This window comes from Clostridium sp. AF50-3 (assembly GCF_003477445.1).
GTDB classification, from domain to species: domain Bacteria; phylum Bacillota; class Clostridia; order Lachnospirales; family Lachnospiraceae; genus Otoolea; species Otoolea fessa.
In genome coordinates, this window is record NZ_QUDH01000016.1 from 1 (window position 1) to 57,671 (window position 57,671).

The 57,671-nt window shown below is 50.6% G+C and carries 54 protein-coding genes, 7 tRNA genes and 3 pseudogenes (1 of these 64 running past the window's edge); 58 read left to right on the forward strand and 6 right to left on the reverse strand.

Features of this window, described 5'->3' with window-relative positions; translation table 11 throughout:
• The first annotated feature begins 12 nt into the window (after positions 1–12).
• The 18 genes and pseudogenes from DW085_RS14935 to DW085_RS15015 all read left to right on the forward strand — a co-directional run bounded on the left by DW085_RS14935 (position 13) and on the right by DW085_RS15015 (position 11,024).
• Positions 13–86: transfer RNA gene (locus DW085_RS14935), tRNA-Asp, on the forward strand.
• Positions 87–147: 61 nt separating this feature from the next.
• Positions 148–220 (forward strand) — tRNA-Val (locus DW085_RS14940).
• 18 nt (positions 221–238) lie between these two features.
• Positions 239–311: transfer RNA gene (locus DW085_RS14945), tRNA-Thr, on the forward strand.
• Between the two features lie 9 nt (positions 312–320).
• Positions 321–402, forward strand: a tRNA-Tyr gene (locus DW085_RS14950).
• A 66-nt stretch (positions 403–468) separates the two neighbouring features.
• Positions 469–542 (forward strand) — tRNA-Met (locus DW085_RS14955).
• Positions 543–739: 197 nt separating this feature from the next.
• Positions 740–812, forward strand: a tRNA-Phe gene (locus DW085_RS14960).
• A 3-nt stretch (positions 813–815) separates the two neighbouring features.
• A tRNA-Lys gene (locus tag DW085_RS14965) sits at positions 816–888 on the forward strand.
• A 318-nt stretch (positions 889–1,206) separates the two neighbouring features.
• Positions 1,207–2,325, forward strand: coding sequence for an MBL fold metallo-hydrolase (locus DW085_RS14970; RefSeq protein WP_118482601.1), 1,119 nt, complete (start codon positions 1,207–1,209; stop codon positions 2,323–2,325).
• 239 nt (positions 2,326–2,564) lie between these two features.
• Positions 2,565–3,463, forward strand: a pseudogene (locus tag DW085_RS19965) (aminotransferase class I/II-fold pyridoxal phosphate-dependent enzyme); the annotation flags it as partial.
• A 336-nt stretch (positions 3,464–3,799) separates the two neighbouring features.
• Positions 3,800–4,009 (forward strand): hypothetical protein, encoded by a 210-nt coding sequence (locus DW085_RS19970; RefSeq protein ID WP_243022016.1) that lies wholly within the window; start codon positions 3,800–3,802, stop codon positions 4,007–4,009.
• Positions 4,010–4,200: 191 nt separating this feature from the next.
• Positions 4,201–4,818, forward strand: a complete 618-nt coding sequence (locus DW085_RS14980) for a guanylate kinase (RefSeq protein WP_118493395.1) — start codon at positions 4,201–4,203, stop codon at positions 4,816–4,818.
• A 260-nt stretch (positions 4,819–5,078) separates the two neighbouring features.
• The gene (holB, locus tag DW085_RS14985) at positions 5,079–6,068 is read left to right on the forward strand and encodes a DNA polymerase III subunit delta' (protein WP_022360399.1); all 990 of its coding nucleotides are present in this window, start codon (positions 5,079–5,081) and stop codon (positions 6,066–6,068) included.
• A gap of 4 nt (positions 6,069–6,072) precedes the next feature.
• The gene (locus DW085_RS14990) at positions 6,073–6,984 is read left to right on the forward strand and encodes a stage 0 sporulation family protein (protein WP_022360400.1); all 912 of its coding nucleotides are present in this window, start codon (positions 6,073–6,075) and stop codon (positions 6,982–6,984) included.
• Entirely contained in the window at positions 6,974–7,705 is a 732-nt protein-coding gene (locus DW085_RS14995; protein ID WP_107001771.1) for a tRNA1(Val) (adenine(37)-N6)-methyltransferase, read from the forward strand. Before DW085_RS14990 ends, DW085_RS14995 begins: the two co-directional genes overlap by 11 nt.
• A gap of 15 nt (positions 7,706–7,720) precedes the next feature.
• Entirely contained in the window at positions 7,721–8,572 is an 852-nt protein-coding gene (gene rsmI / locus DW085_RS15000) for a 16S rRNA (cytidine(1402)-2'-O)-methyltransferase (protein ID WP_107001770.1), read from the forward strand.
• 364 nt (positions 8,573–8,936) lie between these two features.
• Positions 8,937–9,812, forward strand: a complete 876-nt coding sequence (pdxS, locus tag DW085_RS15005; RefSeq protein WP_107001769.1) for a pyridoxal 5'-phosphate synthase lyase subunit PdxS — start codon at positions 8,937–8,939, stop codon at positions 9,810–9,812.
• Between the two features lies 1 nt (position 9,813).
• On the forward strand, positions 9,814–10,401 hold the full coding sequence (gene pdxT, locus DW085_RS15010; RefSeq protein WP_118493396.1) for a pyridoxal 5'-phosphate synthase glutaminase subunit PdxT: 588 nt from the start codon (positions 9,814–9,816) through the stop codon (positions 10,399–10,401).
• 269 nt (positions 10,402–10,670) lie between these two features.
• Positions 10,671–11,024, forward strand: a complete 354-nt coding sequence (locus DW085_RS15015) for an aminotransferase class I/II-fold pyridoxal phosphate-dependent enzyme (RefSeq protein ID WP_118493398.1) — start codon at positions 10,671–10,673, stop codon at positions 11,022–11,024.
• A gap of 293 nt (positions 11,025–11,317) precedes the next feature.
• Here DW085_RS15015 and glgB read toward each other — a convergent pair whose 3' ends face one another.
• From glgB to DW085_RS15035, 4 genes are all read right to left on the reverse strand, one after another.
• Positions 11,318–13,264 (reverse strand): 1,4-alpha-glucan branching protein GlgB, encoded by a 1,947-nt coding sequence (gene glgB / locus DW085_RS15020; RefSeq protein WP_117796594.1) that lies wholly within the window; start codon positions 13,262–13,264, stop codon positions 11,318–11,320.
• A 4-nt stretch (positions 13,265–13,268) separates the two neighbouring features.
• Positions 13,269–14,816: an alpha-amylase family glycosyl hydrolase gene (locus DW085_RS15025; RefSeq protein ID WP_243034053.1), complete on the reverse strand. Its 1,548-nt coding sequence runs from the start codon at positions 14,814–14,816 to the stop codon at positions 13,269–13,271.
• Positions 14,817–14,839: 23 nt separating this feature from the next.
• On the reverse strand, positions 14,840–15,082 hold the full coding sequence (locus DW085_RS15030; protein ID WP_118482082.1) for a YaaL family protein: 243 nt from the start codon (positions 15,080–15,082) through the stop codon (positions 14,840–14,842).
• An 81-nt stretch (positions 15,083–15,163) separates the two neighbouring features.
• Positions 15,164–15,577 (reverse strand): metalloregulator ArsR/SmtB family transcription factor, encoded by a 414-nt coding sequence (locus tag DW085_RS15035; RefSeq protein WP_243034054.1) that lies wholly within the window; start codon positions 15,575–15,577, stop codon positions 15,164–15,166.
• Positions 15,578–16,107: 530 nt separating this feature from the next.
• Here DW085_RS15035 and DW085_RS15045 point away from each other — a divergent pair.
• The 14 genes from DW085_RS15045 to DW085_RS15105 all read left to right on the forward strand — a co-directional run bounded on the left by DW085_RS15045 (position 16,108) and on the right by DW085_RS15105 (position 28,043).
• Entirely contained in the window at positions 16,108–16,683 is a 576-nt protein-coding gene (locus tag DW085_RS15045; protein ID WP_182430898.1) for a prepilin peptidase, read from the forward strand.
• A 35-nt stretch (positions 16,684–16,718) separates the two neighbouring features.
• Positions 16,719–17,441: a hypothetical protein gene (locus tag DW085_RS15050; protein ID WP_347475115.1), complete on the forward strand. Its 723-nt coding sequence runs from the start codon at positions 16,719–16,721 to the stop codon at positions 17,439–17,441.
• Positions 17,441–17,722 (forward strand): hypothetical protein, encoded by a 282-nt coding sequence (locus DW085_RS20670; RefSeq protein WP_243024601.1) that lies wholly within the window; start codon positions 17,441–17,443, stop codon positions 17,720–17,722. The genes DW085_RS15050 and DW085_RS20670 overlap by 1 nt, the downstream gene beginning before the upstream one ends.
• Before the next feature lie 115 nt (positions 17,723–17,837).
• Positions 17,838–19,046, forward strand: a complete 1,209-nt coding sequence (locus tag DW085_RS15055) for a CpaF family protein (protein ID WP_347475116.1) — start codon at positions 17,838–17,840, stop codon at positions 19,044–19,046.
• Entirely contained in the window at positions 18,997–19,779 is a 783-nt protein-coding gene (locus DW085_RS15060) for a type II secretion system F family protein (RefSeq protein ID WP_182430903.1), read from the forward strand. Before DW085_RS15055 ends, DW085_RS15060 begins: the two co-directional genes overlap by 50 nt.
• Before the next feature lie 6 nt (positions 19,780–19,785).
• Positions 19,786–21,009 (forward strand): hypothetical protein, encoded by a 1,224-nt coding sequence (locus DW085_RS15065; RefSeq protein ID WP_118493404.1) that lies wholly within the window; start codon positions 19,786–19,788, stop codon positions 21,007–21,009.
• A 27-nt stretch (positions 21,010–21,036) separates the two neighbouring features.
• On the forward strand, positions 21,037–21,225 hold the full coding sequence (locus DW085_RS15070) for a Flp1 family type IVb pilin (protein ID WP_022360416.1): 189 nt from the start codon (positions 21,037–21,039) through the stop codon (positions 21,223–21,225).
• Complete coding sequence (locus tag DW085_RS15075; RefSeq protein ID WP_243034055.1) at positions 21,222–23,156, forward strand: DUF5702 domain-containing protein; 1,935 nt, start codon at positions 21,222–21,224, stop codon at positions 23,154–23,156. Before DW085_RS15070 ends, DW085_RS15075 begins: the two co-directional genes overlap by 4 nt.
• A 207-nt stretch (positions 23,157–23,363) precedes the next feature.
• Positions 23,364–24,203, forward strand: a complete 840-nt coding sequence (locus DW085_RS15080) for a hypothetical protein (protein ID WP_118493406.1) — start codon at positions 23,364–23,366, stop codon at positions 24,201–24,203.
• 45 nt (positions 24,204–24,248) lie between these two features.
• Positions 24,249–24,812 (forward strand): prepilin peptidase, encoded by a 564-nt coding sequence (locus DW085_RS15085; RefSeq protein ID WP_118493408.1) that lies wholly within the window; start codon positions 24,249–24,251, stop codon positions 24,810–24,812.
• Complete coding sequence (locus DW085_RS15090; protein ID WP_117796600.1) at positions 24,809–25,201, forward strand: hypothetical protein; 393 nt, start codon at positions 24,809–24,811, stop codon at positions 25,199–25,201. Before DW085_RS15085 ends, DW085_RS15090 begins: the two co-directional genes overlap by 4 nt.
• A 13-nt stretch (positions 25,202–25,214) precedes the next feature.
• Positions 25,215–26,837, forward strand: coding sequence for a DUF6382 domain-containing protein (locus DW085_RS15095; protein ID WP_118493410.1), 1,623 nt, complete (start codon positions 25,215–25,217; stop codon positions 26,835–26,837).
• A 215-nt stretch (positions 26,838–27,052) separates the two neighbouring features.
• On the forward strand, positions 27,053–27,475 hold the full coding sequence (locus DW085_RS15100) for an HIT family protein (RefSeq protein WP_022360422.1): 423 nt from the start codon (positions 27,053–27,055) through the stop codon (positions 27,473–27,475).
• 31 nt (positions 27,476–27,506) lie between these two features.
• Positions 27,507–28,043: an RNA polymerase sigma factor gene (locus tag DW085_RS15105; protein WP_107001788.1), complete on the forward strand. Its 537-nt coding sequence runs from the start codon at positions 27,507–27,509 to the stop codon at positions 28,041–28,043.
• A 100-nt stretch (positions 28,044–28,143) separates the two neighbouring features.
• Here the strand turns inward: DW085_RS15105 and DW085_RS15110 are convergent.
• Positions 28,144–29,210 (reverse strand): annotated as a pseudogene (locus tag DW085_RS15110) (undecaprenyldiphospho-muramoylpentapeptide beta-N-acetylglucosaminyltransferase).
• Positions 29,211–29,385: 175 nt separating this feature from the next.
• Here DW085_RS15110 and DW085_RS15115 point away from each other — a divergent pair.
• Entirely contained in the window at positions 29,386–30,231 is an 846-nt protein-coding gene (locus DW085_RS15115) for a DUF4367 domain-containing protein (RefSeq protein WP_118493411.1), read from the forward strand.
• The gene (locus DW085_RS15120; RefSeq protein ID WP_118493413.1) at positions 30,228–30,764 is read left to right on the forward strand and encodes a hypothetical protein; all 537 of its coding nucleotides are present in this window, start codon (positions 30,228–30,230) and stop codon (positions 30,762–30,764) included. Before DW085_RS15115 ends, DW085_RS15120 begins: the two co-directional genes overlap by 4 nt.
• 189 nt (positions 30,765–30,953) lie before the next feature.
• Here the strand turns inward: DW085_RS15120 and DW085_RS15125 are convergent, their stop codons facing one another.
• Positions 30,954–31,202 carry a TIGR03905 family TSCPD domain-containing protein gene (locus DW085_RS15125; RefSeq protein WP_022360027.1) on the reverse strand — a complete coding sequence of 83 codons (249 nt, stop codon included), beginning with the start codon at positions 31,200–31,202 and terminating at the stop codon, positions 30,954–30,956.
• Between the two features lie 381 nt (positions 31,203–31,583).
• Between DW085_RS15125 and DW085_RS15130 the strand changes: the two genes are divergently transcribed.
• The 24 genes and pseudogenes from DW085_RS15130 to DW085_RS15240 all read left to right on the forward strand — a co-directional run.
• Positions 31,584–32,282 (forward strand): 5'-methylthioadenosine/adenosylhomocysteine nucleosidase, encoded by a 699-nt coding sequence (locus DW085_RS15130; RefSeq protein ID WP_022360026.1) that lies wholly within the window; start codon positions 31,584–31,586, stop codon positions 32,280–32,282.
• A 329-nt stretch (positions 32,283–32,611) separates the two neighbouring features.
• Positions 32,612–33,697 (forward strand): hypothetical protein, encoded by a 1,086-nt coding sequence (locus tag DW085_RS15135; RefSeq protein ID WP_022360025.1) that lies wholly within the window; start codon positions 32,612–32,614, stop codon positions 33,695–33,697.
• Positions 33,698–33,823: 126 nt separating this feature from the next.
• On the forward strand, positions 33,824–35,173 hold the full coding sequence (locus DW085_RS15140; RefSeq protein WP_118493415.1) for a glucose-6-phosphate isomerase: 1,350 nt from the start codon (positions 33,824–33,826) through the stop codon (positions 35,171–35,173).
• A gap of 428 nt (positions 35,174–35,601) precedes the next feature.
• Entirely contained in the window at positions 35,602–36,969 is a 1,368-nt protein-coding gene (locus DW085_RS15145) for an ABC transporter substrate-binding protein (protein WP_117796607.1), read from the forward strand.
• A 278-nt stretch (positions 36,970–37,247) separates the two neighbouring features.
• A complete protein-coding gene (locus DW085_RS15150) occupies positions 37,248–38,138 on the forward strand; it encodes a sugar ABC transporter permease (RefSeq protein WP_118493417.1) in 891 nt (296 codons plus the stop codon).
• Positions 38,128–38,952: a carbohydrate ABC transporter permease gene (locus DW085_RS15155; RefSeq protein ID WP_022360021.1), complete on the forward strand. Its 825-nt coding sequence runs from the start codon at positions 38,128–38,130 to the stop codon at positions 38,950–38,952. The genes DW085_RS15150 and DW085_RS15155 overlap by 11 nt, the downstream gene beginning before the upstream one ends.
• A 42-nt stretch (positions 38,953–38,994) precedes the next feature.
• Positions 38,995–40,143, forward strand: a complete 1,149-nt coding sequence (locus DW085_RS15160; RefSeq protein ID WP_118493419.1) for an ABC transporter ATP-binding protein — start codon at positions 38,995–38,997, stop codon at positions 40,141–40,143.
• Between the two features lie 78 nt (positions 40,144–40,221).
• Positions 40,222–41,025, forward strand: a complete 804-nt coding sequence (locus DW085_RS15165) for a sugar phosphate isomerase/epimerase (protein WP_227589700.1) — start codon at positions 40,222–40,224, stop codon at positions 41,023–41,025.
• Between the two features lie 150 nt (positions 41,026–41,175).
• Positions 41,176–41,442, forward strand: coding sequence for a hypothetical protein (locus DW085_RS15170; protein ID WP_107001749.1), 267 nt, complete (start codon positions 41,176–41,178; stop codon positions 41,440–41,442).
• 45 nt (positions 41,443–41,487) lie between these two features.
• On the forward strand, positions 41,488–41,931 hold the full coding sequence (locus DW085_RS20675) for a hypothetical protein (protein WP_347475117.1): 444 nt from the start codon (positions 41,488–41,490) through the stop codon (positions 41,929–41,931).
• Positions 41,932–41,933: 2 nt separating this feature from the next.
• Positions 41,934–42,581: a hypothetical protein gene (locus DW085_RS20680; protein WP_347475118.1), complete on the forward strand. Its 648-nt coding sequence runs from the start codon at positions 41,934–41,936 to the stop codon at positions 42,579–42,581.
• A gap of 215 nt (positions 42,582–42,796) precedes the next feature.
• The gene (gene yyaC / locus DW085_RS15180) at positions 42,797–43,396 is read left to right on the forward strand and encodes a spore protease YyaC (RefSeq protein WP_107001747.1); all 600 of its coding nucleotides are present in this window, start codon (positions 42,797–42,799) and stop codon (positions 43,394–43,396) included.
• A 191-nt stretch (positions 43,397–43,587) separates the two neighbouring features.
• Positions 43,588–44,898, forward strand: coding sequence for a LysM peptidoglycan-binding domain-containing protein (locus DW085_RS15185; RefSeq protein ID WP_118493421.1), 1,311 nt, complete (start codon positions 43,588–43,590; stop codon positions 44,896–44,898).
• Positions 44,899–45,026: 128 nt separating this feature from the next.
• A complete protein-coding gene (locus tag DW085_RS15190) occupies positions 45,027–46,253 on the forward strand; it encodes a DUF5711 family protein (protein ID WP_243024605.1) in 1,227 nt (408 codons plus the stop codon).
• A gap of 46 nt (positions 46,254–46,299) precedes the next feature.
• Positions 46,300–48,284, forward strand: a pseudogene (tkt, locus tag DW085_RS15195) (transketolase).
• A 229-nt stretch (positions 48,285–48,513) separates the two neighbouring features.
• On the forward strand, positions 48,514–49,458 hold the full coding sequence (locus DW085_RS15200) for an ROK family glucokinase (RefSeq protein WP_118493425.1): 945 nt from the start codon (positions 48,514–48,516) through the stop codon (positions 49,456–49,458).
• A 372-nt stretch (positions 49,459–49,830) separates the two neighbouring features.
• Positions 49,831–51,495: a putative manganese-dependent inorganic diphosphatase gene (locus DW085_RS15205; RefSeq protein WP_118469398.1), complete on the forward strand. Its 1,665-nt coding sequence runs from the start codon at positions 49,831–49,833 to the stop codon at positions 51,493–51,495.
• A 94-nt stretch (positions 51,496–51,589) separates the two neighbouring features.
• Positions 51,590–51,865, forward strand: a complete 276-nt coding sequence (locus DW085_RS15210; protein ID WP_107001743.1) for a type II toxin-antitoxin system HicB family antitoxin — start codon at positions 51,590–51,592, stop codon at positions 51,863–51,865.
• A gap of 12 nt (positions 51,866–51,877) precedes the next feature.
• A complete protein-coding gene (locus DW085_RS15215) occupies positions 51,878–52,564 on the forward strand; it encodes a flavin reductase family protein (protein WP_338126573.1) in 687 nt (228 codons plus the stop codon).
• Complete coding sequence (locus DW085_RS15220) at positions 52,561–53,097, forward strand: shikimate kinase (RefSeq protein ID WP_022360009.1); 537 nt, start codon at positions 52,561–52,563, stop codon at positions 53,095–53,097. The genes DW085_RS15215 and DW085_RS15220 overlap by 4 nt, the downstream gene beginning before the upstream one ends.
• A 196-nt stretch (positions 53,098–53,293) precedes the next feature.
• The gene (locus DW085_RS15225) at positions 53,294–54,574 is read left to right on the forward strand and encodes a DUF1576 domain-containing protein (protein WP_107001742.1); all 1,281 of its coding nucleotides are present in this window, start codon (positions 53,294–53,296) and stop codon (positions 54,572–54,574) included.
• 101 nt (positions 54,575–54,675) lie between these two features.
• Positions 54,676–56,355, forward strand: coding sequence for a potassium/proton antiporter (locus DW085_RS15230; protein WP_107001741.1), 1,680 nt, complete (start codon positions 54,676–54,678; stop codon positions 56,353–56,355).
• Positions 56,356–56,510: 155 nt separating this feature from the next.
• Positions 56,511–57,062, forward strand: coding sequence for a TetR/AcrR family transcriptional regulator (locus DW085_RS15235; protein ID WP_181357261.1), 552 nt, complete (start codon positions 56,511–56,513; stop codon positions 57,060–57,062).
• Between the two features lie 360 nt (positions 57,063–57,422).
• A protein-coding gene (locus DW085_RS15240; protein WP_227589701.1) for an efflux RND transporter periplasmic adaptor subunit crosses the window boundary here: on the forward strand, positions 57,423–57,671 show its start. 873 nt of this gene lie beyond the right edge of the window; 249 of the gene's 1,122 nt are visible here — the first part of the coding sequence; its start codon is at positions 57,423–57,425; the stop codon falls past the right edge of the window.

A 57,671-nucleotide genomic window follows, 5' to 3' on the forward strand; every position in this document is an offset into this window, starting at 1 on the left:
AATTTAATATTTGGCCCGGTGGCTCAGCTGGTTAGAGCGCCGCCCTGTCACGGCGGAGGTCGTGGGTTCGAACCCCATCCGGGTCGTTTAGATACGACTATTTCAATTCTTTGAAAAATGAATATGGACTGGTGCAGTATCGTAGATGGGGTCTTAGCTCAGCTGGGAGAGCATCTGCCTTACAAGCAGAGGGTCACAGGTTCGAGCCCTGTAGGCCCCATTGTTACCAATGTTTTATGCCGATGTGGCTCAATTGGCAGAGCAGCTGATTTGTAATCAGCAGGTTATCGGTTCGAGTCCGATCATCGGCTTTTTAAAATGGATGGGTTCCCGAGTGGCCAAAGGGGGCAGACTGTAAATCTGTTGCGTCTCGCTTCGGTGGTTCGAATCCACCTCCATCCATTATTATTTTTACAATAATGGTTGTATTTTTCCAGAAATTGTATATAATAATAGAGTAAGAATTAGCGCGGGGTGGAGCAGTCTGGAAGCTCGTCGGGCTCATAACCCGAAGGTCGCAGGTTCAAATCCTGCCCCCGCAATTTTTTTATGCAATGAGAAGTGCACAGATAAAAATATAGAAGTTAAAAACATGCTTGCATGTTTTTTAACAGATATATTTTTAGATGTATACGGCGAATGCCGTAAGCGAAAGACCGCAGGTCTTGAGCTGAGCACTTCGGACTAAAAAAAAGCGACAAGCAAACTTTTAATCCGCATAAAACCAAATAACCATTACGCCCAGATAGCTCAGTTGGTAGAGCAGAGGACTGAAAATCCTCGTGTCACTGGTTCGATTCCGGTTCTGGGCATATGGGGTATTAGCTCAGTCGGTAGAGCACTTGACTTTTAATCAAGTTGTCCGGGGTTCGAATCCCCGATGCCTCATGAAGATGAGAAGCCGTCACACTGGAGACAGTGTGGCGGTTTTTTTGTAATAGGGAATTCCAAGGAATTTCCTATTACAAAAAAAGGCACTAACGTGCCAATGATGCGCACTCGCGCGAAGAAGAAATAGGAAACTTCGTTTAACATTCATGTTAAGTAAAAAAGCCATTCAGACAGGAGTCTTTCTTGAATATATAATTTCTTGTTTTCGGATATGGCAACTGTTATAATTGATTGAAAACAGAAGCAAATAGAAAACCAAAATGGAAGTAAGAATAGAACTAGGCAAATGCAGAAATTTTAAAATGGAGAAGAAAAATGGAGCCAAACAAGATGAAACAGAAACGCCGGAAATATTTATATGCAGCGGCGCTTGGCATGACGTTCCTTTTGAACTTGAGCGGATGCAGCCGCCGGTTCACGAACTATCCGGAGACAGCCGGAACGGTAGCAATCGTGGACAGTACAGAGCGGGAGACTGTCCGAGATGAAAATGGAGAAAATCCAGATCAGCCGATTGATTTAGATAACCTGGGGGAACAGCAGTCGGCGGCAGAAATGGAAGCATTAGCTGCGGCGGAGGCGGCGGAGCCGGGCGTGGAGGAGCCGTATCTGGACGGGGGAGAGCTTCGGCTTTTAGCGTGTGCGGATATCTGGCAGAACCTCTCCTGCGTTATGAAGACGAAGGAAGGCGCGGTGATCGTGGTAGACGGCGGTCGTGATGTCGATGCACCGCATTTGATTGAGGTTATTCAGGAGTTGGGCGGTCATGTGGATGCATGGCTTTTAACCCATCCGCACAGCGATCATGTGGGGGCGATCACGGAGATTTTAAACATGGATCCGATGCCGATCTCGATCGGTAAGGTGTACTATTCATTTCTGAATAAAGAATTTTTAGGTCAGGAGCAGGTTTCAAGACGGGATTCAGATTTGGAGTGTTATGATCAGATCACGGAAGCGATTGCGAAACTGCCGGAAGCAGAAAAATGCGGGACGCTTACGAAAGGGCAGAAGATTTCAGTGGCGGGCGCGGAGATCACAGTGATGAACGAGCCATTTGCCTGCACGGAAAATAGTTTTAATAACAGCTCGGTCGCGTACCGCGTGGAGATGGGCGGAAAACGGATCCTGTTTTTGGGTGATATGGGCTGGCAGGCAGGGGAAGATTTTCTTGCCAATCATACGCAGGAGGAACTGAAATCGGATGTGCTACAGATGGCGCACCATGGGCAGAGAGGCGTAGAAGAGGAGCTCTATCAGGAGATTTCACCGGAGGTCTGCTTATGGCCGACGCCGGACTGGCTCTGGGATAATGTGCAGGATGGCGTCGCGGGCGCTGGTTCGTATAAGACGCCGATTGTCCGTGGATGGATGGTAACATTAGGTGTGAAGAAAAATCTTTGTGTCAAGGATGGCGATCAGATACTGCGGTAGTTTTTTATAAAAGATTAAAATAAAATTTTAAAAAGTTGTTTTCAGGGAAATGAAATGCTTTTGGGATGCGGTGCAGCGGATAGAAATAAGACATGAACGAAAAAAGAGAGAAACAGAAGGAAGAAGAAAAAGTGAATAAAGACAGGAAAATGCGGTCGGAAACAATCATCCTACGTCCGGAAGTGCCGCTTTTAGAACGTTTATCCACCTATGCGGCGTCGGATGCCTACCCGTTCCACATGCCGGGCCACAAACGCCAGGTGAAAATGGGGATAACTTCCGTCCCGAATCCATTTTCGGTGGATATCACGGAGATTGATGGATTTGACAACCTGCATCATGCGGAAGATATTTTGAAAGAGTCGATGAATTCGGCGGCTGCGGTGTACGGAGCAGACCGGAGCTGGTATCTGGTGAATGGCAGTACGTGCGGGATTCTGGCGGCGATCGCGGCGGCGGTGAAGCGGGGGAAAAAATCCTCATGGCTCGAAATTCCCACAAATCAGCGTATCACGCGGTGGTTTTAAACCAGCTGGAACCGGTATATTTATATCCGGAGGAGGTGCCGGAGTTTCAGATTCCGGGAGAGATCGAGCCAGAGCAGGTGGAACGAGCACTTTTGGAGCATCCGGAGATCCGGGCGGTGTTTGTGACTTCCCCGACCTATGAGGGGATCGTGTCGGATATCCAGGGGATTGCAGCGACGGCGCACCGGCATGGAGCGGCGCTGATTGTGGATGAGGCGCACGGCGCGCATCTGCCGTTTGGGGATGGGAACTATTTCCCGGATGGGGCGTTACAGGAGGGGGCGGACCTGGTGATCCAGAGTCTTCACAAGACGCTTCCATCTCTGACACAGACGGCGATTCTGCATCTGAAAAGCCAGATTCTGGATGCGAAGAAGGTGGAACAGTATTTATCGGTTTACCAGAGTTCCAGCCCGTCGTATATTCTGATTGCGTCGATGGAGAACTGCGTCCGGTATATGGCAGAAAAAGGAGCCGGGGAGATGGCGCGGTATGGCGCGCGATTGCGGGAACTCCGGGAAAAATTGGCGAAGCTAAAACATTTCCGGCTTCTGAAAGAGGAAATCTGTGGTGCGGCAGGTGTATATGGATATGATCCGTCAAAACTGGTGCTATTTCCAGATTTTATGACGGGAACCAGACTGGCAGAGGTTTTGCGGACAGAGTACCATCTGGAGGCGGAGATGTCGAGCGGGCGGTATGTGCTTCTGATGACTTCGTTTATGGATACGGAGGAAGGATTTTCGCGTCTGGAGCGGGCACTTTTGGAGCTGGATGCGCGGGTGGAAAAGCTGGAGGCGGAAAGTGTTGGGCTGAAAGATGCAAAACAAGGCAGGCAGGAACCGTTTTCGGGAGCACAATTGAATCAGAAACCGAACCAAGAAAATGATTCAGAAAACTATCCGCAGCAGATGTGTCTCCCCTGGCAGGCATGGCATGGGGATGGCATGCTGGTGCCGCTTGAGGAGGCGGAAGGAAGGGCGGCGCGGACATGCGTTACCATTTATCCGCCGGGGGTGCCGATGCTGATGCCGGGAGAGCGGATTGGAACAAGGGAGATCGCGCGGATCCGTGAGGATTGGAAGCTGGGACTTACGGTGGAAGGAATTTGTGAAAAATCAGACAAATTGAATTTGTGGATAGAGGTTGTTATTTAGGAAATATCAGGTATTGATTCACCAGGTTCGCACATTTACTGTGCGAACCGTACGAAAACCTTGGCTTACAAGGCAAAAATCCTTTGTTGAAGACAAATTCGCACATTTGCCATAAGAAACAGAGAAAAATCGGATTTATATATACGATGGAATGCGTGTGAAAATACTGGCTGGAAAGGCATAATAGGAAGATGGGACATATATTTTACGTGATGGGAAAGAGCGCGTCCGGGAAGGACACGATCTATAAGATATTGAGAGAGCGGATGCCGCAGATCCGGACGGTGGTGCCGTATACGACCAGACCGATCCGGGCAGGCGAGCGGGACGGTGTGGAGTATTATTTTGTGACCGGAAAAAGGCTTGCGGATTTGGAGAAACAGGGAAAGATCATTGAAAAGAGAACCTACCAGACTGTTTATGGACCGTGGAGTTATGCAACGGTGGACGATGGGCAGATCGATCTGGGATCGCATGATTATTTCATGATCGGGACGCTGGAATCGTATGAGGGGACGCGGAATTATTTCGGCGCGGATGCACTGGTGCCGCTTTACATTGAGGTGGAGGACGGTGAACGCCTTCAGCGTGCGCTTGACCGGGAACGGCAGCAGACAGAGCCAAAGTATGCGGAGCTGTGCCGCCGTTTCCTGGCGGATGAGGCAGATTTCAGTGCCGAAAATATGGAAAAATGTGGGATCCGGGCGGAAAACCGGTTTGAAAACCGCGAGCTGGAATCGTGTGTGGATACGTTGGTAAGGGAAATTCGGGCTCACGGATTGGCACTTTTGGAACCGAAAGTGCCGTAAGAAAACGTGGTGGCAGCAGGAATTTGCCGTATTTAAATGCGAAGCCACGGCAAATTCCGTTACTGGGCACGTATGCGTGAACAGTAACAAATTCGGAATTTCATCGCACTAGGCAGAGGGTAAATCTTGTGTTATACTAAGATGATAGAGATTTACAAATAATAAAAGAAGGGCATGATAGAAGGGATCCCAACCGATCCATACGATTGAAACGATTTTAGAATTAAAATCCAGAGTCCAGCCCTGAAAGGAGCATCAAGATGGCAGGTTTTCACGATATTATTGGACATGAGAAGATAAAAGAGCACCTTCAGAAGGCGATCGGGTATCAGAGAGTTTCACATGCCTACATATTGTCGGGCGAGGAAGGAATGGGACGCAAGACGATCGCGAAGGCATTTGCCATGACGCTTTTGTGCGAGAAACATGGGACGGAGCCGTGCATGGAATGCCATTCCTGTAAGCAGTTTTTGTCGGGCAATCATCCGGATGTGATCTGGGTGACACATGAGAAACCTGCGAGCATTGGTGTCGATGATGTCCGGATTCAGATCAATGATACGGTTTCGATCCGCCCGTACAGCAGTCCATATAAGATATATCTGGTCGATGAGGCGGAGAAAATGACGGTGCAGGCGCAGAACGCTCTTTTAAAGACGATTGAGGAGCCGCCGGCCTATGCGGTGCTGGTGCTTATCACGACGAACCCGGAGGTATTTCTGCCGACGATCCTGTCCCGCTGTATCCAGTTGAAACTTCGTCCGCTCAAGGATTCGGTGGTAAGCGATTACCTGACGGAGAAAATGGGCGTTTCGGATGGTCAGGCGGATATTTATGCGGCGTTTGCGAGAGGAAATTTAGGAAAAGCGATTCATCTCGCCTCTTCGGAGGAGTTTGCACTTTTGTACCGAGAGGTGCTGACGCTGCTTAAAAATATCAAGGACATGGATATTCCGATGCTTCTGGATTATATCCGCAAGCTGCAGGAGGACAATCTGGATCTGTATGAGTGCCTGGATTTCATGCAGCTCTGGTACAGGGATATTCTGATGTTTAAGGTCACAAAGGACATGAATTCGCTGATCTTTAAGGATGAGTATTCGGCGGTCAGCAGTTGCTGCCAGAAAAGTTCCTATGAGGGGCTGGAAGAGATATTGAGTGCGATTGAAAAGGCAAAAGTCCGGCTGAATGCTAACGTCAACACCGATTTGGCGCTGGAGCTGATGCTTTTGACGATGAAGGAGAATTAAATTTATGATAAAGGTAATCGGAGTCCGGTTCCGCAAGGCCGGAAAGGTATATTACTTCGATCCGGCGCAGATGGAAATCAAGATGGGCGACCATGTGATCGTGGAGACCGCCCGCGGAATCGAGTTCGGAGAGGTGGTTCTTGGCGTCCGCGAGGTGGATGAGAAGAAGGTGATCCAGCCGCTGAAATCGGTCATTCGTATGGCGACGAAGAATGACGAGGAGCTGGAACGGAAGAATAAAGAAAAAGAGCATGAGGCATTTCAGATCTGTCAGGAAAAGATCCGCAAGCATGAATTGCAGATGAAGCTGATCGATGCAGAATACACCTTTGATAACAATAAGCTGCTGTTTTATTTTACGGCGGATGGAAGAATCGATTTCCGTGAGCTTGTCAAGGATCTGGCGGCGGTCTTTAAGACGCGGATCGAGCTGCGCCAGATTGGCGTCCGGGATGAGACGAAGATTTTGGGTGGTGTCGGTATCTGTGGTCGTCCGCTCTGTTGTCATTCATATTTATCGGAGTTTATTCCGGTTTCAATCAAGATGGCAAAAGAGCAGAACCTGTCCTTAAATCCGACGAAGATTTCGGGTGTGTGCGGTCGTCTGATGTGCTGCCTGAAATACGAGGAAGAGACGTATGAGGATCTGAACAGCCATCTGCCGAGTGTCGGCGATTACGTCACGACGGATGACGGGCTGAAAGGCGAGGTTCACAGCGTCAGCGTCCTGCGCCAGCAGGTAAAGGTGGTTGTGACGGTAGGACGGGATGAGAAGGAGATCCGTGATTACCGTGTGGATCAGCTCAAGTTTAAGCCGAAGCGCCGCCGTGACAGGGGAAATGTCAACGATGCGGAGCTGAAAGCGCTGGAGGCACTGGAGAAAAAGGAAGGAAAGTCGAAGCTGGATGATAATTAAAGAGGGCGAGCGGATCGATGAACTGCAGCGGAACGGATACCGGATCATCCAGAAGACGAACGGGTTCTGTTTTGGCATGGACGCGGTGCTTTTGTCCGGGTTTGCATCGGTGAAGCCGGGCGAGAAAGCGCTTGATCTGGGAACGGGAACTGGTATTATCCCGATTCTTCTGGAGGCAAAGACGGAAGGAAGCCATTTTACAGGTCTGGAGATCCAGGCGGAGATGGCGGAGATGGCATCCCGGAGTGTGGCGCTCAACAGGCTGGAAGAGAAGGTTTCGATCGTGCAGGGCGATATCAAGGAGGTTCCGACGCTGTTTGAGAAGGCATCCTTTGATGTGGTAACGACGAACCCGCCGTACATGAACGACAGCCACGGGCTGAAAAATCCCGATCTTCCCAAGGCGATTGCCCGCCATGAGGTTCTCTGCAATCTGGAGGATGTCGTGCGCGCGGCGGCTTCGGCACTTCGTCCCGGCGGACGACTCTATATGGTGCACCGTCCGAGACGGCTCATTGAGATTCTGATGGCGATGAAAAGTCAGAAATTGGAGCCGAAGCGGATGAAATTTGTCCATCCGTTTGCAGATAAAGAGGCAAATATGGTTCTCATCGAGGCGGTGCGCGGCGGCGGCGCGCTGATGACAGTGGAAAAGCCGATCATTGTGTACAAAGAGCCGGGCGTGTATACGGATGAGATTTATGATATTTACGGGTATTAATGGAATAGGAGAACGATGGAAGGAACATTATATTTGTGTGCCACGCCGATCGGCAACCTGGATGACATTACATTCCGGGTGCTGGAGACGTTAAAGCAGGTGGATCTGATTGCGGCGGAGGACACGCGGCACAGTATTAAGCTTCTGAATCATTTTGATATTCATACACCGATGACGAGCTACCATGAGTACAATAAGGTCGAGAAGGCGCGTGTGCTGGTGGAGAAGCTGAAATCGGGCATGAATATTGCCTGCATCACGGACGCCGGGACGCCGGGTATTTCGGATCCGGGCGAGGAGCTGGTGCGCCAGTGCTGCGAGGCGGGAATTAAAGTAACCGCGCTTCCGGGAGCGGTGGCGTGTGTTACAGCGCTGATTATTTCGGGACTTCCGACGAGACGGTTCTGTTTTGAGGCATTTCTTCCGACGGACAAGAAGGAGCACCAGCGGGTGCTTGCAGAGCTTCAGAATGAGACGCGCACGATTGTGCTTTACGAGGCGCCGCACCACCTTCTGCGGACGCTCACGGAGCTTTACGAGGCGCTGGGGGATAGAAAGGCGTCTATCTGCCGGGAGCTGACGAAGAAATACGAGACGGCGTTCCGGACGACGCTTTCGCAGGCGGTGGCGTATTATACGGAAAATGAGCCGAAGGGCGAGTGCGTGATCGTCATCGAGGGCAAATCCGTCCAGGAGATCGAGGCGGAGGATCAGGCGCGCTGGCAGCAGATGTCCCTGGAAGAGCATATGGAACATTATGAATCACAGGGAAACAGCCGCAAGGAAGCGATGAAGCTGGTGGCGAAGGACCGCGGGGTTTCGAAGCGGGATGTGTACCAGGCGCTGCTGGAGGCGGAAGAGGCGTAGACACAAACGGAAAGCTGAAAAATGGGTAAGTGGAGTGGCGTTGGTGGAATGTCGGGGCGCTCCGGTTTGTGCAGATAAAAGAAAAATAGAATAAGATTTGAGAAAAGAACAAACTGTACTGGTTAAAATATTTAAAAGTGTATATTTTAATCAGTACAGTTTTTGCTATAATTCCTACTAAGTTGATGCGGAAATGAATGTAAAAATACAGAATGTCAGTGAATTGTTTTTCGCAAGGCAGAATAGAAAGGCAGAAGAGGCGCGTGCCTGTGAATGATTCAGTGGATTCGGGTATTGATTGCAAGGATCGTAAGGACGCTTGGCTTACAAAGAAAAATCATATTCAACCACGGGAGGAATAAAAATGGCAGAGAATCGTTATGAACTGAATAAACAGCTGGCACAGATGTTAAAGGGCGGCGTTATCATGGATGTCACAACCCCGGAGCAGGCGAAGATCGCGGAGGCGGCAGGCGCGTGTGCGGTTATGGCGCTGGAGCGGATTCCGGCGGATATCCGGGCAGCGGGCGGTGTGTCCCGTATGAGTGACCCGAAGATGATTCGCGGCATTCAGGAGGCAGTTTCGATTCCGGTTATGGCGAAGTGCCGGATCGGTCATTTTGTGGAGGCGCAGATTCTGGAAGCGATCGAGATTGATTATATCGATGAGAGCGAGGTATTATCTCCGGCGGATGATGTGTACCATATTGACAAGACACAGTTCAAGGTTCCGTTTGTCTGCGGTGCGAGAGACCTGGGAGAGGCGCTGCGCCGGATCGAGGAAGGTGCTTCGATGATCCGTACCAAGGGCGAGCCGGGAACGGGCGATGTCGTACAGGCAGTCCGCCATATGCGTGCGATGAATTCGGAGATCCGCCGGGTTCAGAACCTGCGTGAGGATGAGCTTTACGAGGCAGCAAAACAGTTAAAAGTTCCGGTTCATCTGCTCCGCTATGTACATGACAATGGACGTCTCCCGGTTGTCAATTTCGCGGCAGGCGGCGTGGCTACCCCGGCGGATGCGGCTCTGATGATGCAGCTGGGCGCAGAGGGAGTCTTTGTTGGATCTGGTATCTTCAAGTCAGGCAATCCGGAGAAACGTGCGTCGGCGATCGTGCAGGCAGTAACGAACTACAAGGATGCAAAATTACTTGCTGCGATTTCTGAGGATCTGGGCGAGGCGATGGTTGGTATCAATGAGAATGAGATTGCGATTTTGATGGCAGAGCGGGGACAGTAAGATGGAGAAAAAACAGATAGGCGTGCTGGCGGTGCAGGGCGCGTTTGCCGAACACATTGCCATGGTACGGAGACTGGGCGCAGAGGCGTTTGAGATCCGGCAGCTTCCGGATCTGGAGCGGCCGATGGACGGACTGATTCTGCCGGGCGGCGAGAGTACCGCGATGCGTAAGCTCCTGGATGAGCTGGGACTTTATGAGCCGCTTCGGGCAAAGATTGCGGCAGGGCTTCCGGTGTATGGAACGTGCGCGGGGCTTCTGCTTCTGGCCAAGGAGATCGAGGGCGGAACGCCGTGCTTTGCGACGATGGATGTGTCGGCGGTGCGGAATGCCTACGGGCGTCAGCTCGGAAGTTTTTACACGGAGGCTGAATTTGCCGGTCTGGGGACGATTCCGATGACTTTTATCCGCGCGCCGTACATCGCTTCGGTTCAGAAAAATGTTAAGGTGCTGGCGACAGTGGACGAAAAGATAGTCGCAGCCAGACAGGGAAACCAGTTTGCGACGGCATTTCATCCGGAATTGAATGAAGATGTGACGGTGCATAGGTATTTTTTGGAGGAAGTCTGCAAAGAAAAATTAAGAGGGTAATTGGTAGAAATTGGCGTGTGGTTGATGAAAATTGAAATCTGCCGGTAAAGGAAAGGGGAACCACAGCTATTTAAAAGCGGTCAGAATGGATGATGTATTTCTGAAAGGTAAGAAGTTATCATTGATTCTGGCTGTTTTTTATTTGAAAGTGGATTCCTATTGACAAAGTAGGAAATTTGCATTACAATCACTGATAAACCAATTAAAATGATATGAAATAATAAAAATGCTGGATTGCCAGGGCGGCAGGCTACAGCCAGGTCGGTCTGATGGGACTGGTAGCATGCCAGGCGGCGTATGAAGAGGGAGCGGAGTGGCTTGCACAGCTAAAAGCGTATCTGGAGGAGAACCGGAAGTTTGTGAAGGCGTATCTGGAAGAGTATCTGCCGGAAATCTGTCTGATCGAGCCGGAGGGAACCTACCTTCTGTGGCTGGATTTTAAGGCGCTTCATTTGAATGAAAAAGAGCTGGAACATCTGATCGTGGACAAGGCACATCTGTGGCTGGACAGCGGCGCGATGTTCGGACCGGACGGCGAGGGCTTCGAGCGGATCAATATCGCATGCCCGCGGGCGACGGTGGAGAAAGCGCTGAAGCAGCTGGAAGCGGCGATCCGCGGATAAAATTGATTGGGTCACGAATCAGAACCCGTATAATTCAAGTCGAACGTCCGTGAGACTTGGCGCGTGATTCTGGTCAGCGAAGCTGACATATTCCTATCAGAATCACTGCGCATCCTCACGGAGCGTTTATCTCAGTCGGAGAATGGACTCCCACTGAGACAAATTTGCTATTACTCACCACCTGAAGAGGTGGGAGTCTTCTCGACTGAGATAAAACCTGCCGCAGGCAGACTGTATCCCCCATATAAACAGTCTGTCTGCGGCAGGTTTTTTGACTTCATAGGAACATTATTTTATGAGAACCGGAACACCGCAGTTCCATACGCCGGAAGCGGGTACGCAAAGGAGTATGGCTGTCCGTCACATTCGCTCTTGATGGAGCGGTAATGGCTGATCTTATCGCCGCGCTTGTAGTAGCCGTGTTCCTGGTCAAGCAGCAGCGTGTAGGTGCCGCGTTTCGGAACACCGACGCGGTAATCGTCGCGGTCTACCGGGGTGAAGTTGCAGATGAAGAGAAGATTCTTTTTCTGTGTTTCATCGCGGCGGATAAAGCTGAAAATACTGCGGTCTCCGTCGTTGGCGTTGATCCACTGGAAGCCGTCATACTCCTCGTCCAGGCGGTAGAGCGCCGGATATTTGTGGTAGAGCGTCAAAAGCCCTTTCACATAATTCTGGAGGTCGGCATGGAACGGCTCTTTCGTAAGGTACCAGTCGAGGGAGACTTTTTCATCCCATTCATGGAACTGACCGAAATCCTGTCCCATGAAGAGAAGTTTCTTGCCCGGATGTCCGAGCATGAAAGTGTAGCCGACTTTCAGGTTGGCAAATTTATCCTCGTATTCACCCGGCATTTTGTTGATCATCGAGCATTTGAGGTGGACGACCTCGTCGTGCGAGAGCACCAGAATGAAGTTTTCGCTGGTGCAGTAGGTGATGCCGAAGGTCATTTTGTTGTGGTTAAATTTACGGAAATACGGGTCGAGCTTCATGTATTCGAGGAAGTCATGCATCCAGCCCATATTCCATTTGAAGGTAAATCCAAGACCGTCCTCCTCCGGGCTCTTGGTAACGTTCGGCCAGGCGGTGGATTCCTCGGCAATGATGATGGCGCCGTCTTTCCGGCCGCGGATCACGCTGTTTAAATGTTTGAAAAACTCGATGGCTTCGAGGTTTTTGTTGTCGCCATATTTATTTGGTACCCACTGTCCGTCCTGGCGCCCATAGTCTAAGTAAAGCATGGAAGCGACGGCGTCCACGCGCAGACCGTCGATGTGGTATTCATCGAGCCAGTAGAGCGCGTTGGCGATCAGAAAATTGGATACCTCGTTTTTGGCATAATCAAAGACCTTGGTACCCCAGTCCGGGTGCTCGCCTTTGCGCGGGTCGGCATACTCATAGAGCGCCTGTCCGTCGAAATCGGCAAGTCCATGTGCATCCTTCGGAAAATGCGCCGGAACCCAGTCTAGGATGACACCGATGCCTTTTTTATGTAAGTAATTGACGAAATACATAAATTCCGTCGGGGTTCCGTAGCGGGAGGTCGGGGCAAAATAGCCGGTTACCTGATATCCCCAGGAGCCGTCATACGGATGTTCGGCGATTCCCATGAGCTCTACATGGGTGTAGCCCATTTCCAGGACATAGTCAGCCAGCTCATGCGCGGCTTCCATGTAAGTGTAATAACCGTCCTTTTCCGGGCGGTTTTTCTTTTTCCAGGATCCTAAGTGAACCTCGTAGATAGAGATTGGCGCCTTGACCGGATCGGTGCCCGCGCGCGATTCCATCCATTTGGAATCGTTCCATTTGAAGCCGCGGATATCGGCGGTCACGGAAGCGGTTCCAGGACGGTATTCTGCCGAAAATGCATATGGATCTGCCTTAAATAAAATCGTTCCTGTGTGCGTGGTGATGGCGAATTTGTAGAGCTGTCCCACGCCAAGTCCCGGTACGAAGAGCTCGTAAATGCCGCTGTCTGCGACCGGCTTCATCGGGGTTGCATCCGGATTCCAGGCGTTGAAGTCGCCGACCAGGCTGACGGCGGCTGCGTGCGGCGCCCAGACCGCGAAATAGTAGCCGTCCTGTCCGCGATATGTATAAGGGTGTGCGCCCAGCTTGTGGTAGAGCTGGTAGTGGCGGCCTTCTCCGAAGAGATACCGGTCAAGCTCGCCGATCACGCCGAGTCCTTCTGTCTTTGGTTTTTTCGATGTGGTTCGTTTAGTAGTGGAAGCTGCTTTTTTCATAAGGTTACCCCTCCGTGATTCCGAGAATAACAGCGCTGTTACCCTCTAATTCTATCTGAATTTTGTTTGTATTCTTATCGATCAAAAACGATTTTCCGGTAATCAGATCCGTAGCTTGTTCCGCTGTCGTGTGGAATGGAAGTGGAACTTGTAAATAAGCGGCGTTGTCATCGTTGTTGGCAGCGGTAAGGATTGCCTGGTGGTCACCGTGTCTGGCAAATGCGTACTGCCGGTTTGTCAGCAGAAGTTCCTGATAACGCCCACCGTGAAGCGCCGGTTCGGCGGCATGGATGGCGGCGAGTTTCTGGATCAGAAGTGTAAGCGGTGTCACGGTGCCTGCGCTGGTATCTGTGTTTGAGTCTGTGGTGCTTGAAGTGGTCTGGCAGCAGGTGTTTGCGCCTGCGTGTATGTTTGGGCCTGTGGCGCTCGAAAAGCTCTGGCAGTTGCCATCTGTGCGGATGCCGGTGTTTTGTCCGTCACTGGTCTGCATTTCTTCTGCAAGCGGTCTCGGCGGCAGGATTCTCGGACGGAGTTCCGTATCGGAGTTGTGTCCGCGGCGTCCCTGAATGCCCCATTCACTTCCATAATAGATGGACGGAATGCCCGGAAGAGTGAACAGCAGCGTGTAAAGCGGTGCAAGATGTGCCGGATTTAACAGTTTGCTTGCGATCCGGTCTTCGTCGTGGTTGTCCACAAAGGTGTAGAGATCCCGCCCCACTGCTTCGAGGCGGCGGACATTGTGTGCCAGTTCGAAATAATTGTGGTCGTTGTGCGCGGAATAGATACTTTTGTGCATCTCGTAGTTGGTGACGGAATGAAGCATCTGCGGATTGACCCAGCGGGCGTATTCGCCGTGGATGACTTCGCCCATCAGCCAGAATTCCGGCTTGATTTCATTTGCCAGCCGGCGCAGTTCCTGCATAAATTCAAAGGAAAGATCGCCCGCGCAGTCGAGGCGGATACCGTCGATGTCAAATTCCTGCACCCAGAAACGGACAGTGTCAAGCAGATAGTTCCGCACTTCCGGGTTTTTGTGGTTTAAGCAGGAAAGCTCCCAGATGCCGTGCCAGGATTCGTAGCCGAAGGAATCGCCGAGCGGGCTGCCCCAGCCGAAATTGACGTTCCTGTACCATCCGGCGTAAGGGGACTGGTCACGGTGCGCCTGCAGGTCGCGGAAGGCGAAAAATTCGCGACCGGTGTGGTTGAATACGCCGTCCACGACGACGCGGATGCCATGCTCATGGCAGCAGTCCACGAAAGATCGGAACGAGACGTTGGTTCCCAGCCGCCGGTCGATGAGCCGGAAATCGCGGGTATCATAGCCGTGCGTGGATGATTCAAACAGCGGTCCAATATAGATTGCGGAAATATGCAGACTCTCTAAATAGGGAATCCACAGTATCAGTTCGTCCATGCGGGAATCGGCGGAAACGTCCCTGTTTGTGCCATCCGCTGCCCCATCGGAGACGGGATAGGGATTGGCAAATGGCGATCCGGTCATTCCCAGAGGATACATATGGTAAAAGGTGGCTTTGTCGTACCAGGCTGTCATGAGAAAGTTCCTCCTTGTGGCGGTTAAATGGTATTTTCCTGTTGTTTAATATGTCGTAAAAGGAACTGATACCGGAGATGTGCGGCTTTCAGTTCGTAGATATAGCAGTCAATCAGAGTCGGATCGACGACCTCTTCAAAATGGTTGAAAACGGTGTTGATCGTGCTCATGGTCTGTCGCAGTTCTGTCAGCAGCTCCGGGTCAGGGTGGGCGGAAAAAATGTCCGTGCTGGTGATACCGGAGCAGTGGGTGCGGTTGTGCTTCATGGTTTGATGCTCTCTTTCTGAATCCTATAAATTGGTACAACGATCAGTATATTCAGAAAATGGAAAGATATGCATCCTGGTTCAGGCGTCCATGGAAAGCACGGATTCCAGCAGATGTCCGAGCTGCATCAGTTTCCGGGTGCTGTCTTCGATTGAGAGATAATAATAATTGCAGGTTCCCTCCCGGTGGACATCGATCAGCCCGGCTGTCTTTAAGATCTTCAAATGGTGGGAAACTGCCGGGCGCGACAGGCTGGTCCGTTCGGTGATCTCCCGGACGTTTAAGCCATGCGGACGGGACTGGGCGGGCAGGCTGATTGGACGGTCATTGTTCTTATCAGGCTGATTTTTGTTCACATCGTTGTTTTTTGTGCGCCCCGTGAGGGCTTCGTCCGTCAGCGCTTCGATGATCGTCAGCCGTATTTCATCGCCCAGCGCGATAAAAAGAGGCATACAGGTATGAAAATGCTGTTTGAGTTCTATTCCTTTTTTCATCGCGGCTCCTCCTTCTATAATGGTTTAAAAATTTAAACTAATAGTATTTTACCATTTTTTGTTTCGTCAGTCAATGGAAAGGAAAATGCTGGAATGGGTATTTATAGATAAAAAATAAAGAGATATTTTAGCAATTATTTTCAAATAACGAAATTGTCTAGCTAAAATAACGGGGTCAGATGCACAAAGTTTCTGAAATATTTTTGGCGCCTATTTCGGGTGTTTTGGGATTGACTTTTGAACAAAAACTGTTCATAATGGAGGAACATTCATGGATGGGTTCTTCCATCTGTCACGGGAATCCGGATTTCCCGTTGATCTATTATTAAGATTCTAAAAGTTAAGTTCAGAGAAATGTTCGATGATTTTTCAGAAGTGGTTCAAGTGCATACAGGAAAGGAATGGAAAATGGTGGCGGTGAAAACTGGCGCAGGACTGGCAGCTATTGTTTTCGGCAGGTGTTTTGAAAACGGGACATACTGTACAGGAACTGTCCGTTTCATGTATGCGAAAGAGAAGGAGGGGATGGATTGACCTTTTTGCTGCTGTTGTTTACTGGCGGCTGTGCGTTTTGGGATTTGAAAAAACGCCGTATTCCCAATGGGATGCTTCTGATTGGCGGCCTGTTGTTTCTTTTGATTCGGTTTGGTCTGGGGATGAAGATGGGATATACGGCCGGATGGGACGGGCGGCTGCCGGGATATGGGGCGGCGCTTATGATGGGGATTGGCGAGAGTTGTGGATATTTGATTCGTATCGGGAGTTTACTGATTGTCCTGTTCCCTCTGTATCTGTTTCGCATGATAGGTGCGGGGGACATCAAAATGGCAGCCGTCCTGTTTGGTGCCGCCGGGCTGCGGCAGGGCGGGCGGATTTTCCTGTGCGGGCTGGCAGCTGCCGGAATATGGTCACTTGTATTACTTATCCGGCGTGGGATTGCCAGGCAGCGGCTTACATATCTTGTGTTTTATTTGTACCGGTCCGCGCTTGGGGGAAGCGTCGAGCCGTACTATCTGGAAGCGCGGGATGGAAAAGAGGCATCTTTTTGTCTGGCACCGTGCCTGTTTTTGGGAGTGATTGGGGCGGAGCTGATTCGGTATCTGTAGGGGAAATGGCTTGTGATTAGGGAGGTGGCGGTGCGATGAAGCATATTCTGGCGGTGTATGATGTGGATCCGGTCTATGCGGCGCGGTTTGCAGAGGTAGTTAACCAGAAGGAAAAAATACCGTTTGAGGTGGTGGCGTTCAGCTCGATCGAGCGGCTGCGGGCATTTGCGGCAGAACATCCGGTAAAGCTTCTGTTGTTGGGCGAGCATGTTCCGGCGGAAGAAAAGGAGTCCATCCGGGCGGAAAAGGTTATTCTTTTATCGGATAATGGGGGAAAACCGGTCAGTCCGTCAGTTCCCTGTGTCTACAAATACCAGTCCAGCGATGCGATTGTGCGCGACGTGATGACCTGGTATGGGGAAAGCCCGGGGGAGCTGCCGGAGGTGTCCGGGCGGGGGCTGGCGAAGGTCTTGGGAGTGTATTCGCCGGTTGGACGGTGTTTAAAGACCTCGTTTGCCCTGACAATGGGAAAACTTCTGGCACAGGAGGAGCGGGTGCTGTATCTGAACCTGGAGGAATTTTCCGGTCTGTCGGTTTTGATGAAAGAAGAATATAAGAGTGATTTGTCGGATCTGTTGTATTTTTACAACGGTGGTAGCTATAATTCGCTTCGTTTGAGCAGCGTTGTCCACACGATGGGGGAGCTGGACTATATTCCGCCGGTGCGCTATCCGGAGGATCTGGATCAGGCGGGAGAGGAGGCAATCGCGGGGCTTATACGGCAATTGCCGGGGAGAGTGCGTATGATACGCTGGTAGTGGATATAGGAAGCGGGCGCAGGACGGCGCTTTCGGTAATGAAGCTGTGCCGGGTAATTTATATGCCGATCCGGGAAGATCCGGTGTCTTTGGCAAAGCTTAAGGAGCTGGAGCAGTATTTTTCACAGACAGGAAATGGCATGCTAAGGGAACGTATTAAACGCCTGAAGCTTCCGTATCACGGCAGTTTTGGACGGGGCGATTATATTGACCAGCTTTTATGGGGAGAACTGGGTGATTATGTACGGCAGCTGCTGCGGGGAAGCAGTGTGGGCGGATAATGTTCATTGTGGATTAGAAGGGGCAAAGTCTTTTGACAGGGATAAATTGAGCGGGATTTTGCCAGTCATTCTAAAGAGTAAACGGTTGTGAGAGAAACAACTGGCAGGGGGAAGTATGCAGGAGCAGAAAATGGTTTTGAGGCAGCGTCTGATGGAGCAGATGGAGAGCCGTATGCAGGTGGAGGATGAGGAGCTGCGCGACCTGATCGACATGGCGATTCTGGAAGCGGCAGAAGGGGCGTATCTGCCGTTAAAAGAGCGGCTTTGTTTGAGAAAAGAGCTGTTTGATTCATTCAGACGGCTGGATATTTTGCAGGAGCTGGTCGATGATCCGACGATCACGGAGATCATGGTAAATGGCACGGAGCACATTTTTGTCGAGCGGCAGGGGCGTGTGGAAGAGTTAGAAAAGCACTTTGATTCGGTAGGGCAGCTAGAGGATCTGATTCAGCAGATTGTAAGTCGTGTCAACCGGACGGTCAATCTGGCATCCCCGATTGCGGATGCGAGACTGGAAGATGGTTCTCGTGTCCACGTAGTGCTGGCACCGGTGGCGTTAAATGGGCCGATTTTAACGATCCGGAAGTTCCCGGAACCGATCACGATGGAACGCCTGATTGAGTTAAAAAGTATCAGCCGGGAGGCAGCGGCATTTTTGCAGAAAGCGGTCGAGCGGGGACTCAATATTTTTATCAGCGGCGGAACCGGATCGGGAAAAACGACGATCTTAAACGCCATGTCCGGCTATATTCCCCAGGAGGAACGCGTCATTACGATCGAGGATTCGGCAGAGCTTCAAATCCGCCATGTAACGAATCTTGTCAGCCTGGAAACAAGGGTAGAGAACCGGGATGGTTCGCAGGAGATTTCCATGCGCGATCTGATCCGGGCGAGTCTCCGAATGCGTCCGGACCGCATCATCGTTGGGGAGGTCCGGGGCGGCGAGGCGCTGGAAATGCTGCAGGCGATGAATACGGGACACGATGGCTCGCTCTCAACTGGACATGCAAACAGCGCCAAAGATATGCTCTCAAGACTGGAAACGATGGTTCTGATGGCAGCAGAGCTGCCGCTTGCGGCGGTCCGGAGCCAGATCGGTTCAGCACTCGATCTGATGGTTCATGTCGGGCGGATGCGTGACCGGAGCCGGAAGGTGCTGGAGATCACGGAGGTGATAGGCTATGAAAATGGGGAAATCCGCCTTTCTCCCATCTATCAGTTTCAGGAAAGCGGGGAGACTGCTTCCGGACAGGTGGAAGGAGCACTTGTCCAGGTTGGCAGATTTGAAGGGCAGCGCAGATTCGCGGGAGGAAGTGCTTTCTGATTACCGGGTTTACCACCTGACGGGGCAGGAGTGGATACGTTACCTTCTGGAGGGAACAGCGGTGTGCGCCGTGACGGCATATGTATTCTACCGTTCATTTCTGGCGTTCGTTCTGATGCTTCCGGCGGGGATGCTGCGGCCGTTTTTTAAGAGGCGGGAGCTCTGCCGCCGGAGAAAAGAGGAGCTGCGGCTCCAGTTTAAGGAAGCGATTCAGATCGTGGCTTCGGCGCTGGCTGCAGGCTATTCGGTGGAAAATGCGTTTATTGCGAGCGTGCGCGATCTGGAAGAACAATACGGAAAAGAAGGGATGATTACCCGTGAGTTTTCATATCTGGCAAGCCAGCTTAAAATGAACCGGACCGTGGAGGCGTTGCTTTCTTCCTTTGCGAAGAGGAGCGGTCTGGATGAGGTGGAAAATTTCTCTGTTATTTTTACTGTATCCAAACGGAGCCGGGGCGAGCTGGCAAGCGTGGTTCACCATGTCGTTCACGTGATTTCAGATCGCATTCAGGTGCGGGAGGAAATTCTCACGATGACGGCAGAAAAGCAGTTTGAACAGAGAATTATGAACCTGATGCCGTACCTGATCGTGCTCTACGTGGATTTGTCATCGCCGGGCTTTTTCTCACAGATGTATGAGACAGCGGTGGGGCGGGTGGTGATGACCGGGTGTCTGGTGGTCTATCTGCTGGCATGGAGGGTATCGGGGAAAATTCTTCAGATTGAGGTGTGAAACAGCATGGGAAAAATGGGGAAAAAGCAGGTTTTATGCATTCTTTTGGGGATAATTCTGGCAGTTGCGGGATATCTGGTGGAAAAACGGGATGGGGCGCTGGAAGATGGGAACCGGCTGAACCGCTATGCATACGGAGAAGGAGAACGGCAGCAGGAAGTGTGGGTGCGCGGACTGTGGGAGAAGGAGATTCCGGTGGAGATTTCGCTCGGAGAGCGGGAATATGCGGAAGAGGATGCAAAAAAAGCATTGCTGGAGGCGGGAGGTAAACTGGCGGATTTAATTCGGGGAAACAATCTGTCCCTGCAGGAGGTAAGGGAAGATCTACATCTCGTCGGCTGGCTGGAAGAAGAGGGCATCCGGGTCCGCTGGACACCGGAGGATGCGGAATGGATTCAGACGGATGGGACTGTTTTAAATGAAGAATGCCCGGAGAAGGGGATTCAGACAGAACTGACCGCATCCCTGCAGGCGGGGGTATTCAGCCGGGAGTACCGGTTTCCGGTCACGCTATATCCGCCGCTTCGGACGAAGCAGCAGGAAAAAGAGGCAGGTTTTAAGCGGCTGTTAAAGCAGATGGATGAGGCGCAGAGAACGGAAGGGCAGCTGGTTCTGCCAAAGATGTATGAGGGGAAGAATTTATCTTACCGGGTGCGCGGAGACAGGGAATATCTGCTGTTTCCGGTGCTGGGGATTGCGGCGGCAATTCTGCTTCCTCTTTATGAAAAACAGAAGGAGAGTGAGGCGAAAAAGAAGAAAAAGCGGGAGCTGATGGAAGACTACCCGGAGATTGTGTCAAAGCTGACCGTATTTTCCGGGGCGGGGCTTCCGGTCCGCCGGGCATGGGAACGGATTGTGCTGGAATACGAGGCGGCATGCCGGGCGGGAACACAGACGGAGCGGGCGGCATACCGGGAAATGGCAGCGGCATATCACCGGATGCAGCGCGGTGTCCCGGAACTGCAGGCATATGCGGAATTTGGTGCGGGCTGCCGTCTGAGACCGTACCGGAAGCTTTCCGGGCTTTTGGAGCAGAATGTCAGAAATGGGGCAGAAGGACTTCGAAAGGCGCTGGAGACAGAGATGGAGTCGGCGTTTGAAGAAGAGAAAGTACTGGCAAGACGCCGGGGGGAAGAGGCGTCCACAAAGCTGATGCTTCCATTGTTTCTGATGTTGATGATTATTATGGTGATGGTTTCAGTCCCGGCGTTTCTGGCGTTTGGGATCTGAAAAATGGGGAGAAAGGAGAAAAAGTATATGGATAAAGCGTATCTGGTAAGAGAAGTAAAATCGTTTCTGATGGACGAGGATGGCGTGGGGGTCATTGAATTAGTGCTGATTCTGGTGGTGCTGATCGGTCTGGTCATTGTCTTTAAAAAGCAGATTAATACGCTTCTTACAAATATCTTTAAACAGATCAACAGCAAGTCGAAGGAGGTATATTGATCCGGGCAGAACGGCACGTTGAAGCAGAAATGGACGTTTGCGGGGGGATCACAGTTTTCCTAAGTTTGATTCTGACCTGTATCTGTGCGCTGATGGGCGGGCTGTTTGAGTCCGCCCGGGCAGCCGGAAGCGGCTGGTATATGCAGATGGCGCTCAATTCCTCCCTGGATTCGCTGATGAGCTGTTATCACCGGGAGATTTGGGATAAATACCGGATTTTTGTGCTGGAATGTGCGGATAAAGAGCGCCTGGCGGCGGAGATGGAGCCGCAGATGGAAACATATCTGGCGGCAGCGCCCTTTTATCCGGTCAGCGGCGGCAAGGTACAGATCGAAGCGATGGATGCGATCACCGGGCATAATGGGGATTTCTTTGCGAAGGAAGTTACCGATTATATGAAAGTGGGTGTCTGGACGCTGGAAAGTGAGGAGTCTGAACTGCCTGAGATGGAAAAACGGATGACGGAAGCAAGGGCGGTTCATGGGATTGCGGAAGGATATCAGGAAAATGGCAGAAAAGTGCTGCGTCTGGAAGAGTCGATCGAGGCGATCGGAGCCTGCCTGCAAAAACAGGAGAAACATCTGGAGGAGATGGAGGCAGCGGTTCGCCAGGCGGATGGAAGCTCGTTCTTTCAATCGGCGGAAAGCTTAGAGAAAGAATTAAAGCAGATTCCGGGTCTGGTTGCGGCGTATGAAAAACAGGCGGACCGGCTTGCGAAAGAACTGCAGGGATCGGAGCAGGAGGCGCAGGAAGCCCAGCCGGATCTGGAAGAAGGCTCCTGGGGCATGGTACAGGAGGAGATGCGGGGGTATCGTTCGTATTTGGATGCGGATGGAGCGCGCCGCCAGGAGGTAAAAAAGACAGAAGAGACGGCTCACGGAAATGAAGAGGTGGTTGCAGAAGCAGTCCGGAAAGGAAAGGAGATACAGGATTATATCGATGATTGGGAGCCTGACGATGAGGACGATGAGCTGGACGAGGAAGCGCTGTGGGCGTCGGTTCTGACGATCACAGCGGGTTTTCAGAAGGATGGACGTTTCCGGGTTCCGGCAGTCCGAGACAAGAAAAAAATGAATGTGCTGGAAGCAGTCAGCCGCCTGTCGGGGACGGATCTGCTGAGTCTTTGTGTGCCGGCGGGAACTGTGATTTCAGAAAACTGGATTTCGACCGCGGCATTTCCGTCGGCATTGTATGCAGGCGGAGAGAGCGGAAAGCGGGGGACAGCTGGGGATGTCTGGACGGCGGGGCTTGAACGGGCTCTTTTAGATGCGTATGCGGCGCATTTTTTTACCCGGTTCGGGCAGGAAAAGACGGGAAGTGTCCATTATGAGCAGGAATATCTCTTACAGGGAAATGCGTCGGAGCGGGAAAATTTAAAACGCACCGTCAATGAACTTCTGGCTGTGCGCGAGGCGGTGAATCTGGCAGCTTTATATGCGGATTCTGAAAAACGGTCGGAGGCGGAAGCATTGGCGCTGGCAATCACGGGGCTGGCGGGAATCACACCGATCACGGCGGCGGCATCCTTCTTTATCATGACAGTCTGGGCGTTTGCAGAGTCGGTGGCAGATGTGAAGGTTCTGCTGGCGGGCGGAAAAATTCCTTTTTTCAAACAGCCGGGGGAGTGGCAGATTTCGCTTTCTGCTCTGACGGAAAAGGGCGCGTCCATCTTTCTGGAAACGGGGACGGATCCTTCATTGAAAAACGGGACAGACGACAGAGGGCTGGACTACCAGGACTGGCTGAAACTCTTTTTCCTGATACAGGGAAAGAGCCGTTTCTGTTACCGGATGATGGATATGATTCAGAACCGCATTTCAGAAAAAGAGCCGGGATTTCGGATGGATCAGTGCCAGTATGGGGTAAGTGTGTCCTATGCGGCACAGGGAACGTTGATACCGCTTCGTAGAACGTCCCAGAAGGAATATTAAACACAATTACAGGGGAGTGGAGGACAGTGTCCTTTTTCAGGAGATGATGCAAGTGAATGTGCCTCTCCAAGTACATAAAGAAAGCCAGTAAAAAAGATGATGACAACTAACCTAACAAAACGAATAAATGAAAGTATCTGTGCGGTCGGGATACCCGTCCTTCGGCGGCATAGAGCCCAAGTAACAAAACGACCCTGGAAAAGGGCATTGTCCTCTGCTTCCCTGTGTGCGAGCCTGACGATTGAGGCGGCGCTTAGTCTGACATTGTTTATGTTTACGGTGATTCTCCTGTCAGTTCCGATGGAAATACTGGATACTCAGAGAAAGGTGCAGACGGTGCTGGAAGTGACGGGGCGGGAACTGGGATGGCAGGTGTATCGGACATCCCATACGGTGCATCCGGCAGAAATGGAGGCGGGAAAAGCGGCAGAGGCAGAAGAAAAGGGAACGGGGGGCTGGTCAGAACTTCCGTCCGGGCTTATCCTGCAGGGATATTTAAAGGAGAAGATTCAGACAGCGGGCGGGAACAAAGTGTCCAATATCCAGTGTGGTGCCAGCCGCGTATCGGAAGATGGAGAATGGATTGACCTGCGCGCCTCCTATCAGGTGCGGCTGCCGTTCTCGGTATTTGCGCTTGACCATGTGACGCTTACTTCCCGGAGCCGGAAGCGGGGATGGATTGGGGCGGAAGGCGGGTATTTCTCAGAGAAAAACGCTTCAGAACCGGAGGAAAAATGGGTCTATGTGGGGCGGGACAGTACGCGCTACCATCTCTCGCCTTCGTGCCATTATATATCGAATCAGATCACCGCGGCTGCGTATGCAGATGTAATTTCGGGGGTGCTTAGAAACAGCGGGGGATGCCGTTATAAGGCTTGCAGATACTGTGGAAAGACGGTGTCGGCGGGAGGTATGGTGTATATTCTTCCGTCCGGCGAGGTTTACCATGGAAAGCAGGACTGTTCGTCATTGGCATATTATGTGCAGAAGGTGCGGCGATCAGAGGTGGAATATATGGGTGTGTGTTCATACTGTGGAAGTGGATAGGTGCGGATGGCGGAAAGAATCAAGGAGGGGTGAGAGGGCGGAGTGATGGAAAACAGTGCAGGGATAAGTTTCATGGGATTTACGCGGATGGATTTGGAAAGTGCAGTATGTTTCCTCTGTGCGGTTGTTTTTTCACTTTTTCTGATGGTCTTTTCCTGGCAGGATTTTCATAGAAAACGGATACGCGTAAGCTGGCTATATGGATTTGGAACGGCAGGAATGGCGCTTACGATGATACGGTGTGTGCTGTCGATTATAAAAGATGGATGGGATTGGAAAAAAAGTGTGTTGCAGATAACGGTATGGCTTTTGGGAATGCTGCCGGGGATTTTTTTGTTCTGGATGGAGCGGCAGACGAAAGGTGCGGTCGGACTGGGAGATGGCTGCTTTTTTCTGATCACTGGGTGCTATCTGGGGGGATGGCGGACGCTTGAACTTTTGATGGGAGCTGTATTTGTGAGCAGTCTGGTAGGAGGTGTCTGGATGCTTACGGCACTGCTTGGCGGAAAGGGGAATGGTCTATGGGAGAAAATGCGGAAAAAGAAGTTGCCATTTCTGCCGTGTGTGCTTCCGGTGTGGATTTGGATGCTGATAGCATCTCTTGGATGAAGCGGGAGGTTTCTGCCAGTTATACGGTGGAAGCCTCGTTTGTGATGGCGGTTGCATTCTTTTTTATCGCGGCACTGTTAAATGGAGTGTTTGAGGTGCATGGCAGGATTACGGGGCGTTTTGTCCTGCAGGAGGCGATGGAATGGTGCCTGTATCGGGAGGAAAAAACGTTGCGGGGAGATGGAATGACTGTGGGGGAGATAAGCAGCAGAGCTGGACAGCGCCTGCATGGATTCTTCCGGTGCGGAGATGCAGTTTTGACGATCCGGGAAGATGGGGGAGACTTGGACGGAAGGGTAAAGAGCAGTACAGAGACGGAGATATCCCTGCGCGGACAGGAGCCGGAGCGGGCGATCCGTTTGCTGACAGTGTTGGAAAATGCAGAGTGATGGAGGATACGGGATGGAGATTCGGTACAGCCGGGAAATGAATCATAATTATATGATAATCGAAGCGCCGGAGGAAGAAACGGGATATGCGGTACAGATGCTGTCGGCGAATGCCATCGAAGGGCTTTTGAAGTTCCGGGTCCGCCAGACGGAGGAGGCGAGAGAATATTATTATGAGATAACGTCGAGACAGCCACTTAGACGGGTGTTGGAAAAGCGGACCTTGTCGGGACAAGAACTCCGGTCGATTCTGCTTGGTGTGCTGGCGGTTCTGAAGCGGGTGGAAGAGTACCTGTTAAAAGAGGAACAGCTTTTGCTGGATCCGGAATATCTGTATCTGGAACCCGATCATTTTACTGTGGAATTATGTCTGGTTCCGGGGCATCGGGAAGAGGCGCCGCAGGCGCTCTCAAAACTGCTGGGGTATCTTCTGGAACGTGCGGATCATCAGGATCGGGAGGCTGTTGTATTAGCTTATAATCTGTACCAGATTAGTCTTCGGGAGAATTACGGAACGGCAGATCTGCTGCGCCAGCTTTCGGGGGAAGATCGGATCTTTTCGGCAGAAAAACGAAACGAGGATGAGGGGGATCCTGAGACGGCGGGAGTGTGGGCGGATCGGCAGGAGTGGCTTGAAGCGGAGCAAAATCGGAGGGATACGTTGGAATCTCGATCTGGGAAAATGGCTTCTGACACTCAAACGCCAGCCAGAAAGGATTGGAAATATAGGCAGGAAGCGTTGTATCAGGAGAAAACGATGAAAAAGAACCTGGAGTCGGTAGAGAACTCAGATGAAGTGGGGGAAAAGTCTGAAAGGGCAGGTGGAAAACAAAAGGGACAATGGCAGAACCGGTGGATAAAGGTACTTGGAAGCGCGGTGGCAGCTGGCATTGTGTATTGGTACGTGACGGGAGAAATGGATGTATGGCTGTATGCAATCAGCGGCGGCATCGGGGGAATCGTGTTTTTGAGGGAGACGTTGGCAGCCCGCAGAAAATGGCAGGTATATGGTGGCAGGAAGAAAAATCGAGGTCAGGGAGAGGATAGAGAGGAAAGCACGGAAGTGGATCAGGCGAATGAAGCTGGACGAGGTGGAAAGAGTAGTCGTGTGCGGAATGGTGAGAGGAAAGTGATCCAGAAAAAGAAAGAACGGTCTGGGATAGAAGGGACTCTATCATATCAAGACTGGCAGCAGACAACGCCTGAAAACCGCTGGCAGGTCTATCCGGAGAGTGAAGAAGCTTATCGGCAGGAACTTCGAAGAGAAGAAGAAGCACAGATAGAGCGGGCGAGAGAAGCGGGGACTACGCTTCTGTCTGCCTCAAAGAATGGGGAAGGAACGGTGCGCTTAGAGCCGGTGGAAGCCGGAGGAACAGTGATTCAGATTTCCTATATTCCATTTACACTTGGAAAACATCCGGGGCTGTCGGACGCATGTATTGACCGTCCGACCGTCAGCCGTCTTCATGCGCGGATCGATCAGAAGGAGGGCGTATACATTCTGACAGATCTCAATTCAACCAATGGAACATCGGTCAATGGCTATCCGCTTCAGGCAAATGAAACAGTCAGTTTGGGGAATGGGGATTCCATTTATTTGGCGGATGTCGGATATAAATTTTGGGAACACCGATAAATTGTCTGAAAATATGAAATAATAACCAAAAACACGAAATTGATGTGAATTATTTTGCAAGTACATCAATTTCGCGTTTCTGCAAATTTACATAGAACAAGCCATGGGGATATGCTATAATAAAGGCACTTGACATGGAAGTTTCAAGCCAAGTGACAAAAGAAAATACCGCTTTTCCAGTGAATGGAGAAGCATAGAGAGAAGGAGAGACCGACATGACAGACAAAGAATGTATTTTTTGTAAGATCGCTGGCGGAGAGATTCCATCCTCAACGGTTTATGAAGATGAAGATTTTCGTGTGATTCTGGATTTAGGACCGGCATCGAAGGGACATGCGCTGATTCTGCCGAAGCAGCATTTCAAAGATTTATGTGAGCTGGATCCGGCGATTGCGGCCAAAGCTCTTCCATTAGCTGGAAAGATTGGTGCGGCGATGAAGAAAGCACTGGGCTGCACGGGTTTCAATGTGGTTCAGAACAATGGCATATCCGCAGGACAGACTGTTTTTCATTTCCATGTACACATTATTCCGAGATATGAAAATGGACCGGATATGGTGACATGGGCGCCAGGAAAAGCAACGCCGGAAGAGCTGGCAGAAATTAGCAGCTCCATCCGCGAAGAACTGACGCGATAGGAGTTTGGATATGCACCATGAGAATGAAAAAATGGCGCTTTTTGAAGCGCTTTACAGAGAGTACCTGGTACCGCTGAAGAAATATGCGTATAGAATTGGAGTAGGGTACGATGACATTGAGGATATGGTGCATGAAGCTTTCATTGAATATTACAAGCGCTATTCGTTAGATCTGGATCATAAAGTAAAGTTGGTTTTACTGATCCGCATTTTACGGAGCAAGTGGATCGATAACCGGAGGCAGATGCGGCGCCGCGAGATGCTGCATCTGGAAGATCCGGATGCGGAAGAAGAGATTATGAACCTTCTTTTGGAAGGGGAGATAGGAATTCAGCTTCTGGATCAGGAGGTTATCGATAGGGATATCTATTGGAACGTATGGAAGATTGTCAAATCTATGAAGAAGGACTGGCGGGATGTTTTGATTCTCCGTGTTCTGGAGGGATTGACGGCGGAAGAAGCCTGTGCGGTTTTGAAAATCAAATCAACGGTATGCTGTACACGTCTTTACAGGGCAAAAGCAGAACTGCAGAAGCGCGTGTTGAGGGCAAAGCTGTTTGATATTTAAAAATCACATCGAAGCAGAGCCGTTTCGAATCTGTCCGATGTGATGATAAGCTTACATATTCAGTGTTTTAGTCTTGTACTATACAAACGTAGCAATGCTACTAACTGCGTATGCAACCATGAATCAGCCCCATGATGGTTTTGACAGCATTGTTTAAGTGACTTTCAGACATTTTATCAATGAACTGCTGGCGATTTTTATAGGTCTCTTCGATTGCCTGGCTGAGAGTATCTGCGGTTAAAACTTCTTCTTCCAGAACGGTGCTGAATCCCTGTTTTGCAAAGGAGTTGGCATTTAAGATCTGGTCGCCGCGGCTGGCAGCAGCCGACAGAGGGATCAAAATGTTCGGTTTGCGGAGTGCCAGAATTTCGCAGATGGAATTTGCGCCGCGCGGGAGATGATCAGATCTGCCGCTGCAAAGAGATGGCGGAGTGGTTTATCCACATACTCATACTGAACATATCCTTCGGTGCCGATGAGAGACTCATCCAGATTGCCTTTTCCGCAGATATGTATTACCTGATAGGTTTTCAGAAGCTGCGGAAGAATGCCGCGGACAGCCTGATTGACCGTGACGGAGCCGAGACTTCCGCCGATGATCAGAATTACTGGGCGATCGGCAGAAAGATGGGCGTACTGGAGTCCCGCCAGACGATCCCCGTGCAGAAGCTCTTCACGGATCGGGGAACCGGTCAGAACCGCCTTATCTTCCGGAAGATATTTAAGTGTTTCCGGAAAGTTGCAGCATACCTTAGAAGCGGCTGGAATACAGATTTTATTTGCCAGTCCTGGGGTCATATCGGATTCATGGATGATGACAGGCACTTTATAATGCTTGGCAGCCAGAACGACCGGAACAGCGACAAAACCGCCTTTGGAAAAGACGATATCCGGTTTGTATTTTTTCATAAGCTTGCGAGCCTCAAAGTATCCTTTCAGAACGCGAAGCGGATCTGAAAAATTCTTAAGGTCAAAATAACGGCGCAGTTTTCCCGATGAGATTCCATCGTAAGGGATGCTGGCTGCCTCGATCAGGCGGCGCTCAATGCCGTTATAAGAACCAATATAGTGAATCTCAAAGTCTTCCTCGCGCAGTGCCGGAAGCAGGGCGAGATTCGGTGTAACATGACCTGCAGTACCACCGCCGGTCAGAATGATTTTTTTCATAGTAGTTTCCTCCACACATCAGCCGCTGGTTACGGTGTGAGGGGACAACCATAACCTGAAAACAACTGTTTTTATGCTTTATCATACCCGCAAAGGGTTACATTTAGTATAGTAAACGGAAAAAAAGAAAAGTCAACCTAAAAGTTAGGACGAGGACAGAGAGGAGGGATAAAAAGTGAGCAGAAGCCGGCGCGGAAAAAAAGCTGGAGAAGATGCAGAACACCTGCTGCAGGAAGCGTTTGGAGTCAGCGAAGATCAGCTGTTGAAGGATTTTATCCTTGCACAGACGGAAGTAAAAGACAGCGACATACCTCCAGAACCAGAAGACGGCTTTGAGAGGTTGATGGCAAAGTTAGAAGCGGAGGTGGGAACAAGCCCGGAAAGTGAAAAAGAATCATCCAGCGAGAACATTGTCAAACTGCACGAAGAAGCTCGCAAACCACGCCGGCTGAAAACGATTGTGAAAGTCTCTGTAGCAGCCGCCGCTATCGCAGTGATGGTTGTGGCGATGGGAATTTCGGCTGGGGCGAAGAGGGAGTATCGGTATGTGGTGCGGGAGAAGGACAGTGTACGGAATGAGATTGTCTTAAATAATGTTGAGGCTATTTCTGGGGAGGATGAATTAGATAAAGCATATATAGAGATAGCTCGAAAAACGAAAATTGAAGTAATGAAATTGGCTTATGTACCTAAAAATTTAGAATATGTAAAGGCAGATATAGGAGAAACAAGGGCAGTAATATATTTTAAGTATGGAGAATATAAGGTAAAACTGGTACAACAAACAGGAGATGTTGGAAATTCAATGAGCATTGTTTCAGATAGGAAAAAAGGAAAAAGAATATATAATGAACTTTTAAGAGACTATATTAATATAGACAGAGCCAATGTTGAAAATGGGAAAATAGAATATAGTTCTTATTACAAAAAAGAAGATGCCTATTATCAAATTTCTGGGGTAATGCCACAAAAGGAATTTTGTAGAATGATTAAAAATCTTTATTTAGAGGAGGATTTATGAGAAAAAAATTTTATTCATTAGTTTGTGCTGGATTTATGATGGTAATGGCAGCAATGCAAGTTCAGGCAGCAGATATAAAAAATGTTAATGGCTTTTCTGTTGAAACAGCAGATTATAATACAACAGTAGTATTGGATGAAAATTCTGCAGAAGGAACAGCAGTAGGAATAGAACCGAGGGGAAGCATTATTGATACGGCAACAACTCGTATTAGTAATTTGGGAAAGGGAGATATTGGAATTATTATCGAAACATTAGCTCATGTAGAATGTGATAAGATAAAAAATATTGCAATATTGCAGCGAGAAGAAGATGGTAAATGGGTGGAGGTTTCTAGATATACATATGATGCCAAAAAGGAAGATTTTCCGACAGAGGATTTATCGGGAATGACAAATGAATTTACTGTGAAGAATCAGAAAACAGGTTATAAATATCGAGTGGTAGGAATTCATTATGTCGAGGCAAATGGAAAGGGACAGTCGTTTATGACAAAAACAGGAGGGATTAATATCACTGAATACGGCGACTAATTAAAACGGGGACAGTGTTACTAAATTTATATTTGCAACACGAAATAGTATGAAAAAAGCGATCACATAAATACCCCCACCTGCAACCATCCAGGAATTTCTGATTCAAAATTCCAGATGTTTTCAGGTGGGGTTTTAAAATGGTTTTTCACTATGTCGGCGGGTCAGAAAGAATCTACCAAAGGATACTTATTTCACGTTCGCCTTATACTCCTTCAACGCCTGTGCCAGCTGATCCGGGCAGGAAGTTGGGCGGAAGCCGCACTGGATGCCTTCGATGCGGGAGATTGCCTCGTCAATATCCATGCCATCGATCAGGCGGGCAACGCCCTGTGTGTTGCCGGAGCAGCCGCCGACGAACTGCACATTCTTTACTTTATTATCTTCTACTTCAAAATTAATCTCACGGGAACAGACTCCCTTTGTCTTGTATGTCATGGTAAAACCTCCTCAAAATGGTATGTGTTTTAATCTGCTGTGGCGGGAATCCACCGCAGTAAAATGATTATAGTCTGCCAGTAAAGGTGTTGTCAAGATAACAAAAATCCAGTATACTCATGAAAAGATACGGTGTTATTGTTTGTACAAGGTATACATGGTAACGATGCGGCTGCGCTATTATAAAGTAAATGAACGATTTTCAAATGAAAAATGATGGTGCAGGCACACACTGACTGTAGAGCCGAGTCAGCCAATGGATTTGAGGAAAGAGATGCAGGGGTATAAGCGCAGAAGATCAAATAGTAAGAATTTCTTTTTCTATAAATCTATAAAAGAAAGGCAGAAGAATAAAGAACAGAAAAACAGGAGGGCAAACAGATGTTAGGAATCATCGGAGCGATGGATGAAGAGGTGGCTCAGATCAAGGAGAAAATGACGGATGTTACCGTGACAAGTGTAGCCGGTATGGATTTTTATCAGGGCAAACTGGGCGGAAAGGACGCAGTTGTGGTTCGCTCTGGTATCGGCAAGGTAAATGCAGGTATGTGCAGTCAGATTCTGGCGGATCGGTTCCATATCAGTGCGATTGTGAACACAGGTATCGCCGGTTCCCTGCGTGCAGAGATCAATATTGGCGATATCGTTGTATCGACGGATGCGGTGCAGCATGATATGGATGCGAGCGGATTTGGATACCGGATCGGACAGATTCCGCGTGTAGATACCTTTGCATTTGAGGCGGATGAGAAGCTGCGCGAGCTGGCGATTGAGTGCAACCAGAAGGTCAATCCGGAGATTCAGGCATTTCCGGGACGCGTGGTAAGCGGCGACCAGTTTATCTCGGATAAGGCAAAAAAGGAGTGGCTGATCGAGCAGTTTAGCGCAAGCTGTACCGAGATGGAGGGCGCAGCGATCGCACAGGCGGCATATTTAAACGGAATCCCGTTCCTGATTATCCGTGCCATTTCAGATAAGGCGGATGACAGCGCAGGTATGGACTATGCGGCATTTGAGGCGCAGGCGATCAAGCATTCGGTAAACCTACTGCTTGAAATGGCATCCCGGTATGAGGCATAATGAGTCATAAATATGATTCACAGACGGAATTTTTAACAACCAGAAATTTTGCATGATACGCATTATTAATACCTATAAAAATCGAATTAAGGCAGAATTTGACGAACGATTTTCCCCTTTCTCATCTTCACAAAGACTCTTTCGGCGGATATAATAAAGCCACGATGCAGGCGGGATTTGACAGGCGCAAAAAACAGAATGTGAAAAGCAGAATGCAAAAAGCAGATTGTAAAAAGCAAATTGCAAGAGACAAACTGCGAAGCGCCTAAACCTGACCTGTGGCAAGCCATCCGGAAGTGATCCGGAAGTAGAGAAAGGGGAGCTTTTTTATGCTGGAATTTTTACAAACTGGAAAAGCGCTGTCCGTTCTTGCGGCGATCGGAATGATCGGATTTGTCAGCAAGTTGATTACACGGAGCCTCTACAAAAGATTATTAAAAGAAACTGACAACATGGCGATGACCCGGAACAAGAATCTTCAAAATCTGAAGCAGCGGTTGGAAAATACCTGCCGCCTGGGTCAGAACATCGTGAACACGCAGGCATATCTGGATAAGCAGATTGACGGATTTTCATTTTTACATATTTCGCTGGATGCGTGGAACGGCGTGTCAATGGAAATGGTGCTTTTAGGGCTTCTGACCGGAGCAGCGGAGGCATTTCTGGCATACTGGTATGAGCTGGATGCGAGCTATATTGTGCTGTATGCGTCGGCAGCTGTCATGAGCGGTCTGTTTCTGGCATTTATCGAGAGCTGTTTCCAGATTGACCAGAAACAGCAGCGGCTGGAAACGGCGCTTTTGGAGTATGTGGATAATTCGGTGTTCCTTCGGGCGGCACGTGAGAAGGAGACGCGCGGACAGGAAATGTCCGGAGCTTCAGGAGTATCCGGCGGAATTGCTGGCGTGGACTCGAATGTGCGGGAAATGCCGAAATGGCTGCAGAGTACGCTGCGGGCAGATCGCGGCGTGAGCGGTCGGGATGGTGCTGAAACGGATAACCGGGATCTGGGAGAAACGGAGTTTGAAAAAGGAAAATCGCGGACAGCGATGAGAGTGAATCCGTTCCGTGAGCGGGATGCACGGGCACAGAATCTGATGCGGGCAGTTCGCACTGCACCGCGCGAACCGGAGGAACGGGACAAGCATGAGACAGATGGGCATCTTACGGATCGCCGGATGGTATCAGGAAATGAAACGGAAAACAATACGGGTCCCAGGCAGGAAGCGAAGGAGCGTCCCGGCGACAAGGAAATGGAGTATTTGAAGCAGAGCCTCGACCAGATTGCAGCAAGCCGGGATACGCGGAAAACACGAAATGGCGAGGCAAATGCGGGTGACTGGATGAAAGGTTTGAGCCGCGAGGAGGCGCAGGTTCTGGGGGATATTATGAGGGAGTATTTATCGGGGTTGTAAATGATGATTCCAACTGAAAACTGGTTGCACACGGGTGTCCAGATTGCTATAATAAAGATAAGTTAAGTTTTTGACAAAGTAATCACGCCGCCTGCGGACGGCTGAAATGCAAAGGAGAGGAAACATATGGGAAAAGATGTGATCTTTGATTATTCAAAAGCGGCTGCATTTATTCATGAGGAAGAGATCGCCGGTATCAAGGCGGGCGTGCAGGCGGCAAGAGAGACGCTGGTAGAAAAGACCGGCGCGGGCAATGATTTTCTTGGATGGATCGACCTTCCGGTGGACTATGATAAGGAAGAGTTCGGACGCATCAAAAAAGCGGCGGAGAAGATTCAGAAGGATTCGGATGTCCTGCTGGTAATCGGTATCGGCGGTTCGTATCTGGGCGCAAGAGCGGCGATCGAGTTCCTGTCCCATAGTTTTTACAATAATCTTCCGAAAGAAAAAAGAAAAACACCGGAGATTTACTTCGTTGGCAACAGCATCAGCAGCAAATACATCCATGATCTGATGGATTTGGTCGATGGAAAAGATTTCTCTATCAATATTATTTCCAAGTCCGGTACGACAACGGAGCCGGCGATCGCATTCCGTGTATTTAAGGAGATGCTGATTGAGAAATATGGTAAAGAAGAGGCAAACAAGCGAATCTACGCGACGACAGACCGGGCGCGGGGCGCACTCAAGAATCTGGCAAATGAAGAGGGATACGAGTCCTTCGTGGTTCCGGATGATGTTGGCGGTCGTTTCTCCGTCCTGACGGCAGTCGGTCTGCTTCCGATCGCGGTCAGCGGCGCGGATATAGATGCGTTGATGCAGGGCGCGGCAGACGCGAGAAAGAATGCACTGGAGACTCCGTTTGAGAAGAATTCTGCTCTGTTATATGCGGCGGTCCGCAACATTCTGCTCCGGAAGGGCAAACAGGTCGAGATTGTGGCAAACTATGAGCCGAGCCTGCACTATGTATCGGAGTGGTGGAAACAGCTCTATGGCGAGAGCGAGGGCAAGGATCAGAAAGGTATTTTCCCGGCAGCGGTTGATTTGACGACCGATCTTCATTCGATGGGTCAGTTCATCCAGGACGGCGCGAGAATCATGTTTGAGACAGTTCTGGAAGTGGCTGAATCTTCGGCGGAGGTCATTTTGAAGAAAGAAGATGTTGACACGGACGGTATGAACTATCTGGCTGGCAAGAGCGTGGATTTCGTCAACAAGAGTGCGATGAACGGCACGATTCTGGCACATACCGACGGCAGTGTGCCGAACCTGAAAGTGACGATCCCGGCGATGGATGCGTACAGCTTAGGACAGCTCTTTTATTTCTTCGAATTTGCCTGCGGCGTCAGCGGATACCTTCTGGGTGTCAATCCATTCAACCAGCCGGGCGTAGAGAGCTATAAGAAAAATATGTTTGCACTGCTTGGCAAACCGGGCTATGAGGAAGCGAGAGAGGCGCTGCTTAAGAGACTGTAGGGGGCGGACATATAAAAAAGTATGCGTTCTGCGGCATTCTCTCCGGCATGTTCCATGAAGGAAACTGCAGCCCGGATATAAACATAGAAAACGGAACATAGAATAAAAAACGCTTTTATCAGCAAAAACTGATAGAGGCGTTTTTTTGTGTAATAGGAAATTCCTTGGAATTCCCCATTACACAAAAAGGCACATTCTTTTATGCCGCAGAACCTCGAAAAAACAATTTTCAAAAATTATAGATAATTTTTACATAAATCACCTCCTGCATTTTACAAACCATCTTTAAGATAGAATCTGGACACAGCACAAGTGATTTGACAGAAGAGAAGCGCGGCAAAGGACTCCCGATCACGATTTTGACATAGATGGCTGGTTCCAAGGTAAGACAGATTGGGAGATGGGACACCGCAGCAGGAGGAGAACGAATGAAGGTAAGTATGAGACGTCTGATGGCGCTTGCGATGGCAGGCACGATGACATTGATGGCAGGATGCAGCCAGGCATCCAGCTCGGCGACAGGAAGCAGCGACACACAGAGCGCGTCCGGAGAGAGCGGGGCAGAGAAGGCGGCATCCGGCGATAAAACGGTGATTGAATACTGGCACTGTAACGCAGAAACCCAGGGAGGTCTGGTCGTAGACGATCTGGTAAAGAAATTTAATGAGGAAAATGATCACATCGAGGTAGTAGCGAAATACAACCCGGATATGTACAAAGGTCTGATGCAGAATCTGCAGGCGGAAGCGGCGACCGGAAATACACCGGCGCTTGTTCAGATTGGCTGGGCATTTCTGGATTATTTCTCCAATAACTTTGACTATGTGGCGCCGCAGGATGCGATTGATAAATTCGACAGCGAGGATGCAAATTTCTTAACCGACAATTTCCTTCCAAATGTCTTAGACCTGGCGGTCAACAGCAACGGCGAGCAGGTCGGAATCCCGTACTCCTTAAGCAGCCCGGTTCTCTACATCAATAAAGATCTCTTAAAAGAAGCGGGCCTTTCCGAAGATGGACCGGAGACCTGGCAGGAAGTACAGGAATTTGCCGAGGCAGTCAAAGAGAAGACAGGAAAATATGGTTTCTATATGCAGGAACCGGCAGATTTCTGGGCGCAGCAGGCATTGGTTGAGAGCGCGGGAGCGGATATGTTGACTGCGGATGCATCCGGCAAGAAAAAAGCAAGCTTTGCAACCGAGGACGGCATTGCGGCAATGCAGATGATGCAGGATATGGTAAAAGATGGTTCTGCCCTTCATGTTTCATGGGAAGAGGGCTGCCAGAGCTTTATCGACGGCAACTGCGCGATGCTTTACACCACCATTGCGAGACGCGCTTCCGTACAGAAGGGGGCACAGTTTGACGTAGCAACCGTGAAATCCCCGCTGTGGAACGACAAGGAGCGCAAGGTTCCGGCAGGCGGCTGTTTCTTAGCCATCACCGCGCAGAGCGACGAGCAGATTCAGGCGGCATGGGAGTTTGAAAAGTATCTTTACAGCGTAGAATCAATGGCAGCATGGACCGAGGGAACCGGTTATGTACCGCCGAGAAAAGATGTGGCAGAGGCAGAAAATGGATTGAAAGATTTTCTGGCTGAGAACACAATGATGAATGCAGCGATTGAGCAGATGGACGGCGTTGTATCATGGACCGCATTCCCGGGCGATGCAGGCCTTGAGGCAGAGCAGCTTCTTCTGGATATGAGAGACCAGATTCTGGGCGGTCAGGTATCTGCGAAAGATGGTATGACGAGCACACAGGATGCGATCAACCAGCTGCTGGATGCACAGTAGGGACAGGCAGCCTGACGCTTGGAACAGCTTTCGGGTGGCAGAAAAATCATTACAAAATTTAGGACAGAAATGAGAATGGGGTTGTTGCGGAATAGCAGAACGTGTTTTGGCAGAATGGACTGCGTGCAGATAAGACGCAGGAAGCGGCCGGAGCGCGAAAGAGCTGTTTGGCGGCAGCCCCTTCATAAAATGCAGGCTCAGAGTCTTTCCAACACCTGCTGTTGTGGCTGGGCAGGCGCCGAAAGATTCCGAGCGTACATTAGAATGGAGGAAATAGTTTGAATCGGGAGGACAAAAAACAGGCAGCGCTTGGATATGTTTTTTTGCTGCCGTCGCTCGTCGTGTTTGCGGTATTTATGTTTTATCCGCTTTTTTACACGCTGTATTTGAGTTTTTTTGAGTGGAACATGGTAAAGCCGGTCAAGAAGTTTGTGGGACTGGGGAATTATATTTCCGTTTTGAAGGATCCGAATACATGGAAAATCTTTGGCAATACATTCTGGTACATCGTGATTCTTCTGGTGTTTAACTTTGTGATGCCGTACATTTTATCATTCATTCTTTCGTGCGTCATCAAAAAGGGACAGAGTTTTTACAAGGCGGTCTTTTTCCTGCCGAGTGTGATTTCGCTGGTCGTCGGCTCGATTCTGTATACATGGATTCTGAATCCGATTTCGGGTCCGGTCGCGATTGTGGCAGGCTGGTTTGGGCTGAAACTGCCGTTTTGGTCGAAAACGGAGGGCTGGGTCATCGCGGTACTCTGTATTATCACGACCTGGAAGACGTTTGGCTACAATTTCATCAACATCCTAGCGGGCGTCTCCGGTGTCTCAATGGAGGTCATCGAGGCGGCGCGTCTGGAAAATGTGCCGATGTGGAAGATTTTTAAGGATATCGTCGTGCCGATGAGTTCTGCAACTGGAATCTATGTGTTTATTACGACGATCGTGCAGGGACTCCAGTATGTGTTCACGCCGATCAAGGTCGTCACACAAGGAGGACCGAACTATGCCAGTTCGAACCTGATTTATATGTCGTACCATGAGGCGTTTACACTCTATAAAACAGGAACTTCCTCGGCGGTATCGGTCATGACGATGGCACTCTTTATCATTCTTTTGGTGCTGGAATTCCGGTTTGTAGAAAAGGGGGTTTACTATGAAAACTAAAGACAGACAGATCGGCTGGCATCTGTTTCTGGTGGTGGTCGTTTTCCTCCTTCTGATGCCGATCGTATTTGCAATTTCCAACTCTTTCAAGACGATGCAGGAGGCGTTCAACACGGTTTTTCAGGTGATTCCGCTGCATCCGACGCTGGAAAATTACCGGCATGTATTTGACAAACTGCCGTTTGTGAAAATCACGCTGAATACGTTTCTGATCGCATCGACGGTCACGATTTTTAAGACAATCACGGGACTTCTGGCGGCGTATGCGTTCGTCTATTTCCGGTTTAAGGGAAAAGGATTTTTGTATTTTATTATGTTAAGTACGCTGTTCATCCCGTTTACGGTCACGATGATTCCAAATTATCTTCTGATCTCTAAAATCGGTCTGCGCGATCGTATCTGGGGCGTCGCACTGCCGCAGCTGGCGGATGTGCTGGGAATTTTCCTGCTGCGCCAGGCAATGCGTGGAATCCCGCTGGCACTCATTGAGGCGGCACGGATGGAAAATATCCGGCACATGAAAATCATGCGCGACATTGTGATTCCGCTGGTGCGTCCGTCCATCATTTCCACCGGCATCATTTTCTTTATCAATTCGTGGAATGAATATGTGTGGCCGGTGCTGATCTTAAAATCCAAGGAAAATTATACGCTGTCGCTGGCATTGCAGATGTACATCAGCGCCGAGGGCGGTACGGAATTTACGATCGCGATGGCGGTGTCGGTGCTCACGATGCTGATTCCGCTGGTACTGTATATCATTTTCCAGCGCTATATCATCAATACATTTGCGGCGTCTGGATTGAAGGGATAACGGGAGATTGCGCTGGACATAAGAAAGGGATAGATTAATTCAATGAAAAATATTGTATTTGAAAATGTTAAAAAAGCGTATGGCAAAAATGTGGTCGTGGAGGACCTCTGCATGGAGGTAAAGGAGGGCGAACGCCTGATTTTATTAGGTCCGTCCGGCTGTGGAAAATCGACGACACTTCGCATGATTGCGGGACTGGAAAATGTGACCGCCGGAAACCTGTGGATGCGCGACCAGGTGGTAAATGATGTGCCGTGCGGCGAGCGCGGTGTCTCGATGGTGTTTCAAAACTATGCGCTGTTTCCGCATATGAGCGTCAAGAATAATATCATATATGGTTTAAAAGCGCACAAGATGGATGAGAACGAGATCGATGCGCGCTTAAAAGAAGTCCTCAAAATGCTGGAACTGAAAGGGCTGGAGGATCGGAAGCCGAAGGAGCTTTCCGGCGGACAGCGCCAGAGAGTGGCATTGGCGAGAGCCGTGGTAAAGCGCGCCGACTATTTCCTTCTGGACGAGCCGCTGTCAAACCTGGATGCACAGCTTAGGATGCGTGCGAGAAAAGAACTGGTAAAAATCCATGAAATGTACCACCCGACGTTAGTCTACGTTACGCACGACCAGATCGAGGCGATGACGGTTGGCGATCGGATCGCGCTCATGTACCGGGGCAAGATGGAAATGCTCGATACCCCGTCACACGTGTACAATCGTCCGGCAAGCGTGTTCTGTGCGAAGTTTATCGGTTCGCCGTCCATGAATATCGTGGAGGCGGAATATCATAACGGGGCGCTTGTCATCGGGAAACAGAAGGTAGAACTTCCGGGTATCTGGCAGCGGATCGCCGCGCAGTGCCCGTCGGGACTGCTGTACGCCGGTGTCCGCCCGGAACACGTGATGATGAGCCGCACCCCGCAGGAGCGGTCGATCGAGGGCATGGTCCGTTACGTGGAGGATTACGGAAACCGGTACGGTGTTTATATTCAGGTCGAGGGAGACAAGAACGAGCTGATTGCCATCCGCGAGGGCGAGATTCCACAGCCGGGTGAGAAGGTATACATCCATGTGGAGACGGAAAAGCTGCATCTGTTTGACCGCGGGACGGAGAAATCGCTCGGTTACCCGGAGATGGTGATCCGCGCACAGGAAAAGCTGGCGGTGCCGAAATTGGAAAAGGCGATCGCCCAGTAAGAATAGAGATAATAGAGCGAAAAAAGTGTTTTCAAAACAAGATTATGAACGTATATTTTGAAGAGGAGACATGCAATCATGAGAAAAATTCTTATCAGCACTAATATGTATAAAGGCAGCGAGTTCGGTCAGGTTCTTCCGTATCTCAAACGGTTTCCTGGACAGGTGGGAGTCGAGGTGTTTCCGATGTTTCATGAGGAATGCTTTGAGAAGAACCTGCGGGACGCCATGCCGCTCTTAAAGGAAGTCCCGGTCAGCTTCCATGGTCCATATTATCAGGCAGAGCATTCGGCAGCGGAGGGGACTGTAGAGTATGCGCGCACGATGGAGCTGCTTGAAAAGACGCTTTCGTATGCGAAAGAGCTTTCAAGCAAATATCTCGTTTATCATCACAACAACTGCCGCATCATACCGGGCGAGAAGGAAGACCGCGTCCGTGTTTCCTGTGAAAATTATTACACCGTGAAACAGCTGTGTGAGGAGGCGGGAACCCAGGTGGTCGTGGAGAATGCCGGAGTTCTGGAGCGCGGAAACCGTCTCTTCGATGAGCAGGAATTTATCGATCTGTGCCGCCGGGAACAGTATGCGGTGCTCATCGACATCGGGCACGCCTGGGCGAACGGCTGGTCGCTTAAGCGGGTCGTAAACGCGCTGGCGGACCAGATTGTGGCGTACCATCTCCACAACAACGACGGTGTCCACGACAGCCATCAGAGGATTCATGAGGGAACACTTGATTTTGACTGCTTTTTAAAACTGGCAAAGCAGGCGACGCCGGATGCCGAGTGGGTCATGGAGTATGCGATGGACGTTTCTGGAAATGTGCGGGGGATTGAGGAAGATCTGCAGTTTCTTTTGAAAATGGGAAGTGCTGCACGATGACACAGTGGCAGTGAATTTTGCCGAAAAGCCCCGCCTTGTCAACTCTTAAAAAAGCTGATATACTGGACATAAGATTGTGAGAAAAGATGTCCGGAGAGAACATCCGGACACGGTAAAAATGAAATTTGACAGCGGGAAAGGAACGGCAGGATGTTTCGTCTTTGGGGAAAAATGATGAAGGAAAACCGGATGCTTAGGGATATTGTGATCAGCAACGGTGATTATACAATGTCGAGAACGGCGATGGTGTTTGACGCGATCGACCAGATTTGCTATGCCTTTGATCTGGGGCATCCGGTCTGGCTGGATAAGACGATCGAGGAGTTCAAACGCCACGATAAGGCGCGTTTTACCCAGGACAACTTTATCGAGAGCATCGATTTCGATTATCTGGAGATACAGGTGCTGGAAGAATAAAGGGCAGGCAGCCGTTACAAAAAGACAAAGACCGGGAGGGGCGAGATGGCACAGGCGATAACGGATGTGAAAACATTTCTGGAAGACGCCAGACAGGCAGTGGTGGAGCTGGCGGAGTTTGAAAAACAGGAGGAGACGCTTGCTCAGGAAGAGAAAAAGCGTCTGCGCGTGCTGGAGACGGAGCGGAAAGCGGTGGCGGATGCCGTGAATTCGACCGTGAAAAAGCGCCGGGATGAGATTGAAAAAAGCTATGACGATGAGCTTGGGAAGCTGCAGGATAAGCTGAAACGCACGCGGACACGCCGCGAAAAGGCGAAAAACCAGGGCATCAAGGAGCGGATTAAGGAAGAAACGCAGGAGCTTCACGCGCACAACCGAGAGCTTGCCGTGCGGATGCGGACGCTGTTCCAGTCGGATCGTGTTCCATTTGTCTGCAAAAGCCCACTGTACTATGCGCTGTATTTCCCGAGGGATTCAAAGAATTTCTGACGGTGTTGATTACCTTTGCGATCTGTTTCCTGTTGATCCCGTGCGGCATCTACAAGCTGCTTCCAGAACAGAAGACTTTATACCTGGCGATGATCTACGGCGTGGATGTGGTTGTTTTTGGCGGACTGTATATCCTGATTGGAAACTGGACGAAGGATCGCCATCTGGCGGCGCTGCAGGAAGGACGTTCGATCCGCAGTCTGATCGCGGCGAACAACCGCAAGATCGCGGTGATCACCTCCTCGATCCGCCGGGATCGCAGTGAAGCGCTCTACGATCTGGAAAAATACGACGATGAGATCTCCCAGATGGAGCAGGATCTGGAGGAGACGGCGAAGAAGAAAAAGGACGCATTAAACACCTTCGAAAATGTGACAAAAACCATCCTGACCGATGAGATCACCAGCAACAGCCGTGCAAAGCTCGAACAACTCAAAGAAGGCCATCAGGAGGTCGAGAGCCGCCTGCATTATACCGAGACGGTAATCAAGGAAAAGAGAATCTTTATCACAGATACCTACGAGTGCTACTTAGGCAAGGAATTTCTGAATCCAGAAAAGTTGGACGCGCTGAAACATATTCTGGATAACAGCACAGCCGTTAATTTAAGCGAGGTCATCGCAGAGTACCGCGAACGCGGCGGAAAGTAAACTGTGGAAATTATTTCATAAAAATAAATAATTAGATATAGGAACAACCAGAAAAAAGATGTGACACCGGGCGCTGTAAAGCTGCCTTCTGTCACATCTTTTTTCGTCCGTGTATATATCCTTCAATTTTCGCATAATTTCCTGCCACCCCGCCTATAATAAAGGTAAAACAACCCCTGTCCAACAGGCAGGGAGAAAACAGGACGGTGTGGGAGATGAACAGACGGGGACGCAGCCGGTTCGGTGGCAGTCCGGAGATATATTACTACAATTCAGCCCGCCGGGACGCGGTGGGAGAGCTGGCAGGGCAGTTAAGTGGGCTGATTCAGGAAGAAATGACCCGAAGGCATAAAAAGAAACTGGTTTTCCTCTGCATCGGCACGGATCGCTCGACCGGAGACAGTCTGGGACCGTTGATCGGATATAAACTCAAACAGGAACGGCGGCGCGGTACGCTGGTATTCGGAACACTTGATCGCCCCGTGCACGCGATGAACCTGGAACATTACGTGCAGGTTTTAAAAAATGGGTACCCGGATGCGCTGGTGGTGGCGGTCGATGCCTCGGTTGGCGATGAAAGCCACGTCGGCTATGTCACGCTGGGGCGTGGGGCTTTAAAGCCGGGGCTTGGCGTCTGCAAGGAGCTTCACGCGGTCGGAGATCTCTTTATCACCGGGATCGTGGCGGGCTGCAGCCATTACGATCCGATGATGCTGCAGAGTATCCGCCTGGCACTCGTCATGCAGCTGGCAGACTGCATCAGCGCGGGGATCGGGCTTGTCGAAAATTTTTGCCTGGATGCTGCCTCCGTTTGACAAATTTTGCATGCAATCGGCGTTATGATAGGCGGAAAGAAATTCATCATACTCCTGAAATTACGGAAAATCATGTTACTGTATTTGTGCAGGTATTTTCAGCACTGAAAATGCTGCGCGGTGCAGCAATCAAATCATGGAAGCAAGTACAGACCCGGTTTCAGGAGAATCTATCATAGCGGGGTGAACATATGGGAGAATATTCTGGTTCCCGCGCAGAACTGCCGAAAAATATCCGGCAGATCGGCGAGCGGGATGAGGTGGTCCGGTTGTATGTGGAGGATTATGTAAACACGTATTTGAAACAGGTATATCCATCCGGCGGACCGGGACTCCGGGTCGGGCTGCTGCTCGGAAATTCGGATCCACAGCAGGAGGTTCCGTGCCTCTTTGTGGACGGGGCGCTGGAGATGGAGGAGGTTGTGCCGTCCGGGGAGAAGATTGTCTTTTCGGAGGCGGCATGGAAAAAGGCATACCAGCGGATGGAGGAGACATTTCCGAAAAAGACCGTGCAGGGGTGGTTTATCTGCGGCGCGCCGGGGTGTATGTTAAGTCCCCTGACCTACTGGCGGCTGCACAAGCAGTATTTCGGCGGGAAAAACCAGCTCATGTACATAAACAGCGGTGTGGACGGTGAGGCGGCATACTATGTGATGTCGGAGGACGGGTTTTACCGTTTGAAAGGATATCATATATATTACGAGAAAAACCAGATGATGCAGGACTATATGATTCTGCGGAAGGACGCCCGCCGGGTGGAGACAGGCACCGGCGATCGGGTGATCCGCGATTTCCGTAACCGGATGGAAGAGCGGCAGCAGGAGGCGGCGTCGCGTTACGGGACGATCCGGGCGCTGGGGACGCTGTGCGGCGTGCTTTCGGTCGCGGTGCTTGCCGGCGGCGTGGTGCTTTTCGGCAATTACCAGAAAATGCGCGAGATGGAGAGTGTGCTGGTATCCGTCCTTCCGGATGGTGTGCGGGGCACTGCGGACGGGAAAGAGGCGGTCACGGTGGAACAGCTCCGCGGCAGTGTGACGCCGCTTGAGAGCGGCGAGGCCGGCGCGGGTGTGGATGCAGACGGAACAACAGCGCAAAACGGAGGACAGGCGCATAAATGGACACTTGAGAGCGCGGCGGATGGAGACACAGAGGGCACTGCCATAGCAGGCAGACAGAATGGACAGGCTTCCGGCGGGCAGAGCGAAGAGGACGGAAAAATGGCGGAGACGAAAGCCCCGTACATTTTGCCGGAGCCGGAGGCACAGCGCGACCTGCCGAATCCGGGCGGCAATTCGACGGCGGGACAGGACTATCCGGTCACAAACTTGAAGCCCGGCGGCACGTACACGGTCGGGGACGGGGAGACGCTCTATGGGATCTGTTTTAAGCTTTATGGCAATATCCGTCATCTGGACGATATCCTTGCGGTCAACCATCTGACCGATGAAAACCGCATTATCGCAGGGCAGACGCTGGTGCTGCCGGATGTGTCCGGAGAATAGCAAAAAGATAATGCCAAACCATCTAAAATAGTGTATAATCAAGATGGCAGTCCAGCTACAGGAGATAAAAAAATGAGTGAGATGAACCGATTGAACGGGAACAGAAGAAAAAGCAGCTGAGAGGGCGTGTGATCGACACCGCCACGCAGGACATGTTTCCCCGCCGGGGCATAAGCCACGGGGAAAATGAGGAAGAGGTGGCGGAGAAAGCCGAGCGCCATTCCAGACGGAAACGTCTCCGCAGGGTGCTGACGGCGGTGTTAATCGCGGCGCTTTTGGCGGCTGGTTTTATGTATTATAAAGATAACCATGCCTACACGGACTATACGGTGGCGTGGGAAAAAGAGATTGCGGCGAGTGAGAGCAGCACGACGGAATTTGTCCCGTTTGGGGAAAATGTCCTGAAATACACGAAGGACGGAGCTTCCTATCTGGACAAGTCCGGCAAGGCGGTCTGGTCGATGAGTTATGAGCTGAAATCACCGATCTGCTATGTCAACGGCGATTATGCCGTGATCGGGGACCAGCAGGGCAATGATATTTATATTGTGGACAAGACCGGAAGCCAGGGACAGGCGACGACGCTTTTGCCGATCCTGCGCGTCAGCGTATCGGCATACGGCATCGTGGCGGCGCTGGTGGAGGACAGCAATGCTTCGTATGTGACCTTTTTCAAGAAAGACGGCAGCGAGCTTGACTGGGCGATCAAGACGGTTATGTCGGGAAATGGTTACCTGATGGATGTTTCCTTATCGCCGGATGGTACGCAGGTCATGCTTTCCGACCTGTATCTGCAGGACGGAGCACTCAAAAACCGGATTGTATTTTACAATTTCTCCGAATATGGAAAGAATTATCCAGACCGTCTGGTCGGAGGTTTTGATGAGCTGGGAGACAGCATCTGTCCGCGCGTCCGGTTCCTCGACGAGGATCACGCGTGTGCATTTGCGGATGATCAGGTGGCATTTTTCTCTTTGGAAAATGTAACAAGCCCGGCGCTGGTGCGCCAGGCGGAGATCGACGGGGAAGTCCGCGGCGTGGCATGGTCGAAGGACTATGTGGCGGTCATCTCGGACAACACCGAGGGCGGAAGTGAGAGCCGTTTGAGCATGTTTAAATCCGATGGAACCGCTATGGGTACGGCAGATTTCTCGTATTCGTGGCGTAACATAAATATACAGGGCGATTTCGTCATCCTAAATAACGAAAATTCCTGCCGGGTCTACAGTCTGTCCGGCAAGGAGCGGTTTGCCGGGGAGTTTGATTTCTCTGTGGCGCAGGTAACACGCGGCCGCGCGTTCAATTCACTGATTATCAGCGGCGGCGACCGGATGCGCGAGATCCGCCTCAAATAACACACGTTTAGTTTTTAAAATTAAGATACATAGCAGGAGGTTACTTATGAATCAGATTGACACATTATCCGTAAACGCGATCCGGATTTTATCCGCAGACGCAATCCAGAAGGCAAATTCCGGTCATCCGGGACTTCCGCTGGGATGTGCAGCAGCGGCTTATGAACTGTGGGCACATCATATGAACCATAACCCAGCTAACCCGAAGTGGGAGAACAGAGACCGTTTCATCTTATCCGGCGGTCATGGTTCCATGCTGCTGTACTCTCTGCTGCACCTGTTTGGCTACGGAAATCTTTCCAAAGAAGATCTGATGAACTTCCGCCAGTTAGATTCCAAGACTCCGGGACATCCGGAATATGGTCATACCGTTGGCGTTGAGGCGACGACCGGTCCGCTGGGCGCAGGTATGGGTATGGCAGTCGGCATGGCGATGGCTGAGGCACATCTGGAAAGCGTATTCAACAAAGAAAATTATCCGGTAGTTGACCATTACACCTATGTATTGGGCGGCGACGGATGTATGATGGAAGGCATTTCCTCTGAGGCATTCTCTCTGGCAGGTACCCTGGGACTTTCCAAGCTGATTGTTCTCTATGATTCCAACCGCATCTCCATCGAGGGAAGCACCGACATCGCATTCCGTGAGAATGTACAGGAGCGTATGCAGGCATTTGGTTTCCAGACGATCACGGTAGAAGACGGCAATGATATCGACGCGATCGGCAAGGCGATCGAGGCTGCAAAGGCAGATACCGAGCATCCGTCCTTTATCACCATCAAGACGCAGATCGGCTTCGGCTGCCCGGCAAAACAGGGCAAGGCGAGCGCACACGGCGAGCCGCTGGGCGTGGAGAATGTGGAAGCACTCAGAAAGAACTTAAACTGGCCGAGCGAAGAGCCGTTCTTCGTACCGGAAGAGGTATACAAAAACTACTCCGAGATCGCAGAGCAGAAGGCAGAGGTAGAAGCTGCATGGAACGTGATGTTTGCCGCTTACTGCGAGGAATATCCGGAGATGGAAGCGCTCTGGAACCAGTATCACAATGCAAAGGCGGGCGAGGCGCTGAAAGATGACGCCGGATTCTGGGCAAAACAGGAGAAACCGGAAGCAAGCCGTGCGATCTCCGGACGCCTGATCAACTACATCAAGGATGTTCTGCCGAACCTGTTTGGCGGTTCTGCTGACCTAGCACCGTCCAACAAGACCAACATGAAGGATGCGGGCGACTTCTCCAAGGAGGACAGAGCTGGACGCAACCTGCACTTCGGTGTCCGCGAGCTTGCGATGGCAGCGATCGGAAATGGCATCATGCTGCACGGCGGTCTGCGTGCGTATGTATCGACCTTTTTTGTATTCAGTGATTACTGCAAACCGATGGCAAGACTGTCTGCACTGATGGGCGTGCCGCTGACCTATGTATTTACGCATGACAGTATCGGCGTTGGCGAGGATGGACCGACCCATGAGCCGATCGAGCAGATGGCAGCGCTGCGTGCGATGCCGAACTTCCATGTATTCCGCCCGTGCGATGCGACCGAGACAGAGGCAGCTTGGTACAGTGCTGTTACTTCTGAGCACACACCGACCGCACTGGTGCTGACCAGACAGAATCTGGAGCCGATGGCAGGCAGCAGCCGTGAGGCATTAAAGGGCGGCTACATCATCGACGACTGCGAGGGCACACCGGAGTTAATTCTGATTGCCAGCGGTTCCGAGGTAGCTCTGGCGGTTCATGCAAAAGAGACTCTGGCAGCAGAAGGTCAGAAAGTCCGCGTTGTCTCCATGCCGTGTATGGATCTGTTCGAGGAGCAGAGCGAGGAGTACAAGGAGTCCGTACTTCCGAGAGAAGTACGCCGCCGTGTAGCAGTAGAGGCGCTTGGAGCTTCGGCTGGGACAAGTACACCGGCTTAGACGGCAAGATCATCGCGATGGAAAGTTTCGGCGCCAGCGCACCGGCAGGGCTTCTGTTCAAGAAGTTCGGCTTTACCGTTGAGCATGTGGTAGAGGTGGCTAAGAGCCTGAAATAATGCTGATTTTGGTAAAAAAATAAGATAAAAGACAGGCACCTGTCTGTCGGCAGAAAAGAATGCGGTACCGCTTAAGCAGAAATGCGCCTTTCTCCGGCAGGCAGGTGTATTTTGCTTTCCAAACCTTGCAAAACGGGGATGCATTGCGTATAATAAGAGCCAGCGCAGAAAAAAGATGAGGGCATAGAAGAAAGGCTGCCAGTGCAGCCGTAAGGGAAGGGATCCAGACATGGAAAAAAAATGTATTGGGATAGACGTCGGTGGAACGACGGTTAAGATTGGTCTTTTTGAGACGGACGGAACGCTTGTTTATAAGTGGGAGGTTCCGAGCCGCAAGGAAGAGAATGGGGCGTACATTCTTCCGGATGTAGCCGCTTCGATCAGGAAGAAATTGAACGAGCGGGGAATTCCGATGGATGCCGTGATCGGCGCAGGCATGGGATTTCCGGGACCGGTGCAGCCGGACGGCTATGTGGAGGTCTGCGTCAACTTAGGATGGCGCGATCTGAACCCGCAGAAGATTTTGAGTGAGTTATTAGATGGAATGCCGGTCCGCTCCGGTAATGATGCTAACGTGGCGGCGCTCGGCGAGATGTGGCAGGGCGGCGGCAAGGGCTGCCATGATATCGTGATGGTGACGCTGGGAACCGGTGTCGGCGGCGGCGTGGTACACGATCAGAAGATCGTTGCAGGACGCCACGGACTGGGCGGCGAGATCGGTCATATCCATATCCGCGAGGGCGAGAAAGAAACCTGCAACTGCGGCGGACACGGCTGCCTGGAACAGGTAGCGTCCGCGACCGGTATCGCCAGGGAAGCGAGACGGAAGATGGTGGCAAAGCCGGATGCGTCGGTGATGCGTGCCTACGGTGATGCGATCACCGCAAAAGATGTGCTGGATGCGGCAAAAGCTGGGGATTCACTGGCGCTGGAGGTTATGGACACCGTGTGCTATTATCTCGGATGGGCGCTGGCGACTATTTCGATGACCGTGGATCCGGAGATTTTTGTCATCGGAGGCGGCGTGTCAAAGGCGGGGACTTTTTTAACGGATTGGATTGACCGCTATTACCGTGAATTGACCCCGATCTCTGAGAATAAGGGCGAGGTTCGCCTGGCAACATTGGGAAATGACGCAGGTATCTATGGGGCGGCGAGACTGATCTTAGATTAGGCGCCTTGTTTTGAGTGACAGAGTGCAGGGTAAATGGTCTGGACGTTTGAAGGAAATAGAGATAGAAAAACGTCCAGATATGACGAAAATATGCTGTAGACAAGAGGAGACCCCGGAGCGGTCAAGCATCCGGGGCAATTATGAAAAATCTATGTGCAAAATTACTATAAAACAAATTTAAAAAGTGAAATCTTTTATGCTTTTAGTATAAAAATAAGATATGAATAAAATATGAACACCGTGTAAACAGATTATGAAAATTGGCGATTTTGTACAAAAAAGTTTCATGAATCAGAGGTTTCTCTATCAAAACAGAGGATAGAAAGAAAAATGGCAGAATTTGCAGCGCACGGTGCGAATCAGGAGGAAAAAATGGCAGCAGAAAAAGCAAAGAAAACGATTGTAATTGGACATAAAAACCCGGATACGGATTCGATTTGTTCTGCAATCGGCTATGCGAATTTCAAAACACTTCAGACGGGCGGCGAATATGTACCGTGCCGTGCCGGAGAACTGAACCCGGAGACAACCTTCGTACTGGATTACTTTAAGGTAGCTGTGCCGAAACTGATTAAATCCGTCAAAACGCAGGTCAAGGATATTGAGATCCGCGAGACTCCAGGTGTTTCCAAGAATATTTCCCTGAGAAAAGCATGGAACCTGATGCAGGAGGATGGTCTGGTAACACTTCCGGCTGTTACCGATAAGAATATACTGGAAGGTCTGATCACAGTCGGCGATATTACCCGTTCTTATATGAATGTATACGACAGCAGCATTCTTTCCAAAGCATGCACCCAGTATGCAAATATCATCGAGACCCTGGAGGGCGCGATTTTTGTTGGCGATGAGAAAGAGTACTTTGATAAAGGAAAAGTCCTGATTGCGGCAGCTAATCCGGATATGATGGAATATTATATTGAAGAGAACGACCTGGTTATCCTCGGCAACCGCTATGAGTCACAGCTGTGCGCGATCGAGATGGGTGCAAGCTGTATCATCGTGTGTGAGGGCGCTGGCGTTTCCATGACGATCAAAAAACTGGCACAGGAGCGCGGCTGTACCGTCATCACAACTCCGTATGATACCTACACGGCAGCCCGTCTCATTAACCAGAGTATGCCGATCAGCTATTTCATGAAGACTGAGAAGCTGATCACCTTTGATACAGATGATTTCATCGATGATATTAAGGATGTGATGGCAAGCAAGCGTTTCCGTCATTTCCCGGTACTCGATAAAGAAGGCAAATACAAAGGCCTGATTTCCCGCCGTAACTTACTGGGTGCGCGCGGCAAGAACGTGATTCTGGTCGATCACAATGAGCGCGGCCAGGCGGTAGACGGCATCGAGAATGCCAATATCCTGGAGCTGATTGACCACCATCGTCTGGGTACTGTGGAGACAGTCGGACCGGTCTTCTTCCGTAACCAGCCGCTCGGCTGTACGGCAACAATCATCTTCCAGATGTACCGCGAACAGGGGCTGGAGATCGACAAGACCATCGCAGGTCTGCTCTGCAGTGCGATCATCTCCGATACGCTTCTGTTCCGTTCTCCGACCTGCACACCGATGGATCGGGCAGCAGCGGTTTCTCTGGCTGAGATGGCAGGCATCAAGCTGGATGAGTTCGCAAACCAGATGTTTGAGGCAGGCAGCGAGTTAAAGGGCAAGAGCGATGCAGAGATTCTGTATCTGGATTTCAAGAAATTCTCAGCTGGAAAGACAAACTTCGGCGTCGGTCAGATCAACTCCCTGAATGCAGAGGAGCTTGGAAAGCTGAAGAACCGTATGCTGCCGTTTATGGAGAAGGCGCGTGAGGACGAAGGTCTGGATATGCTCTTCTTCATGCTGACGAATATCCTGACGGAGACGACCGAACTTCTCTGTGTTGGACAGGGGGCGGCACAGGTTGTGGCAGATGCGTTCCACGTAGGTGATGCAAATGAAGAGCTGAAGCAGACGGCAACACTGCCGGGCGTTGTTTCCAGAAAGAAACAGCTGATTCCGGCACTGACAGTGACACTGGAGCAGTAAATCAGGTGACAGTGCGCGGACGGGATTGTTTCATACGGAAAATCCAGTGATAGTTCGTGCAGGGCAGGAAGGTCGGACGGAAAGGAAGGATACCATGACATTTGTATATCCGGCGGTTTTTACGCCTAAGAAAGATGGAAAAGGGTATGATGCATATTTCCCGGATTTGGAGTGCTGCGAGGCGGAAGGTCCGGATCTGGAGGATGCGGTGGAAAATGCGCGGGAGGCAGCGTACAACTGGATCAGCCTGGAGCTGGAGGAAGAGGGCGATCTGCCGGCACAGACGCATATCGATGATATGAGCCTGCCGGAAGGAAGCATGGTGAAACAGATCATGGTCCGGATCAAACTTCTCCCGGACAACGATTAAGAGGATATAGGGATGGCACAGAAGAGAGCGGCTGGAAAGCCAGAAGAGCGTCGCCGGGGAGGAGCAAGGCAGAACCCGGAAGGACAGTTGAAAAAACGGATGGAGATCCGGAACACTCCGGGACCGCGCGCCCAGTGGAAGCCGGGCAATATGATTTATCCGGTTCCGGCGGTGCTGGTCACAGTGGCGGACTGCGAAGGAAACAGCAACATCATCACGATTGCCTGGACGGGCACGATCTGTACGAACCCGCCGATGGCGTACATTTCGGTGCGCCCGGAGCGCTATTCTTACCATATGCTGCGGGAGAGCGGTGAGTTTGTCATCAACCTGGCGACGGAGTCGATGGCGTATGCGACCGATTACTGCGGCGTCCGCTCCGGCAGGAATGTGGATAAATGGAAGGAGACAGGGCTCACACCGGTTCCGGCGCAGACGGTGAAGGCGCCGGTGATCGCCGAAAGCCCGGTCGCGATCGAGTGCCGGGTGACCGAAGTCAAGGAACTGGGGTCACATCATATGTTTCTGGCAGAGGTAACGGGTGTCAGCGTGGACGAGCAGTGGCTCAACGAGCGCGGCAGCCTGGAGCTTGCAAAGGCGGAACCGATTGTGTATTCGCATGGCGGCTATTATGGGCTTTCAGAGCTTCTTGGAACATTTGGATGGAGTGTAAAGAAAAAGAAGAGGTGCCAAAGATGAAAAATAATGTAACCCTGATTGGTATGCCGTCCGCAGGAAAGAGCACGGTCGGAGTGCTTTTAGCAAAGAGACTGGGCTATTCCTTTATAGATGTGGATTTGCTGATTCAGGAACAGGAAGGTAAGCGTCTGCGCGAGATCATCGAAGAACAGGGACTGGATGGATTTCTCGATGTGGAGAATCGCGTCAACGCGGGGGTGGAAGCCGAGCAGGCGGTCATCGCACCGGGGGGCAGCGTGATCTACGGAAAGGAAGCGATGGAACATTTAAAATCCATCGGACTGGTTGTCTATCTGAAAATTACTTATGACGAGCTGGTAAAACGCGTCGGCGATGTCAAGGACCGCGGCGTGGCGCTGAAAGACGGCATGACACTTCTGGATCTCTACCATGAGAGGATCTCGTATTTTGAGAAATACGCAGACATCACGATCGACGAGGAAGGTAAAGAGCTGGGGGCGGTGGTTGATGAGCTGCGCGAAATATTGGAAGAGCGCGGTTATGTGCTGGGAAGTGCGCCGGAGGAAGAGTAACAATTTCACATGAGAATGGGGGCAGCCGGTTCTGTCGGACGGGTTTCATAACGGGTTACAGTGAGAAAAAAATCAGTTGCAAAACAGTTGAAAATCCAATACAATAGAATAGTAACCATTTTTATAGAATGTTAACAGTCGGGGGTGCAAAGATGCGGAATCTTTTTTGCATCCCTTTTTTGAAAGGTGTGCGTATATGACTACAGTGAAATCTCTGTCCAGAGAGATGAAATTCTTTCTTCTGGCACTGATTCCGATCTATTTCATTTCAGTGGGGCTGATTATACAGCCGTTTGACTCCATTGTGACTGGTATCTATGAAATCATAAGGGAACCGGATTTCCTGATCACCGATTATATTGCGGTCGGCGGCATGGGAGCCGCGTTTGTCAATGCCGGGATGATGGCGCTTATCAGCATCTACTTTGTCTATAGTCTTGGGATGGAGATGGACGGGCATACGATCACATCCTGCTGTCTGATGTTTGGATTCTCTTTGTTCGGAAAAAATCTGATGAATATCTGGGCGATTTTTCTGGGTGTATTTCTCTATGCAAAATATCATAAAATGCACTTATCCAACTATATTTATGTCGGCATCTACGGAACGAGCCTGTCTCCGATCATCACACAGCTGATGCACGTGGTGGAGCTGCCGCTCTGGCAGCGCTTCTGTGTGACGATTCTGGTGGGAATCTGTATCGGATTCGTGCTTCCACCGCTCGCGACGCATTCCCACTATGCCCATAAGGGATATTCCCTTTATAATGTGGGATTTGCCTCTGGCATCATTGCGACGGTCCTGGTCTCCACGTTTAAGTCCTTTGGAATTGAGACGGAGGCGCGTCTTATCTGGTCCTCCGGCAATGATGCGATGCTTTTAGGGCTGCTATTTGTCCTGTTTGCAGGCATGTCGGTGGTGGCAGTGCTGTGGCGCGGAAAAGATACGCTTTTAGGGTATGAAAAACTCCTTGCGACAACGGGAATCGGCGGTACCGATTACCTGCTGGAATTGGGCGGTGCGGTGACGCTTCTCAACATGGGACTCAATGGTCTGTTTGCGACCTTCTTTGTGCTGGCAGTCGGTGGAAACCTAAATGGACCGACGATCGGCGGAATCTTTACCATCGTTGGATTCAGTGCGACTGGAAAACATTTGCGGAATATTTTCCCGATCATGGCGGGCGTCTGCATTGCGAGCACCGTCCGGGCGTGGGATATCACGAATCCGTCGGCACTTCTGGCGCTGCTCTTTTCCACGACGCTGGCGCCGATCGCCGGAGAGTTTGGAATTTTATGCGGCGTGTTAGCCGGTTTTCTGCACGCGTCGGTGGCGCTCAATGTCGGGATCGTGTATGGGGGCATGAACCTCTATAACAATGGATTTGCGGGCGGTATCGTCGCAATGTTCCTGGTGCCGGTGATCCAGTCGATCCGCGACCGGAGGGCGCGGGCGAAGGGAGATCTGTCGCTGTAAGATTTCCTCTTTTTAATGGAATCTTAACACGAAAGAGGCATAGAGATATTGTATCATTATAAAAACACCACATTTATGATACCTACTAAACATAGAAAGGAATGATACATATTTCAACTTCATTTGCGCTTCTGGTCGTAGCGATTATTATCCTTGTCTGCATCGCGGGAAGCCGTCTTTCGGGGCGGCTGGGGGTGCCGACGTTGTTTATTTTTATTATGCTGGGAATGCTGTTTGGATCGGACGGTATTTTTAAGATTCCATTCGGCAATTTTGCACTGGCGGAACAGGTCTGCTCGGTGGCACTGATTTTTATCATGTTTTACGGCGGGTTCGGCACGCGCTGGAGTGAGGCGAAGCCGGTCGCGGGGCGGTCGATTTTGTTATCCTCGGTGGGTGTAGTGCTGACGGCGCTTTTGACCGGCCTGTTCTGTCATCTGGTGCTTAAGATGGCACTGATGGAAGGAATGCTTCTCGGCGCAGTTCTTGGATCGACCGATGCGGCATCCGTGTTCTCGATCCTGCGTTCGCGCAAGCTGAACCTCAAATACGGCACGGCATCCATGCTGGAGTTAGAGAGCGGAAGCAACGACCCGTTTGCGTACATGATGACGGTGATTCTGCTGTCTGCGATGACGGGGAGTGTGAGCGGCGGTTCGGCGGTTCTGCTTTTGATCCGCCAGCTCGCATTCGGGCTTTTGACCGGCGCGGCGATCGCGTTTCTGGTGACATGGCTTTTAAAGCGGTATGCCTTTTATGGCGAGGGATTTGACACGATCTTTGTCTTTGCGGCGGCAATCATTTCCTACGCGCTTGCATCCCAGATTGGCGGAAATGGCTACTTAAGTGTGTATTTGACCGGTATTATCCTCGGAAATCAGGAGCTGAAGAACCAGAAAGCGCTGGTTGGCTTCTTTGATGCGTTTACCGGTATGATGCAGATGCTTCTGTTTTTCTTACTGGGACTTCTGGCGTTTCCTTCGCAGATGCCGTCGATCGTGCTTCCGTCGATCGCAATCGCATTGTTTTTAACATTTGTGGCGCGTCCGGCGGCGGTTGGCTTGCTGCTCGCGCCGTCGAAACCGCCGATCGGGCAGTATCTGGTTATTTCCTGGGCGGGTCTGCGCGGTGCGGCATCAATCGTATTTGCGATCATGGCGACGCTCAGTGAGGGATATATGAAATATGATATATTCCACATTGTGTTCTGCGTTGTTTTATTTTCCATCATTTTTCAGGGTTCGCTGCTTCCGAAGGTGGCAGAAAAATGTGACATGATTGACAACTCGACCGATGTCATGCGGACGTTCTCGGACTATACGGGCGATATGCAGATTCAGTTCGTGCAGCTTCCGATCGGGGACAATCATCCGTGGAAAAACCGTAAAATCTGTGAGATCGAGATGCTTCCGGGTATGTTAATCACAGTGATCCGGCGCGGCGCGCAGACGATTGTGCCCAAAGGACAGACTGTAATTCAGGAAGGGGATACCGTCGTCTTGGGTGCAGAGGGCTTTACGGACAGCCAGGGAATCCTTTTAAAAGAGATTTTGATGACACCAGATCACCGCTGGTGTGGTAAGAAGATCGCGGAGGCGCGCTTCTATAAGAATACGATCATTGTGATGATAAAGCGGGGCAGCCAGATCATCATTCCAGACGGCGGTACGCAGATACTGGAAGGCGACCGGGTGGTTGTATACTCGCAGAAACTGCCGCAGGTGGAAGGGCGTGTGAAACACGAAATCGGACCGGCCGTATCGGCTGCTGTTCACAAGTAAGCACGTTTTCTTACGGCACTTTCGGTTCCAAAAGTGCCTATCCGTGAACAGTAACGCGGATTCATAGTAGGAACATGGAAATTTCAGGCAATACTTGCAGTTTGTTGAATTATAAACTATACTTAAACAACAACGGTTTGCCGGAGGAAAAGAGTATGCAGCAGGGAAATACGAAGGAACGGATTGTAGAGGCTTATATCGAGCTGGAGTCGGAAAGACCGGTCGAGAAGATCACGGTCACGGCGCTGGTCGAGCGGAGCCGGATCACAAGAAAAACATTTTATTATTACTTTAAAGATATATATGATTTGATGGAATACCGGATGGAACGCGAGATGAAGCGCGTCATGGAAGAGACGATGAGCCAGCCAGATCCGGAGAAGGCGCTGACACAGCTGTATATGTATATCATGGAAAATCAGAAGCATATCAGGGCATTGTCCGAGTCGGTACAGTTCATGGCGCTGCGCCGTCAGATGGGAGAAAAGGTGTACCAGTATTTTTATAACCATCTGGAGCGGATTGGTATGTTTAAGAACCTGACGATGCCGGAGGCGGCGATGGCGGTGCAGATCATCATTTTCTCGGTTATGGGAGTTGCGTTTGACGCGCCGTTTAAGGATGAGGCGGATGTGAAGGAGCGCGTCGCCACGTTCATGAGCGTGATCCGCAAATGCACCGGGCGTGACCCTATGCAGGTCCGTTAGGAAAGCAGGTTTCCGGCAGTTTTGAGAATTATTGTAACTGTTCAGTAGGTCTGCGCGTGACTGTGAAGGTACTGAACAGTTACGAATTATTATCAATTAGAAAATGGAACAAGGAAACGCAGGAGGAATCAGCGGTATTTGGTTGGTTTTTTCTGCGTTTTTGCTGTCATGTACCCGGAAAAAACGGTCAGCGGCAGGAGAATTCGGGTGCCATGAAAAAAAGATGAACATGGATAGATACATTTTGGCGAATTTGTGTACACACCTGTCCGAACTTGGGAGTGGCAAAGTGTATACGAGATGAGTAAAATATAGACTGAGAAAAATTTTTACCAAGAACAAGCATAGATGGAGGAAATTATGAAAAAAAGAGGAAAGATTCTGGCGCTGGCTGCGATTGTAGTTGTTGGCGCTGTCGTTTTGTCCCGATGCGGTCATAAGAATACGGCGGTGGAATATGAATCCCGTCCAACCGTAAGAGTAGAAAATCCGGTTCGTCAGGACATCAGCTTGTACACGGATCTGACCGGACTGGTAGAGCCGCAGTCCCGCGCGAGCGTCATGCCGAAGATGAGCGGCGAGGTGCTGGAGGTTTACTTCCAGGCGGGT

Coding starts and splice junctions, on each gene's coding strand:
- DW085_RS14970 (WP_118482601.1), top strand. CDS start 1,207: ATGGAGCCAAACAAGATGAAACAGAAACGCCGGAAATATTTATATGCA.
- DW085_RS19970 (WP_243022016.1), top strand. CDS start 3,800: ATGCTGGTGCCGCTTGAGGAGGCGGAAGGAAGGGCGGCGCGGACATGC.
- DW085_RS14980 (WP_118493395.1), top strand. CDS start 4,201: ATGGGACATATATTTTACGTGATGGGAAAGAGCGCGTCCGGGAAGGAC.
- holB (WP_022360399.1), top strand. CDS start 5,079: ATGGCAGGTTTTCACGATATTATTGGACATGAGAAGATAAAAGAGCAC.
- DW085_RS14990 (WP_022360400.1), top strand. CDS start 6,073: ATGATAAAGGTAATCGGAGTCCGGTTCCGCAAGGCCGGAAAGGTATAT.
- DW085_RS14995 (WP_107001771.1), top strand. CDS start 6,974: ATGATAATTAAAGAGGGCGAGCGGATCGATGAACTGCAGCGGAACGGA.
- rsmI (WP_107001770.1), top strand. CDS start 7,721: ATGGAAGGAACATTATATTTGTGTGCCACGCCGATCGGCAACCTGGAT.
- pdxS (WP_107001769.1), top strand. CDS start 8,937: ATGGCAGAGAATCGTTATGAACTGAATAAACAGCTGGCACAGATGTTA.
- pdxT (WP_118493396.1), top strand. CDS start 9,814: ATGGAGAAAAAACAGATAGGCGTGCTGGCGGTGCAGGGCGCGTTTGCC.
- DW085_RS15015 (WP_118493398.1), top strand. CDS start 10,671: ATGGGACTGGTAGCATGCCAGGCGGCGTATGAAGAGGGAGCGGAGTGG.
- glgB (WP_117796594.1), bottom strand. CDS start 13,264: ATGAAAAAAGCAGCTTCCACTACTAAACGAACCACATCGAAAAAACCA.
- DW085_RS15025 (WP_243034053.1), bottom strand. CDS start 14,816: ATGACAGCCTGGTACGACAAAGCCACCTTTTACCATATGTATCCTCTG.
- DW085_RS15030 (WP_118482082.1), bottom strand. CDS start 15,082: ATGAAGCACAACCGCACCCACTGCTCCGGTATCACCAGCACGGACATT.
- DW085_RS15035 (WP_243034054.1), bottom strand. CDS start 15,577: ATGAAAAAAGGAATAGAACTCAAACAGCATTTTCATACCTGTATGCCT.
- DW085_RS15050 (WP_347475115.1), top strand. CDS start 16,719: ATGAAGCATATTCTGGCGGTGTATGATGTGGATCCGGTCTATGCGGCG.
- DW085_RS15055 (WP_347475116.1), top strand. CDS start 17,838: ATGCAGGAGCAGAAAATGGTTTTGAGGCAGCGTCTGATGGAGCAGATG.
- DW085_RS15065 (WP_118493404.1), top strand. CDS start 19,786: ATGGGAAAAATGGGGAAAAAGCAGGTTTTATGCATTCTTTTGGGGATA.
- DW085_RS15070 (WP_022360416.1), top strand. CDS start 21,037: ATGGATAAAGCGTATCTGGTAAGAGAAGTAAAATCGTTTCTGATGGAC.
- DW085_RS15085 (WP_118493408.1), top strand. CDS start 24,249: ATGGAAAACAGTGCAGGGATAAGTTTCATGGGATTTACGCGGATGGAT.
- DW085_RS15090 (WP_117796600.1), top strand. CDS start 24,809: ATGAAGCGGGAGGTTTCTGCCAGTTATACGGTGGAAGCCTCGTTTGTG.
- DW085_RS15095 (WP_118493410.1), top strand. CDS start 25,215: ATGGAGATTCGGTACAGCCGGGAAATGAATCATAATTATATGATAATC.
- DW085_RS15100 (WP_022360422.1), top strand. CDS start 27,053: ATGACAGACAAAGAATGTATTTTTTGTAAGATCGCTGGCGGAGAGATT.
- DW085_RS15105 (WP_107001788.1), top strand. CDS start 27,507: ATGGCGCTTTTTGAAGCGCTTTACAGAGAGTACCTGGTACCGCTGAAG.
- DW085_RS15120 (WP_118493413.1), top strand. CDS start 30,228: ATGAGAAAAAAATTTTATTCATTAGTTTGTGCTGGATTTATGATGGTA.
- DW085_RS15125 (WP_022360027.1), bottom strand. CDS start 31,202: ATGACATACAAGACAAAGGGAGTCTGTTCCCGTGAGATTAATTTTGAA.
- DW085_RS15130 (WP_022360026.1), top strand. CDS start 31,584: ATGTTAGGAATCATCGGAGCGATGGATGAAGAGGTGGCTCAGATCAAG.
- DW085_RS15135 (WP_022360025.1), top strand. CDS start 32,612: ATGCTGGAATTTTTACAAACTGGAAAAGCGCTGTCCGTTCTTGCGGCG.
- DW085_RS15140 (WP_118493415.1), top strand. CDS start 33,824: ATGGGAAAAGATGTGATCTTTGATTATTCAAAAGCGGCTGCATTTATT.
- DW085_RS15145 (WP_117796607.1), top strand. CDS start 35,602: ATGAAGGTAAGTATGAGACGTCTGATGGCGCTTGCGATGGCAGGCACG.
- DW085_RS15155 (WP_022360021.1), top strand. CDS start 38,128: ATGAAAACTAAAGACAGACAGATCGGCTGGCATCTGTTTCTGGTGGTG.
- DW085_RS15160 (WP_118493419.1), top strand. CDS start 38,995: ATGAAAAATATTGTATTTGAAAATGTTAAAAAAGCGTATGGCAAAAAT.
- DW085_RS15165 (WP_227589700.1), top strand. CDS start 40,222: ATGAGAAAAATTCTTATCAGCACTAATATGTATAAAGGCAGCGAGTTC.
- DW085_RS15170 (WP_107001749.1), top strand. CDS start 41,176: ATGTTTCGTCTTTGGGGAAAAATGATGAAGGAAAACCGGATGCTTAGG.
- DW085_RS20675 (WP_347475117.1), top strand. CDS start 41,488: ATGGCACAGGCGATAACGGATGTGAAAACATTTCTGGAAGACGCCAGA.
- yyaC (WP_107001747.1), top strand. CDS start 42,797: ATGAACAGACGGGGACGCAGCCGGTTCGGTGGCAGTCCGGAGATATAT.
- DW085_RS15185 (WP_118493421.1), top strand. CDS start 43,588: ATGGGAGAATATTCTGGTTCCCGCGCAGAACTGCCGAAAAATATCCGG.
- DW085_RS15200 (WP_118493425.1), top strand. CDS start 48,514: ATGGAAAAAAAATGTATTGGGATAGACGTCGGTGGAACGACGGTTAAG.
- DW085_RS15205 (WP_118469398.1), top strand. CDS start 49,831: ATGGCAGCAGAAAAAGCAAAGAAAACGATTGTAATTGGACATAAAAAC.
- DW085_RS15210 (WP_107001743.1), top strand. CDS start 51,590: ATGACATTTGTATATCCGGCGGTTTTTACGCCTAAGAAAGATGGAAAA.
- DW085_RS15215 (WP_338126573.1), top strand. CDS start 51,878: ATGGCACAGAAGAGAGCGGCTGGAAAGCCAGAAGAGCGTCGCCGGGGA.
- DW085_RS15220 (WP_022360009.1), top strand. CDS start 52,561: ATGAAAAATAATGTAACCCTGATTGGTATGCCGTCCGCAGGAAAGAGC.
- DW085_RS15225 (WP_107001742.1), top strand. CDS start 53,294: ATGACTACAGTGAAATCTCTGTCCAGAGAGATGAAATTCTTTCTTCTG.
- DW085_RS15230 (WP_107001741.1), top strand. CDS start 54,676: ATGATACATATTTCAACTTCATTTGCGCTTCTGGTCGTAGCGATTATT.
- DW085_RS15235 (WP_181357261.1), top strand. CDS start 56,511: ATGCAGCAGGGAAATACGAAGGAACGGATTGTAGAGGCTTATATCGAG.